The following is a 57,671-nucleotide window of genomic DNA, read 5'->3' as shown; positions in this document are numbered from 1 at the left end:
CACTTCCACTTTCTCTTCAAGGTGTTTCATCACGTAACATTGGACCAAAAGTAGAAAAAGTAGCGGGTATGTTAGGGATTACAGAAATTCTTCAAAAGTATCCATCTGAAGTATCTGGTGGGCAGAAACAACGTTCAGCAGCAGCGCGCGCACTTGTGCATGAGCCAGCAATTATTTTAGGGGATGAGCCAACAGGAGCTCTTGATTCTAAAAATGCAGCGAGCTTACTTGATGCGATGACAAACTTAAACAAAGAACAAGGCGTATCTATTATGATGGTTACACATGATCCGTATAGTGCAAGTTATTGTCAGCGAATTTTATTCATTCAAGATGGTGAGCTGTATAAAGAAATTCATCGCGGTGGTACACGTGAAGAGTTTTATAAAGAAATTTTAGATGTGCTTGCGGACCTAGGCACACAAAAAGCGTAAGAAAGGAGGTTCTAGAGCATGTTATTCAAACTTTCCATGTCGGGGCTGAAGAGTAAGCTGAAAGATTATATCGTCTTACTTGTTGGTCTTGTCATGTCTATCTCAATTTTTTATATGTTCCAAACGTTAGCGCTGAATAAAGCGTTTATCGAATCTAACTCAGTTATTCAATCAATTGGATTCGTATTCCAAGCAGGTTCATTTTTACTAGCTATTATAACGTTCTTCTATATTTTATATGCGAACTCGTTTCTACTATCTCTTCGTCAAAAAGAGTTTGGTATGTATATGATGTTAGGAGCAAAAAAGCATAAAGTTACATTACTTATGTTTATTGAAACGATTGTATTAGGTGCTGCGTCTCTTGCAATCGGAATTGCGGTTGGTGTAGGACTTGCAGAAGGTATTGGTCAATTATTAATGAAACAATTGGAATTTGCTGGTGAAGGCTATAAAGCATTTTACCTTCCATCTATGACTGTTACTTGCATCTTCTTCTTTGCGCTATTTGTATTATCAGCAATTATGAACAGTATTAAATTATCACGTATTTCTGTACTGCAACTTGTACATGCGGATGCACAAACAGAGCGTGTTGCGGTAAAAGGAAAAATGACAGGTGTCGTTGCAATCCTTGCTGTTATTTTATTAGGAATTGGCTATGCATCAATGATTTACATGGAAAAACTAAGAGAAATGGGAATCCTTATTGCATTAATTACAACAACAGCTGGTACTTACATGCTATTTGGATCACTTCTTCCAGTTATTATGAAAAAGTTAAAAAGTAATAAAAAGCGTAGTGAAAAAGGGCTTAACGCTTTTACATTTGCTCAATTAAATTTCCGCATTAATAGTTTAACGAAAGTACTTGCGACAGTAGCGATGTTAGTAGCGCTTGGAGCTGGTGCGATTTCAGGTGGTATGGCGTTTAAAAATAACGTTATAAAAATGGTTGATGGTTTAGTAATATATGATTCAGTAGTTCATAATCCAACAGCTGAAGAGAAGAAAATTTTAGATGGTATATCATTTAAAAATAAAGCTGAGTACCGTTATAAAGTAGACGACAAATATATTTATTATGTAAAAGAAGATTTAGAGAAACATAAGCCATTTATTCGAGATGGTGTAGGTAAAGAAAGTTTCGGTAAATATAAAGAAATTTCAGGAGAAGCTCCAGTAGGTACAGTAGCAGGAGTGAGATCAGAACAAGATAAAAATGAAAAAGCAATGCCTGAAGAATGGGATGAGGCATTTAGAACAATCCAACCATATTATATATACCAAGATCGTGCCATTAAAGTTGTAGATCAAAAAATGTACGATACTGTAAATGGTAAAGAAGGAATCGTATTTACTGGAAAAACAGACGATTTCGTAGCATACACAAAAGAATGGAAAAAAATTGACGAGTTGCAGCTAGCTAAATATAAAAATGTAAAAGCTGAACAAATGGATAGTAAATATCAAGCTTATAGTGGGTTCTATGGCATTGCGAGTGGAACAGTATTTATGGGATTCTTCCTTGGAATTGCGTTCTTAGCAATGATGGCAAGCTGTCTTATGTTTAAAATTCTTTCTGGTGCATCAAAAGATATTACGCGTTATCAAATGCTTCGTAAAATCGGTGTGCGCCGTGAGTTATTAACGAAATCGATTTATAAAGAGTTATTCTTAGTATTCTTATTCCCAGCAATTGTGGGTATCGCTCACGTATTAGTTGGTATGAATATTTTCGGATTTATTTTAATCGATCCGTACTTCCGTATTTGGGTACCAATTGTAATTTTCGTAGTTATTTATGCGATTTATTACTTCATTACAGTTCAATTGTATAAAGGAATTGTTCTTCCGAAAGAAGATTAATAATAAAAACCGAGCAAAAACGCTCGGTTTTTATTATTTTCAGAAAAAATACTTTAATGTTACTGAAATGTATAATATAATGTAAGTAAGTAACGTAATATAAAAGTAGAAGTAGCTGTATAAGGAAAGGAGGAATCCAATCTGTAGAAAGAAGCTGAACTTTTATCCCCACATTTTTTTACCGCAACGTATTTATACAATCGTAAGTTTCCACATTGAAAGTTTTCAGAACCACCTGAGTATATTGTGAAAATAATGGATAACACATGGAAATCTCATAGCATGATAAGGTAAAATGGACAACATAATGAGAAAATTACCGTTCATAAGATGAGGAGAATACATGTATGGAAGTTGTAGAGGCATTAAAAGATATAAGCCAAATTGAGGCTATGAAAAAATATTTAAAAGAGCACTCCCAGCGAGATTATCTTTTATTTGTTATTGGAATTAACACAGGATTAAAAATTACAGAACTACTTAGCATGAAATTTGAAGATGTATTAAATGAAGACGGGACTGTTAAAGAGTTTTATGCTCTTCCTGTGAAAGATGAAAAATTTAAACAAGATATTTATTTAAATACAAAAGTAAAAGAAGCGCTTTTAGATTACGTACAATCTATTGGCGTTAAAAGAGAAAATTACGTATTCCAATCTAATAAAACGCCAAATTCAATTACGCGCCAACAAGCGTATCGTGTAATTCATAATGCTGCAGAAGCAGTTGGAGTTGTTGGTAAGATCGGAACGAATTCAATGCGAAAAACGTTTGGATTTCATGCGTACAAAAGAGGGATAGCGATTGCGCTATTGCAAAAACATTTTCATCACGCGACTCCATCAGAGACGCTAAAGTATTTAGGTATCTCAAAGGATGAGACCTTTAAAACGGAGATTGATGTCGATTTATAAAAGCCGTAACTAAAAAAATTAGGAGGCGGAAAATATGAATATTAGAGAGAGTGAACTGCCGGGTATTGGATGTAAGTTTGAAGTGATTACAAAAGGTAATGAAAAGATGGTTATCGTTATTCATGATGATGGCCGAAGAGAAATGTACCATTTTGATGCTGATCATGAGGAGAGTATTTCAAGCGTCTCGCTTCGAGATTCCGAAGCGAGACAAATTGCAGCTATATTGGGCGGAATGGTATATAGACCACAAGCTTTAGATACGATTGAAATGGCTTTTGAAGGGTTATCAATTGAGTGGTTTAAGGTGGAAAATAATGCACCAGTCGTACAAAAAACAATTGGTAGTTTACATGTCCGAAACGCATATAACGTAACAATTATTGCCATTTTGAAAAAGAATATGAAGAAGTTCTTTAATCCAGGCCCAGATTCTATCATTGAAGCTGGCGATATGCTCGTATTATCAGGCGAAAGACATGAAGTAAAAAGAATTATTAATGAGTTGCTTTCAGTAGGAGGGGATTCATAATCGATGGATACTTTAATCTTTGAAGTTGGAACTGCGTTAGTATTAGTCGCTTTTGCAGCTATTCTCGCTGCAAAGTTAAAGTTCTCGATTATTCCGTTTCTCATTATACTCGGTATGTTAGTGGGGCCTCATGCCCCAGATTTAGGGCTTATCGATTTAAGATTTATTGAAAGCGGAGAAGTTATTTCCTTCCTCGGCCGTGTTGGCGTTATATTCCTCTTATTCTATTTAGGCTTAGAATTCTCAATTAAAAAATTAATTAAATCAGGAAAATCAATTGCTTTTGGGGGAACTGTTCATATATCGCTTAATTTTATATTAGGTTTACTTTACGGATATATAATGGGTTTCCCCTTATTAGAAACATTAATTATTGCTGGGATCATAACAATTTCATCGAGTGCAATTGTTGCGAAAGTAATTGTTGATTTAAGAAGATCTGGTAATAAAGAGACGGAGCTAATTTTAGGAATCATTATGTTTGATGATATCTTTTTAGCGGTATATTTATCAGTCGTTTCAGGATTAGTACTCGGAGGGGCAACGTCATTTGTAGGTGCTCTTACATCTATTTTAATCGCGGTAGGGTATATGCTACTATTCTTTGTAGTTGCTAGAAAAGCTACGCGATTTTTAAATAAAATGTTAGATATTTCATCCAATGAAATTTTTATTATTGTAATATTCGCTATTTTGTTCTTTGTAGCAGGATTTTCAGAAACGATTCATGTTGCAGAGGCGATTGGAGCATTATTACTAGGACTCGTCTTTTCAGAAACGGAGCATAGTGATCGGATTGAACAGCTCGTTGTTCCGTTTCGTGATTTCTTTGGAGCTATATTCTTTTTCAGCTTCGGTTTAAGTATAGATCCATTTTCACTTGGAGGAGCAGTGTGGTTGGCATTAGGAGCAGTTTTCATTACTCTTATCGGTAATTTTACCGCTGGAATGGCTGCAGGGCGTAAAGCGGGATTATCGCATAAGGCTTCTACGAATATTGGTTTAACACTTGTATCACGCGGAGAGTTTTCCATTATCGTCGCGAATATTGGAATTGCGGGCGGCTTAATGGCAACGATTAAACCATTCTCAGCCCTGTATGTTTTAATATTGGCATCGTTAGGACCTTTGTTAACGAAAGAATCTGGGAGAATATATTCAGTATTAGATAAAATATTTAAATGGAGCGCTAAAGAACGTGCGAAGCGAGAAAAAGAAGTTGGATAATATAAATAAGGGAGACTGCATGAAGTTCATGCAGTCTCCCTTATTTATATATTGTTACTGATGTCGTTTTTTGTCAGTAAGTCGATATAATTGAAAAATCGCTGATATATTTTCATGCAGCAACCAATATAATTTCATTTACCGACGAACCATTATCTGAATTTCATCAACTATTAATCAGTTGCCTTCCTATTTAAAAACGACTACAATTTTACTGTTATATATATGAACGAAAAAAATAGAATAGGAGGGGAAACTATGCCAAGGAAAGTATGGCTATTAGTAGCTGGGATGATTATTAATGTCACGGGTGCTTCTTTTTTATGGCCTTTTAATACAATTTATTTGCATGATCACCTAGGAAAATCTTTATCTGTGGCCGGAATGGTATTAATGATCAACTCGCTTACTGGTGTAATCGGAAACTTGCTCGGTGGTGTTTTATTTGATAAATGGGGCGGCTATAAATCAATTTTAGTAGGGATTGTGATTACACTTGTATCAATTTTAGGTCTTGTGTTCTTCCACGGTTGGCCGTTATATGTTGTGTGGCTAGCGTTAATCGGCTTCGGTTCTGGAATGGTCTTCCCATCGATGTATGCGATGGTCGGTACGGTTTGGCCAGAAGGCGGCAGACGAGCATTTAATGCGATGTACGTTGGACAAAACGTTGGTATTGCGATCGGAACAGCATGTGGTGGATTAGTTGCTTCGTATCGTTTTGATTATATTTTCTTAGCGAACTTTATTTTATACTTTGTTTTCTTCTTAATTGCTTTTATTGGATTCCGTGGTATGGAAGACAAGAAGGATCCAAGAGTGCAAAAAGAAGTCGAAATGAAAAAAGGTTGGTCACTTACACCTGGATTTAAAGCACTTCTTATCGTGTGTGTAGCATATGCTTTATGCTGGGTTACATACGTACAGTGGCAAGGGGCGATTGCAACACATATGCAAGAATTGAATATTAGCCTTCGTCACTATAGTTTATTATGGACGATAAACGGAGCAATGATCGTTTGTGCGCAGCCGCTAGTTAGTATGCTAATTCGCTGGATGAAGCGTTCTTTAAAACAGCAAATTATGATTGGAATTATCATTTTTGCGGCGTCATTCGTTGTATTAAGTCAAGCGCAGCAATTTACGATGTTCCTCGTTGCGATGGTAACATTAACAATTGGTGAGTTATTTGTATGGCCTGCGGTTCCAACGATTGCAAATATACTTGCACCAAAAGATAAATTAGGGTTTTATCAAGGGATCGTAAATAGCGCGGCGACTGTAGGGAAAATGTTCGGGCCGGTCGTTGGCGGAGCGATTGTGGATTTATACAATATGGAAGTATTGTTTATAGCAATCATGGTAATGCTTGTAGTAGCGCTTATAGCAACGAGCATTTATGATAAACGAGTAAAAGTAGAAGAAACAGTTGAAGAAAAAATTGCAGTTTAGTTTGACGGAACATGTAACATGTTTTAGAATATATTTAAATAAAATAACCTTTTGAACAAGGGAGATAGCTCGGCTGTCTTAAGACGAATTCGTTAGTTATTAAAAGTAACGAATAACCGAGAAGCCCGCTTTAAGTAAGCTTTTTAGAGATACTAAGTGGAGGGTAGTTCACATTAACTCATATGTGTAATAACAGTGAGAAGGAGTAGTAGTAATAGAAGCGGGTTTAGAGAGTTGACGGTCGGTGCAAGTCAATCCACGTTTCGTTATGAACTCGCCTTTGAGTTGCAGTTGTGAAACTAATAGTAGCAATTGCCGTTAATCCACGTTACGGATCTAAGCGAATGTATATTTTTACATTAATTTAGGGTGGTACCGCGGGAATCTATAACCTCTCGTCCCTTTCTAGGGATGAGAGGTTTTTTGTATTTTGGGCGGTGAAAATAAATAGAATTTCAAGGAGGGTATCTCATGAGCTTTAATCATCAAGATATTGAGAAGAAGTGGCAAGGGTACTGGGAAGAGAATAAAACATTCCGTACGCCAGATGAAACAGAAAAACCAAAATTTTATGCACTAGATATGTTCCCATATCCATCAGGTGCAGGCCTACACGTAGGACATCCAGAAGGTTATACAGCGACAGATATTTTATCTCGTATGAAGCGTATGCAAGGATATAACGTTCTTCATCCAATGGGATGGGATGCATTCGGTCTTCCAGCAGAGCAATATGCACTTGATACTGGAAACAGCCCAGCTGAATTTACAGAGCATAATATTAATACGTTCCGTAACCAAATTAAATCACTAGGTTTCTCTTATGATTGGGACCGTGAAGTAAATACAACAGATCCAAACTACTATAAGTGGACACAATGGATCTTCTTAAAACTATTTGAAAAAGGCTTAGCTTACGTTGATGAAGTACCTGTAAACTGGTGTCCAGCACTTGGTACAGTACTTGCAAACGAAGAAATCATTGATGGTAAGAGTGAGCGTGGTGGACATCCAGTTGAGCGTCGTCCGATGAGACAGTGGATGTTAAAAATTACAGCTTACGGAGATCGTCTATTAGAAGATCTAGATGAACTTGATTGGCCAGAAAGTTTAAAAGATATGCAACGTAACTGGATCGGTCGTTCTGAAGGTGCAGAAGTACACTTCAATATCGATGGTACAGACGAGAAGTTCACAGTATTCACAACGCGCCCTGATACACTATTTGGTGCAACATACTGTGTACTAGCTCCGGAACATGCACTTGTTGCAGAAATTACAACAGCAGAACAAAAAGAAGCGGTAGAAGCTTACATTAACGCTGTAAAAATGAAGAGTGACCTAGAGCGTACAGAACTTGCGAAAGAGAAAACTGGTGTATTCACTGGTGCTTACGCAGTTAACCCAGTAAACGGTGAGAAATTACCAATCTGGATTGCTGACTATGTTCTTGCAACTTACGGAACAGGTGCTGTAATGGCAGTTCCAGCTCATGATGAGCGTGACTATGAATTCGCATCAGTATTCAATCTTCCGATGAAGGAAGTTGTAAAAGGCGGAGATATTACGAAAGAAGTGTACACAGGTGATGGTGCACACGTAAACTCAGCATTCCTTGATGGATTAAATAAAGAAGAGGCAATCGCAAAAATGATTGAATGGCTTGAAGTAACGAGCGCAGGAAATCAAAAAGTAACGTACCGTCTACGTGACTGGTTATTCAGCCGTCAACGTTACTGGGGTGAGCCAATTCCGGTAATTCACTGGGAAGATGGGACAATGACAGCTGTGAAGGAAGAAGAATTACCATTAGTTCTTCCGAAAACAGAAAACATCCGTCCTTCAGGTACAGGTGAATCACCACTTGCTAACATTGACGAGTGGGTAAATGTTGTAGATCCTGAAACGGGTAAAAAAGGTCGTCGTGAAACAAATACAATGCCGCAATGGGCTGGTAGCTGCTGGTATTACCTACGCTACATCGATCCAAACAATAGCGAAGCACTTGTAGATCCTGAAAAAGTAAAACAATGGCTTCCAGTTGATATTTATATCGGCGGTGCAGAGCACGCTGTACTTCACTTACTATATGCTCGTTTCTGGCATAAAGTATTATACGATATCGGTGTAGTTCCAACGAAAGAACCGTTCCAACAATTATTTAACCAAGGTATGATTCTAGGTGAAAACAACGAGAAAATGAGTAAATCAAAAGGTAACGTTGTAAATCCTGATGATATCGTAGCAAGCCACGGTGCAGATACACTTCGTCTATACGAAATGTTTATGGGACCATTAGACGCTTCAATCGCTTGGTCTGAAAATGGTCTTGATGGAGCTCGTCGTTTCCTAGACCGCGTATGGCGTCTATTCATTCAAGATAACGGTGAATTAAGCGAGAAAATTACTGATGCACCAAATAAAGAGCTTGAAAAAGCTTATCACCAAACAGTGAAGAAAGTAACAGAAGACTATGCAGAGCTTCGCTTCAATACAGCGATTTCTCAAATGATGGTATTCATCAACGATGCATACAAAGCTGAAACACTTCCGAAAGAATATGTAGAAGGTTTCGTAAAAATGATCGCACCAGTTGCACCTCATATCGGGGAAGAGCTATGGAGCAAACTTGGATACAATGAGACAATCACATATGCAAGCTGGCCAACATTTGATGAGTCTAAACTTGTAGAAGATGAAGTTGAAATCGTTGTTCAAGTTATGGGTAAAGTTCGCACAAAACTAACAATGAGTAAAGACGCATCAAAAGAAGAAATGGAACAACTTGCACTTGAAGCAATTCAAGACCAAATTGAAGGGAAAACAGTTCGTAAAGTAATTGTTGTTCCTGGAAAACTTGTTAACGTTGTTGCAAACTAATTAACGCTAAATAAAAGCTCAGAGCATTTAGGCTCTGAGCTTTTTTGTGTAGAAAATCATCTATGGATTAGATTAGTCTAAGTTTTTAATTATTCCATTACGTACAAATAAAAGAGCGGAATTCCCATACAGACAAACACCTATTTTTCTATAGGAAATATGATAAAAAAGGTAGGCTAAATTGAGTAGAAGAGGTGAAAGGAATGAAAGGGATGGACAATAATGCACCACATGGCTTCTTCGGAGGTGGATCGGATAGTTATGAACAAATGATGTTAATGGGAGGAGGACAACAAGGATACAGTGGAATTCCGAGCTGGATGGGGGGAGGCGCGGGCGGATTTCCAACATCGGTAGCTGGCATGCAAACTGAAATGCCTACATCAATGGGAGGCTTTTCGACATCAGGGGCTGGAATGCCTACAATAACAGGGGGATTTCCAACATCAGTAGCTGGTGTACAGACAGGAATTCCAGTAGGAGCACCAACTACATTTCCTTCTTTCGTTGGAGGAGTGCAGACAGGATTTCCGGTACCAGGAATAGGTGTTGTAGCTGGAGGAATAGGTGGGTATCCGCAAGTTGTTCACGGACATCATGGACATCACCACCATCAAGGTCAACATGGACATCATGGACACCATCAGCACCAAGGGCACCAAGGACATCACCACCATCAAGGTCAACATGGACATCATGGACACCATCAGCACCAAGGGCACCAAGGACATCATGGACACCATCAGCACCAAGGGCACCAAGGACACCATCATCATCAAGGCCAACACGGTCACCATGGACACTATCATCACCAAGACCACCAGGGTCATCAGCAACAAGTACATCACCATGGACACCACCACATTCATCCGCAAGCTGTTCTTTATCAAACGCACCAAGGCCAGCACGCTCATCATGGTCACCATGGTCACCAAGGGCAACACGGTCATCAAGGGCAACACGGTCACCATGGTCACCATGGTCACCAAGGGCAACACGGTCATCAAGGACAACACGGTCATCAAGGGCAACATGGTCAACATGGTCAACAGCACCAACAATACCAACAATATCAACAGCAACAATCTTCTCCTTGGACAGGTGGAATTGGAGCAGGAGGAGCAGGGGCAGCAGCAGGAGCGGCTAGCATTAGTGGAGCAGCAGGACACGCGGGACACGTGGGTCATTAATAAATTGCAGAAAAAAAGAAATAATAAAAAACTGCTAGGAAATCCTAGCAGTTTTTTTCAGCTTCTTGGCGTTGACGTTCGATTTCAGCACGAAGTTGTGGCTCTGGCGCTTGCCAGCCTTCTGGTTTTAGAATTTTGCCATCGCCTTCGCGGAATCGAGGTTTCCCATCAGGGAATAATTTTGCCATGTTTGCGTTATTTACAATTTCGAATCCTTTATCTGGACGTACGCCCATTTCGGCAAACGTTCCAAATGCAAAGTAAATAAGGTCAATCAGTGCATCATATTGATCTTCAACAGTCGTTGCTTCTAGAAATTCTTCTAGCTCTTCTTGCATAAAACTCGCACGGATTTTTGCGCGCTCTTCTGTTAATTTTGTTGGGGTATTTGTTACAGGATGTCCGAATACTTCATGCATTTTCGCAACGAGTTCGTATCCTTTATCTAAACCTTTTTCGTTTGTCATGTTGTTTCATCCTTTCTTACGTTATGCCGAAGTTTATTGTAACATAAGGTGATTATGAAATGAAAAGAACATCTTATCGAAATAAGATGTTCGCTCGTTATTCTTCTTTCTTAATTAAAATAGATAAAATAAGATCAATGCCGAATATACCGATCAGTAACATTGGTATAACGGCAAGCAAGTAACGTGTGAAGGAAACATTTTTCAAGTATGTATGAGCAAATAAAAAGACGCCGAGAAATAAAATACCATTTAAAATAGGCTTTACTAATTTTTTAGACATAAGCTCCCCCATAAATATCTTCTCTCTCTATTTGATAATAAAAAACTCCTCTCTCCGTTGTATCATGCTGGAGAGAGGAGTTCAATCATTTCTCATTCAATTACACCAGAATTTGTAATATCAACGGTGTACTTTACTTTAATTGGCACATCTTTGTACATTTTTCGCCACTCTTCTAATTTAAATGGGCGATAATGTTGTCTATATTTTGCTCCAAGTCCAAGGGGATCAACATTTAAGGATTTAAACTGTTTAATTAGTTTTGTAGCTTTTGCATCTAACTGTTTCTCAACCGCTTTCGCTATTTTTTGCGTGTTCTTTTTATTTTCTAAGTTGAATTTTCGAGATAATTCTTGAATACGAGCTTCCATTTTTACATGAATATAGAAAGAAGGTTTTCCATTTTTTATATTTACTTCGTAGGTAGGAACGGAACGAATGTTATTAATCATTGCATAGCCAGGATTGGTTTTAAATTCATGTGAGTCCAAGCGGTGTTTTTCTAGCAGTCCTTTGAAAACAAACATATCGTGATACTTAATTGTTCCGACCAACTTATCCTTTTTCAAAAGACCGATACCAGTAATTTTTATTTTATCACCATGTTTTTTTAGGATAGGCATATAAGAATCTTGTCCTTCACGGTAGTACCTGAAGGCACCTAAATATAAATTGTCAGTTGGCAAAGGCCCAGTGTCCATATTATGTTCTAACATTTTTTTTATATAAATCGCAACATTGTAAGAGGTACTATATTTTCCTTTAAATAGTTCAGTACCACTGCCTTCTAATAGTCCAACATACAGTGAGTTACCAATATTCACATCACGAATTAATGTGTCAAAGGAAGTTGATAATCCTTTTTTAGCAATCTTTGTTGTGAATAAGGCAACACGCATTTGCCCGCTTGCGAACGGTTGCGAAGATTCTAAAGATGTATCTGCCTTTACTTGTTTTACTGCGTTTCCTGTTCCTTCATAAACTTGAACTTTATTTCCCTTTTTTTGTATGGGACAAACAAATGTAACTTTTACTTTATTATCTTTTGCTGTATCGAAGGCGGCTCCTTGAATGAGCTGAACATCATCAATAATATTTTTTTGTAAACAACCAGTTAGACTGAAGATACTGATGCAAATAAGAAGTATTAATTTTTTTTTGGTTTTGTCCATTTTTTTTTCACCCACACAATAATAAATAGAATTGGGATATATATATATATAAGCCAAAAACTAACTTTAGATGTATTACTAATAAAATCATTAATATCATGCCTATTTGTTAAAAGTTGTGAAACAACTAAGGTAATAAGCATAAATGCAATTAAAATACCTCGTTGTTTTACACGAAAGATTTCATGCGTTCCTCGAGTAGCGGCCCATAAAGGTAGAATAAAGCTTGTAATAATAACGAGAGCATAACCGGAAATAGCAATATACTCAAGTCGCTCAATAAAAGGAAGCTTAATAACTTGTGTCATTGAGAGTTGAGACCAAATTGTTTTGAGTAGTTGTTTTTCGCTAAAGAATGTAAAAGCGAGAATCGTACTAAATAAATATAAGAAGTTAGAGAATAATGCACCATATTGTGCAAATTTATGAGATTTTTCTGGTTCTTTAACAAACGGATAAACCATAAGGAAAATTTCAAATCCTGTCATACTATAAATGGATAGTTGAGCTGCTTTCAAAATATCTGTAAAAGAATGTGAAAACATTGGAAGTAAATTATCCCAATGTGAGAATTTCAAAATGAAAAGACTTAGAAAAAGATAACCTAATGTTCCACCAACGGAAATAACACAAATTCCTGTAATGACGCGGAATCCTGATGAAATAATGTAATAACTTATTAAACATAAAAAGAAAGTGAGCATCCAGGTGGATGCGCTAGGAAACATCCACACTTGAATAATTTCGACATAGGTTCGAACGACAGAAATACTTACAATAAAAAAATAAGCCATAAAGATGAGACTAATACCATTTCCAATCCATTTTCCAAAAATCTGTTTGTGTAAATCAATTAAGTTTCCTTCTGTATTTTTTAATGAATAATACATCATCCAGATGAGAATATGAATGATAATTCCTGTGAGGAGAACTCCTATCCAGCCGTCGTATCCGGCGGCTTTTGCTATAATTCGAGCGAAGCCGAGAACGCCAGCTCCAAATTGTGCACCGTGAATTAAGAAGAAAACAAAGATAGGAGATATTTGATATTTTTCTTGAACTTTACTCATCAATGCACCTCATTTCTTAATCATCAAAGTCCGATCTATGTTTTGTTGAAATCCCTTTTGCTGATTTTTTTACATGTTGTGGTCTTGCTTGTACATCTCTTGTATCAATCATTGTTAAAGGAAAACGAATCCAAGAGTCCTTAACGGATTGTTGTCTTGTCGGATAAAACAAAGCGTACGGCTTACGTAAGGAAGTAAGCCTGAATAGATGCGTAAATAAGAAGATAAATCCAAGAGAAATACCGAAGAGCCCTCCTACTTCTGCGAATGCTAGAAATGGGAAGCGTAGTAATCGAACGGCGTTACCCATTTTATAAATAGGCGTAATAAAGGAAGCAAGTGCTGATAAGGCAACGATAATTAATAAAATATTACTCGTTAAACCAGCTTGTACAGATGCTTGCCCGATTACGATACCGCCTACAATACCGAGAGTTTGACCAACTTTCATCGGTAACCTTGCGCCAGCTTCTCTTAATAAATCAATTGCGAGTTCTAAAAAGAGCGCTTCAATTAAAGGTGGAAACGGTACTTGTGCCCTTGATAAAATTAAAGTTTCAAGTAAATCACTTGGAATGAGTTCATAATGATAATTTAAAACTGCAACGTATAACGGTGTAGCACAAATTGAAAATAGAACAGCGATAAGGCGTAAAATGCGTGAAAATGTAGCGTATAGCCAAGAGACGTTATAGTCTTCTGGTGAAATGAAAAAATCAAAATATGATACTGGTGTAAGTAACACGCTTGGGGAACCATCAACAAAAATAGCGATTTTTCCATCAATTAGTGCTTTTGTAACTCTATCAGTACGCTCTGTATTGATATAGAGAGGGAAAATCGACTTTTCTCCCATTAATTCTTGGATATAAGCACTATCATTAATTTGATCATATTCAAGAGCACGCAATGATTCTTCTAGAAAATCTACATTCTCTTTTTCAGCGAGGTTGTCCAAATACATCATGACAACCTTTGTTTTTGAAAACTCTCCAACAATCATTTCTTTTGTCTGTAGCTCTAAAACAGGAAGGCGTTTTCGTACTAAATTAATATTCGTATCGATAGCTTCTACGAAACCTTCCTGAGGACCAATAACTGTCGATTCATTTAATGGAGGACTTGGCGCCCGGTAATTATCAATTGCAATGTTTGCAAGCATGCACTTTTGATCTTGCTGGTTCAGTTGAATAATCGCATGCCCCTTTAAAACCATGTCTTCAATTTTTTGTAAGTCATTCGTAATTGTAATGCCGCTCATCGGAATATGTTCTTTTAGTTGTTCTAGAGAAGCACAATGTTTTTCTAAAAGAGTGGGCATTAAATATTTCTGTAATTTCTCTCCATCAAGTGAAGGGCGATAGTAAGAAATCCAATAAGGCATCGTTTCATCGTCAGATGTATGGTAATTAATAAAATCACTAGACTTTTTAAGTTTCTCTATTAAATCTTGTAGAGAATGAATACGGTCTTTTTCTGGTTTGGTAAAGTCATAAATACTATTACCTCCAGAGCTTTGTTGCTTACTTTGAGAAGAATCATCTTGTTTAGAGCTTTGTTGCTTATTCTGAGAAGAATCATTTTGTTTAGAGCTTTGTTGCTTACTTTGAGAAGAATCATCTTGCTTAGAGTTTTGCTGTTTATCTTGAGAAGAGTCATCTTGCTTAGAGTTTTGTTGTTTCTCCTGAGAAGAGTCATCTTGCTTAGAGTTTTGTTGTTTCTCCTGAGAAGAGTCATCTTGCTTAGAGTTTTGCTGTTTCTCCTGAGAAGAGTCATCTTGCTTAGAGTTTTGCTGTTTCTCCTGAGAAGAGTCATCTTGCTTAGAGTTTTGTTGTTTCTCCTGAGAAGGGTCATCTTGTTTAGAGTTTTGTTGTTTCTCCTGAGAAGGGTCATCTTGCTTAGAGTTTTGCTGTTTCTCCTGAGAAGAGTCATCTTGCTTAGAGTTTTGCTGTTTATCTTGAGAAGAGTCATCTTGCTTAGAGTTTTGCTGTTTCTCCTGAGAAGAGTCATCTTGCTTAGAGTTTTGCTGTTTCTCCTGAGAAGAATCATCTTGCTTAGAGTTTTGCTGTTTATCTTGAGAAGAATCATCTCGCTCGTTATTTTTACCTTTAGTATGTTTCATACTTCTAGTCTGTTCGTTGTTATCGTCATCTGGATTGTTAGACTGCTGCTTCCAGTTATCGGCTTCTTTTGCCTCTGTTGTATTTGATTTTTTTTTCTTACGTAACCAATTCCAAATCATATGTATGCCCTCTTTAATTGTGTAATATAGTGCTATTTTGTGGCTAATTTTGTATATTATTCATTTATTTATGAAAAGAAGAAGGAGATTAGTTTGCATAGAAAAAAACCTTTAGTAAGCAGTTCATACTATAACGGGGAGAGGGAGAGGCTGTGCAAATTGTAAAAAAGGAGAAGTTTGTTTTAAAAGAGTTTACGTTTGAAAATGGCAGGGAAATGCCTGTTCAAATGGGATATGAGACATATGGTACGTTAAATAGAGAAAGGTCAAATGTGATTTTGGTTTGTCATTATTTTAGTGCAACAAGTCATGCGGCAGGAAAATATACAGTGCATGATGAGGAGTCTGGTTGGTGGGATGGGCTCATCGGACCTGGAAAAGCAATTGATACAAATAAGTATTTTGTTATATGTACGGATAATTTTTGTAATGTGCAGGTGAGAAATCCATATGTGATTACAACAGGACCGAAATCAATTAACAAAGAAACTGGAGAAGAATATGCTATGGATTTTCCGGTTTTTACATTTCTTGATGTGGCTCGTATGCAATATGAGTTAATAAAAGGTATGGGAATTTCAAGGTTACATGCTGTAATCGGACCGTCGGCGGGGGGAATGATTGCACAACAATGGGCGGTTCACTATCCATATATGGTAGAGCGGATGATTGGCGTTATTACGAACCCACAAAATCCAATTATTACGTCAGTAAACGTAGCGCAAAATGCGATTGAGGCAATTCAACTGGATCCAAGTTGGAAAGATGGAAAATATGGAGAAGAGCAGCCGATAAAGGGGCTTCATTTAGCAAATAGAATGATGTTTATGAACGCGTTTGATGAGCATTTTTATGAAATGGCATTTCCTCGTAATAGTATAGAGATAGAACCTTATAAAAAGTTTTCTACACTAACATCATTTGAAAAAGAGATAAATAAAGCGACATATAGAAGTATAGAGTTAGTAGATGCAAATTCGTGGATGTATACTGCGAAGGCAGTTTTATTGCATGATATTGCATATGGGTTTTCTTCACTAGAAGAATCTCTTTCTAACATAGAAGCGAATGTACTTATGATTCCGTGTAAACAAGATTTGCTTCAGCCGTCTCGTTATAATTATAAAATGGTAGATATTTTGCAAAAACAAGGAAAATATGCGGAAGTGTATGAGATAGAAAGTATAAATGGGCATATGGCAGGAGCATTTGATATTCATTTATTTGAAAAAAAAGTTTATGAATTTTTGAATCGGAGAGTATCTAGTTTTGTGTAGAAGACAAATGATGGGGAAAAGGTGCAATGTTTGTAGTAGGCACCTTTTTTTACATAATTTGTAGACGGAAAATATATGTAGCGATTGCTATACCGAAAAACGCTATGCTAAGCAATAGAAATAAGAATGACATTTCTTGTGGGGATTTTATTTTTCTATTATTTTTCATACTAAGGGCAATAATTGCAGCGAGTAAGAACACAATGCCCATAATGAAAAGAAAAAGCGTCATTTTAATCGACTCCTTTCATAAAACAAGTATATTGAGGATACAATGTGCTAGTTATGTTTGTAAAGAATAAGTTTTGCGAGAAAATTGAGAAATAGCTTTTCGATTCTTTGCGTTCTTTCTTTTGCATGCTAAAATTGGTAGAGAATGTTTGTGGAAAAGAAACTAAAGGTTTTATTGTATATAAGGAGGAACTACATATGACAGAAGTTAAAACAATTACTACAGAAGAGGTACAAGAGCGTTTAGAAAATGGAGAAACGTTATTTCTAGTAGACGTAAGAGAAGATGAAGAAGTAGCGGCAGGAAAGATTCCAGAAGCTGTACATATTAAAATGGGCGATATCCCACATAAAGTAGAGTTCTTTAATAAAGAGAATGAATATATCTTTATTTGTCGTTCAGGAATGCGCAGTGAAAATGTATGTCATTATTTAAATGAGCAAGGATTTAAAACAGTGAACATGGTTGGCGGTATGCTTCAATATGAAGGTGAAACGAAATAGTTAATAGTTAAAAACTTGAAACGAGTCTGTTTCAAGTTTTTTTTTTTTGCATACAGTATAAAAAAGGAGGAGGGGTAAATGGGGATTAATTTGCGTAAAGTAAAAATTATTAATAATACAGGAGCTGTTAATGTCGGCGACTGCTATGATATCTCGCCTTTAGCTGTGGCGAAAGTATATGCAGGTGCTGGAGGATCGAGTGCTGCTATTTTTTTAAATGGAAAAAGGCAGCCAGAAGCGGTGATTAGAACATCGGTATTCCTTCCGCCTTTGGCAACGAGTACACGTACATTAGGTTCGTAAAGGAAAGGTAGAGTGTAATTATGCCTGCGCATATAAAAGAGTTTGTTATTGTGAATAACACTGGGAATATATTTACAGGTGATAATTTGAGTGATACTTCATTTACTGCTTCGAAATCATATAGTGGTTCAATGGGGTGCACCTGGATTGATGTTGTTACAGTAATAGGGACGGAGACAAAACTTTGTTTACAACCAGGAGATTCGGTGACGACGACATATACAAGGGGCACCCCTGCTGGTACTGTAACAGGAACAAATATGGGGCAAAGTGTAAATACATCGGGTATAGCGCAAGCTGTCCCTAATACAGATAATATGGATTCAATTGCAGGACTCCCTTAAGGAATTAAGGGAGTTTTATTTATTTGAAATAAAAATAGTCTTGGAGATTATTTTTGTAAATAGATTAAGAAGAGGTTTATTTATTATGAAAAAGACGTTTTGTAGGTGGTGAAAGTGTGAAGAATCGTGATAATAAAGGGAAACAACAATCTAATTTTAGAATCCCACCAGAACTTATTGGTCCTACTTTTCCTCCTGTTCCAACTGGATTTACGGGTATAGGGATTACTGGTCCAACAGGTCCACAAGGTCCGACTGGACCGCAAGGACCGAGAGGATTTCAAGGTCCAATGGGAGAGATGGGTCCGACTGGACCTCAAGGTGTGCAAGGGATTCAAGGTCCAGTTGGACCAATAGGTGCAACTGGACCAGAAGGGCAGCAGGGACCACAAGGATTAAGGGGGCCACAAGGGGAAACGGGAGCGACAGGTTTACAAGGTGTGCAAGGAATACAAGGTCCGATTGGTCCGACAGGAGCGACAGGAGCGCAAGGGATACAGGGAGTACAGGGATTACAAGGGCCGATTGGAGCTACTGGACCTGAGGGAACTCAAGGAATCCAAGGAATACAAGGGATACCGGGAGTAACTGGTCCTCAAGGAATTCAAGGAGTCCAAGGAATACAAGGGTCACAAGGACCAAGTGGAAGTACGGGATCAACGGGAGCAACAGGTCAGGGGATAACTGGCCCGACTGGAATAACAGGTCCAACAGGGATAACTGGACCATCTGGAGGACCTCCTGGTCCGACAGGGCCAACTGGTGCGACAGGGCCGGGTGGTGGACCGAGTGGAAGTACAGGCGCGACTGGAGCAACAGGTGCAACTGGAAATACTGGAGCAACAGGTCAGGGGATTCCTGGTCCGACGGGAAGTACAGGAGCAACAGGTGCGCAGGGGCTACAAGGAATTCAAGGAATCCAAGGGCCAATTGGCCCAACAGGTCCAGAAGGTCCGCAAGGAATTCAAGGTATTCCTGGTCCGACGGGAGTAACTGGTGAACAAGGAATCCAAGGGGTTCAGGGTATTCAAGGGATAACGGGAGCAACAGGAGATCAAGGTCCACAAGGTATACAGGGGGCTATAGGTCCTCAAGGGGCCACAGGAGCAACAGGAGATCAAGGTCCACAAGGAATACAAGGAGTACCAGGGCCATCAGGAGCAACAGGACCACAAGGAGTTCAAGGGATACAGGGTCCAATGGGTGATATAGGACCAACAGGTCCAGAAGGCCCAGAGGGACTTCAGGGCCCGCAAGGAATACAAGGAGTACCAGGGCCAGCTGGAGCAACGGGTCCAGAGGGGCAACAAGGGATACAAGGCATTCAAGGACCGGTAGGAGCAACGGGTCCAGAAGGTCCACAAGGAATTCAGGGAATTCAAGGTGTGCAAGGGATAACGGGAGCAACAGGAGTACAAGGAGCAACTGGAATTCAAGGGATACAAGGGGAAATAGGAGCAACGGGTCCAGAGGGTCCCCAAGGAGTGCAAGGTGCTCAAGGGGGGATTGGTCCAACAGGTCCGATGGGTCCCCAAGGAGTGCAAGGAGTACAAGGCATTCAAGGAGCGACGGGCGCACAAGGAGTGCAAGGTCCACAAGGAATTCAAGGAATCCAAGGTCCGACGGGGGCAACAGGAGATACGGGAGCAACTGGGGCCACAGGGGAAGGCACTACAGGCCCAACAGGAGTAACAGGTCCAACAGGGGTAACAGGCCCATCTGGAGGACCAGCAGGACCGACCGGCCCAACGGGGCCATCAGGTCCGGCGGGAGTAACAGGTCCATCTGGTGGACCACCTGGCCCGACAGGAGCAACCGGGGCGACAGGAGTAACAGGAGATACTGGGGCGACAGGCTCAACTGGAGTGACAGGAGCGACAGGAGAAACGGGAGCAACCGGAGTGACGGGTTTACAAGGTCCGCAAGGAATCCAAGGAGTGCAGGGAGAGATAGGTCCGACGGGTCCCCAAGGTGTTCAAGGTCCTCAAGGAATTCAAGGAGTAACGGGGGCCACTGGAGATCAAGGTCCGCAAGGGATTCAAGGCCCACAAGGCGACATAGGTCCAACCGGCCCACAAGGAATTCAAGGCCCACAAGGTTCTCAAGGAATCCAAGGAGCGACAGGGGGAACAGGAGCACAAGGCCCACAGGGAATCCAAGGTCCGCAAGGTGACATAGGTCCGACTGGGCCACAAGGTCCAACTGGAATCCAAGGGATACAAGGAGAGATAGGTCCAACAGGTCCAGAAGGCCCAGAGGGACTTCAGGGCCCGCAAGGAATACAAGGTGTTCAAGGGCCAGTTGGAGCAACGGGTCCAGAGGGTCCTCAGGGGATACAAGGCATTCAAGGACCGGTAGGAGCAACAGGCCCACAAGGTCCACAAGGAATACAGGGAATACAAGGTGTGCAAGGGATAACGGGAGCAACTGGAGCACAAGGAGCAACTGGAATTCAAGGGATACAAGGGGAAATAGGAGCAACAGGTCCAGAGGGGCCCCAAGGAGTGCAAGGTGTACAAGGGGCGATTGGTTCAACAGGTCCGATGGGCGCACAAGGAGTGCAAGGAATTCAAGGAATACAAGGAGCAACGGGAGCACAAGGAGTGCAAGGACCACAAGGAATTCAAGGGATACAAGGTCCGACGGGAGCAACAGGAGATACGGGAGCAACCGGAGCGACGGGAGAAGGACCGACCGGTCCAACAGGAGTAACCGGTCCAACAGGGGTGACTGGCCCGTCAGGAGGACCAGCAGGACCGACCGGCCCAACGGGGCCATCAGGTGCGACGGGAGTGACAGGTCCATCAGGTGGACCACCTGGCCCGACAGGAGCAACAGGTGCGACAGGAGTAACAGGAGATACCGGGGCGACAGGCTCAACTGGAGTGACAGGTGCGACAGGAGAAACGGGAGCAACCGGAGTGACGGGTTTACAGGGTCCGCAAGGAATCCAAGGTATTCAAGGAGAGATAGGTCCAACCGGTCCACAGGGTATTCAAGGTCCGCAAGGAATCCAAGGAGTAACGGGGGCAACCGGAGCACAAGGTCCCCAAGGAATTCAAGGCCCACAAGGCGACATAGGTCCAACCGGCCCACAAGGAATTCAAGGTCCACAAGGTCCTCAAGGAATTCAAGGAGCGACGGGGGCAACAGGAGCACAAGGCCCACAGGGAATCCAAGGTCCGCAAGGTGACATAGGTCCGACCGGCCCACAAGGCCCACAAGGAATTCAAGGCCCGCAAGGAATTCAAGGTCCAACGGGAGCTACAGGAGCAACGGGAGCTACAGGTCCCCAAGGAATTCAAGGCCCACAAGGAATTCAAGGCCCGCAAGGAATTCAAGGTCCAGCGGGAGCTACAGGAGCAACGGGAGCGACAGGTCCCCAAGGAATTCAAGGCCCACAAGGAATTCAAGGCCCGCAAGGAATTCAAGGTCCAACGGGAGCTACAGGAGCAACCGGAGCGACAGGTCCCCAAGGAATTCAAGGCCCGCAAGGAATCCAAGGTCCAACGGGGGCTACAGGAGCAACCGGTTCCCAAGGTCCAACTGGAGATACAGGTCCTCAAGGAATCCAAGGTCCAACCGGAGCTGGAGCCACTGGAGCGACTGGAGTCAGTACAACTGCAACGTATGCGTTTGCGAATAATACATCAGGAAGTGTTATTTCTGTTTTGTTAGGTGGCACGAATATTCCGTTACCAAACAATCAAAATATTGGACCAGGAATAACCGTTAGTGGTGGAAATACTGTATTTACAGTTGCGAATGCAGGAAACTATTATATAGCCTATACAATTAATTTAACGGCAGGATTACTTGTAAGTTCCCGTATAACTGTAAATGGCAGTCCGCTTGCGGGAACGATAAACTCCCCGGCAGTGGCTGCAGGTTCATTTAGTGCAACAATAATCGCTAACTTGCCTGCTGGAGCTGCAGTTAGCTTACAATTATTTGGAGTAATTGCGTTGGCTACATTATCTACAGCGACGCCAGGGGCTACTCTAACTATTATTAGATTAAGTTAATAAGCAGAAAACCTTGAAACTTTTATGTTTCAAGGTTTTTTTATCCTTGTATCTGGAAGTAAACCTCGTTAACCATGGGGAGTGGATACCCTTTAATTATTTAAAGTTTCACTTTATCCCTCGAGCTGCCTGTAAAAGCCCGATTGGTGAGGGCTAATAATCAGTGGGGGATGAACAAAACCCCCCACTGATTAAAGTTTCACTTTATTCACTTGAGCAAAAACATCGCAGTTCGAAAATATATTATAATAGAATGAAAAGAGAGAAATTTGGCAGAAAGGGAGGGTGGCGATGCAGGAGATGGTTACAGATTTTTTTGGACGCCCACTTCAAGATTTGCGTATATCTGTCATTGATCGTTGCAATTTTAGATGCACATATTGTATGCCAGCGGAAGTTTTTGGGCCAGATTATGCTTTTTTGAAAGATGAGTTTTTATTGACGTTTGATGAAATTGAACGTTTGGCAAAACTATTTGTTAGCATCGGTGTACGAAAAATTAGACTTACTGGTGGCGAGCCACTGCTGCGTAAAGATTTAACAAAACTTATTGCACGTCTCGTAAAAATTGAAGGGTTAGTAGATATAGGGTTAACGACAAATGCAATTCATTTAACGAAACAAGCAAAAGCATTAAAAGAAGCTGGATTACATAGAGTAAATGTTAGTTTAGATGCAATAGATGACGATGTATTTAAGGACATTAATGGCCGGAATATCAATACGAAACCTGTTATAAAGGGAATTATGGCTGCAAAAGAGGCCGGGCTTGATGTAAAGGTAAATATGGTTGTGAAAAAAGGGATGAATGACCATCAAGTACTTCCGATGGCTGCTTATTTTAAAGAGCAAGGAATCACACTTAGGTTTATTGAGTTTATGGATGTTGGTAGTACAAATGGATGGAACTTTGACCAAGTCGTTACAAAGCAAGAATTAATTGAAATGATTCATAGCGTGTATCCACTTGAGCCAGCTGAAGCGCATTATTTCGGTGAAGTTGCGAAGCGATATCGTTACGTTGGAACAAATGTCGAAGTCGGTTTTATTACTTCCGTTTCAGAGTCATTTTGTTCCTCTTGTACGAGAGCAAGAATTTCGGCAGATGGAAAGTTTTATACTTGCTTATTTGCGACAGAAGGATTGGATGTAAGGGAACTTCTTAGAGGAAATCTTTCAGATGATGAGTTAGTAAGCGTTATACAAAATGTATGGATGCATAGAAAAGACAGGTATTCGGATGAACGGACAGAAGAAAGTGCAAAGAATCGTCCGAAAATTGAAATGTCTTATATAGGAGGATAAGAAAGGGGGCTATCGTATGCAGGAGCGATATTCAAGACAAATATTATTTTCTGGTGTTGGAGAAGAAGGACAGAGAAAAATTAGAGAGAAGCATGTGCTTATTATCGGCGCTGGTGCTCTCGGTGCAGCGAATGCAGAAGCAATTGTTAGAGCAGGTGTTGGCAAAATAACAATTGCGGATCGTGATTATGTAGAATGGAGTAATTTACAAAGACAACAATTATATACAGAAGAAGATGCAAAGCAATACAAACCAAAGGCGGTAGCAGCGGCAGAGCATTTACAAGCGATTAATTCTGAGGTGAAAATAAATCCGGTTGTGACTGATGTAACAGTGCAAGAAATGGAAGAGCTAGTGAATGATGTAGATTTAATATTAGATGCGACAGATAATTTTGAAACGCGTCTTCTCATTAATGATATTTCACAAAAGTATAATATTCCGTGGATATATGGTGGTTGCGTCGGGAGTTACGGAGTAACGTATACAATTTTACCAGGAAAAACACCGTGTTTTCGCTGTTTAATGGAGCATCCGGCGAGCGGAGCAACATGTGACACAGCAGGTATTATACAACCGGCAGTACAATTAGTAGTTGCGCATCAAATTACGGAAGCGCTGAAAATATTAGTAGAAGACTTTGGGGCGCTTCGTGAAACGATGTTATCGTTTGATCTTTGGAATAATCAACAGATGGCATTTAAAGTGAATAGGCAGAAAAAAGATACTTGTTTATCTTGCGGAAGGTTACGTACATATCCGAGTTTAACATTTGAAGCACAAACAAAAACAGAAGTGTTATGTGGGCGAAATACAGTACAAATTCGCCCAGGTGTGCGGAAGAATTTTAATTTAGAAGAAATTAAAAAGCGCTTACAAAGAAGTGTAGAGATAAAGGCGACACCTTATTTATTATCATTTCCGGTAGAAGAATATCGTTTTGTTTTATTTACAGATGGCAGGGCGTTTATTCATGGGACGAATGATATGAATGTAGCGAAAAGTTTATATGCAAGATATATAGGTTGAACCTAAAGAAAATCCTTTAGGTTCAACGGAGAGAGGATTATGAATTTCTCGTATAATCTCCACTTTTTCCACCTGTTTTTTCAAGTAAGTACGTTTCGCCGATAATCATACCTTTATCGACAGCTTTACACATATCATACACAGTAAGAGCGGTAGCGGAAGCAGCTGTTAAAGCTTCCATTTCAACACCGGTGCTACCTTCTGTTTTAACCTTTACTTCAATGAGTAAACGATATTGTTCTTCTGATTGTTTCCAATCAAAAGAAACGTCAACACCTTTTAATAATAAAGGATGGCACATTGGGATAATATCAGAAGTTCGTTTCGCAGCCATAATGCCTGCGATTTGCGCAACTGCTAGTACGTCACCTTTCCCAATTTCATTGTGAGAGATTTTATCGTAAATTTCTTTTGTAACGACAATGCTAGAGCACGCAATTGCTGTTCGAACGGTTGCTTTTTTGTCACTTATATCAACCATCTTTGCGCGTCCTTGGTCATTAAAGTGTGTGAATGAAGACATGGAATTCCTCCTTGAAGTAATTTCTATTTAATATATAAAGTTTAATCGAGATAAAAAAAATTGCAAATATGAGGTGAGAAACGATGATAGAAAAACGAATTCCGATTCAAGTTGCTGAGGCAGTAGAGAGAGTAATGGAATATGCGAAGAATGGTGAAGTAGAAGAGGTTTCTATTACGGAAAGTTATGGGAGAATTCTTGGGGAGGATGTTGTCTCTGATCATGACGTTCCTCATTTTGATCGGTCTCCTTACGATGGTTTCGCAATTCGAGCAGAAGATACGGAAGAAGCGAATCAAGAGAATGCGATTGAGTTTGAAGTAATAGGGGAAATCGGGGCAGGATCTGTTTTTTTAGATGAAGTAGCGCCTTTTAAAGCGGTTCGTATTATGACGGGAGCAGCTATTCCAGAGGGTTGTAATGCAGTCGTAATGCTAGAGCTGACGGAGGGTTTTGAGAAGAACGGAAAAACATATATGAAGGTAAAGCGTCCGTTTAATAGTGGTGACAATGTGTCATTTAAAGGGGAAGATATAAAACAAAATCAAGTTCTCGTTAAGAAAGGCGTTGCAATTAATCCAGGTGTTGCGGCATTACTAGCAACGTTTGGATATAGCACTGTAAAAGTTGTAAAACAGCCTGTTGTCGGTATTGTAACGACAGGAAGTGAATTATTAGAAGTACATGAGCTGTTAGAACCAGGGAAAATTAGAAATAGTAACTCGTATATGATCGCAGCTCAAATTATGAAAGCTGGCGGGAAAGTTCGTTATTATGGTCAACTCGCGGATGAGTTAGATGCATGTTTTACAGCTGTTCAATCAGCGATGGATGAGGTCGACATTTTAATTACAACAGGCGGTGTATCAGTAGGAGATTATGACTACTTACCAGCTATTTATGAAAGATTACAGGCGAATGTACTCTTTAATAAAATAGCGATGAGACCAGGAAGTGTAACGACAGTAGCTGAAGTTGATGGAAAGTTACTTTTCGGCTTATCAGGGAATCCATCAGCTTGCTACGTAGGCTTTGAGCTATTTGTGCATCCGGTTATAAAGACATATTTGTATGTGAAAGAACCTCACATATATATAGCAGATGCTATTTTACAAAAAGATTTTCCGAAACCAAATCCGTTCACTCGTTTTGTAAGAGCAAAGGTAACAATCGCGGAAGGGGTATTACAAGCGATGCCGGTCGGTTTAGATAAATCGAGTGCGGTCTCTTCACTTGCCGATGCGAATGCTTTTATTGTATTGCCTGGAGGAACGAGAGGATTTGAAGCAGGGATGAAAGTATCTGTATTGTTGTTAGAGCACTCTGAGGGATGTGATTGGCCATGGGCAAAGCCCCTTCAATCTTACAAATAGTAGGGTATCAAAACAGCGGAAAAACGACACTTGTAGAGAAAATTGTGCATGTGTTAGCTGAAAGTGAAATGAAAGTTGCTACAATTAAACATCACGGGCACGGAGGTTTTCCGGAAGTAGCGCAAAAAGATAGCGAACGACACCGTAAAGCTGGTGCTATCGTAAGTGGTGTAGAAGGTGCTGGATTGCTTGCACTTTCTTCACTAAGAAAGAAATGGTCCTTGCAAGAAATTATTCGCTTATATGAGTTTTTTGAAGTGGATACAATTTTAATAGAGGGTTATAAAAAAGAGAACTATCCAAAAGTAGTGTTACTTCGTTCTGCGGAAGACGTTGAGCTTTTACATAAAGTAGAAAATATAGTAGCGATTATTACGTGGTATGATGCCCCGGCAAATATACGAGAAGAATATAAAGTATTTCATATAACAGAAGAAGAGTTGTACATAGACTGGTTTTTACAAACGGTTAGGAGTGCGAAATGACAAATATATATTATGAAGTAATTGATACAGAGATCTCGATTGAAGAGGTAACGAAGAAAGTAATTCGACGTGAATGCGGTGCTGTTACAACATTTATTGGAACGGTTAGAGAGTTTACGAAAGGCCGTCGTACATTATACTTAGAGTATGTTGCTTATAAGACGATGGCAGAAAAGATGCTAGAGAAAATTGGTCTGGAAGTGAAAGAGAAATGGCCAGGTACATATGTTGCGATTACACATCGCATCGGTACGTTGCAAATTTCTGATATAGCGGTTGTTGTTGCTGTTTCAACACCACACCGTAAAGCGGCTTATGAAGCGAACGAATATATTATGGAACGCATAAAACAAATTGTTCCGATTTGGAAAAAGGAGTTTTGGGAAGATGGTGACTCATGGATTGGTGATCAATTAGAAAAAACACCATATCCGGCGGGAGAGCCTGGGAAGGAGCTATAAGCATGATTCGAGTATTGTTATTTGCGCACCTGCAAGAAGAAGCAGGGACAAGTGAATTACGAATAGAGAAAGAAAATATTACGGTTGCACAGTTAAAAGATGTTGTTGCGAAAGAATATAATGTACCAGTTTCAGAGCCAATTATGGTTGCGATTAATGAAGAATACGCAAATGAAGATGACAGGGTCCAAGATGGTGATGTTGTTGCACTTATACCACCAGTGAGCGGTGGTTAATATTGGATTCATTAAAACGACTTTCCTACATAGGGAAAGTCGTTTTTTTATGGCAGTTTTGAGAACACTAATCTATAGAACAAGGAGGGAACTATGAAAAAAATATGTGTAGTTATCATAATGCTATGTGCGGCCTTTTTCTCTTCTCCAAGTGATTCTCTCGCGAAAGAATCAAGAGAACAGCTTTTAGAGAGTGCATTATCAAATAGGTACTATTCAGTTATTAGACAAGTGACAGAAGATCAATATGAATGTGTTTCAGTTATAAATATAAAGCGTCTCGGCAAGAAAGATGAATTTGTTCCTAGGTATGAAGTGAAGCTACAATTTCTTACATTTCAAGGAGCGCATAATCCGCCGAACGATAAAGTTACGCTTACTTTGGAAGATCATTTAGATCACGTAAAGATAAAGAAAGTGGAGCGAGAAAAGAAGGTTTCTGACGCTATTGCAGAAAAAGTTTGTGAACGGGAAAAAGAAAAAATAAAAGCTCACTCTAATGACTTAGAGTGATAACCTATGGCATTTAGTAAAGAAAGGTAATGAGTGATGGATATATTTTTAGCAATTTTACCAGCTATATTTTGGGGAAGTATTGTGCTATTTAACGTAAAACTGGGCGGGGGACCGTATAGTCAAACGCTCGGAACAACGTTTGGAGCACTTATTTTCTCAATTGTTGTTTATATTTTTATGAAGCCAGTATTAACACCTACCGTTATCGGAGTTGGAGTTGTGTCAGGTTTATTTTGGGCGCTTGGTCAGGCGAATCAATTGAAAAGTATTGATTTAATGGGTGTTTCGAGGACGATGCCAATTTCAACAGGACTTCAATTAGTCGCGACGACTTTATTTGGTGTTATCGTATTTCATGAATGGTCCACGACAATATCGGTCGTCCTTGGGATTTTAGCGCTCGTTTGTATTATTATCGGTGTTATTTTAACATCGCTTCAAAGTGAAGAAGAAAAGAATGCAGAGCAAGCAGCAAACTTTAAAAGAGGTATCGTAATTTTATTAATTTCAACAGTCGGTTATTTAGTTTACGTAGTAGTGATTAGGTTATTTAACGTAGATGGTTGGTCGGCTTTGTTGCCACAAGCAGTTGGTATGGTGTTAGGTGGGATTTTGCTTACCTTTAAGCATCATCCATTTAATAAATATGCAATTCGAAATATTATTCCAGGATTAATTTGGGCAGCTGGAAATATGTTTTTATTCATTTCGCAGCCGCGTGTTGGAGTCGCAACAAGTTTCTCGCTATCGCAAATGGGAATTATTATTTCCACGCTTGGTGGGATCCTTATATTAGGTGAAAAGAAAACGAAACGCCAATTAACGGGTATCGTTGTCGGTATCGTTTTTATTATCGCAGCCGGAATTATGTTAGGTATAGCCAAAAGTTAAAGGAGGTATGGAAATGTATAGTGATTTAGCAGGGAAAGTTGTCGTTATTACAGGATCAGCAACTGGTCTCGGAAGAGCGATGGGAGTGAGGTTTGCTAAGGAAAAAGCGAAAGTGGTTATTAATTATCGCTCACGAGAATCAGAAGCGAATGATGTGTTAGAAGAAATTAAAAAGGTAGGCGGAGAAGCGATTGCTGTAAAAGGTGATGTAACGGTCGAATCAGATGTGGCGAATCTCATTCAATCTGCTGTGAAAGAGTTTGGTACGCTTGACGTTATGATTAATAATGCAGGGATAGAAAACGCGGTACCGTCGCATGAAATGCCGCTTGAAGATTGGAATAGGGTAATTAATACAAATTTAACAGGTGCTTTTTTAGGAAGTCGTGAAGCGATTAAATATTTTGTAGAACATGATATTAAAGGGTCTGTCATTAATATGTCTAGTGTTCATGAGAAAATTCCGTGGCCACTATTTGTGCACTATGCAGCAAGTAAAGGCGGTATTAAACTGATGACAGAAACGTTAGCGCTAGAATATGCGCCAAAAGGTATTCGAGTAAATAATATTGGGCCAGGTGCAATTAATACGCCGATCAATGCAGAAAAATTTGCTGATCCTAAAAAACGTGCTGACGTAGAAAGTATGATACCGATGGGCTATATTGGAAAACCTGAAGAAATTGCAGCAGTAGCAACTTGGCTTGCTTCATCAGAGGCGAGTTACGTAACTGGAATTACGTTATTTGCAGATGGTGGAATGACTTTATACCCATCGTTTCAAGCTGGGCGTGGGTAATATGAAAAGGACAAAGAGTTTATCTCTTTGTCCTTTTTTTACAAAAAAAATAGCGTTTGGCTATTTAAAATTTAATGATTAATTGTATCTTGAAGAAATTCTGTTGCTTGATGTTCAGTAACATTTTGTACGAGCGCGACTTCGCTGATCATCATCTTTCGTGCATTATCTAGCATTTGTTTTTCGCTCGCATTTAATGCTCTCTCTTTATTACGGCGAAGTAAATCCCGAACCACTTCTGCGCTATCTTGTAAATTGCCATTTTTCATTTTTTCCATATTCATTGTATATCTTTGTTTCCATGAGAGTGATGGGTCTGCCTCCCCGTTTTGAAATTCAAGAAGTATATCATCTAACGTACCTCGATCAACGATATAACGAATACCTGATTTTTTTAATTGATCCATCGGAAGCATTACTTGCATATCTTTACTAATGATGCGTATCACACAATATTGACGTGAAGTACCTAATATTTCTTTCTCTTCAATTGCTTCGATGATTCCTGCACCGTGCATTGGATAAACGATTTTATCACCAATTTGAAACAAATCATCCACCTCCATATGTGGTAACCACTTTTAATGATAGCACACGTATGCAAAAATGTCAAATTTTATATAATAACATAATATTTATATTCGAGTCAATAATGTAAAGTGCTTTTTTTATGTTTTTTTGGGGATTTTATTTATAGTGATTTTTTTAGAAAAATAGTACAGGTGAAGAAAGAAGGCATATCCACTTATTTTTAAGCATAAAATGTAAAAGCGCTAATACAATATACCTAAATCCGTTCTTTGCAAAGGAGGGAGAGAAGGTGGGGCGCACAATAAAAATTGATATTACAAATAAAGTTGTAGCTAAATTTAGACCAAATTATTTGGAATTATATACGAGTAAATTTATGATAGGTAAGTTTTATGTCTATACTGAAGATAAAGAATATGTGTTAGAAGACGGATATATATATGAGAATGGAAAGTTTTATCGCATCATAGATACGCACCGTGGCAATAATCAAGCGGCGGAGGGCTGCGATCTAGGACGGTGTTAACATGATTCGTGTGAAAGTGTTTGATGAAAGTCACGAAAAAGACTTAGAAGATGCTGTAAATGTTTTTTTGAAAAAGATTGATGATAGCAACTTTGTAGATATTAAATATCAAGTTGGTGTTTCCATTAACGACGATGAAAACCAAATTTATTGTTTTTCAGCAATGATCGTTTATAAAGCATAAAAAAGAGCTGGGTGAGCCAGCTCTTTTTTATGCTTTATGTTGGGACAACATGTGTCGGTAATACGTTCATAATAGATTGGGTTGCGCCTAATTGCTTGGTCGTTAAAAGAGGCTCCCCTGTTTCGTGATTTTGGGCATCTTTACACATACCAAGGTGATAACGATCACCTAAAAATGGATCAATATAAAAACCATTTTTGAATACTTTATCATTTGGATGTTTTTCATGGTGAATATCAGAGCAGTTAATGCAATAGAACATAGCGTTCAACCCCTTTTTATTTTGTTTGAAAAAAGTGAGTTGGTAGTCATTTCGCTCCTAAGGAAATGTTGAGGAGAAGAGAAATAACTACCTACTCAAATGGTGGGCATATTCCTTCTGATTTGTCATATCTCGCGTATTGTCCCTGAGGGAAGGAGGAGAGACGAAGTACGCATGATATAAGTAAGGCGCTTCTTTCAATATGAATGATGGAGTTTCATGTTGAGAGAAGTTTTTATTTTGTATTGCCTTTGTGAGTATATTATGAGGAAATGCTAAGAGGGTGTTTGTCCTGTTGAAAAAATGTTGAGAATTTCTCAACAGTAAAAGAATTAGCGTTGACATGAAACTAAAAGGTGTTATATTATCAAAGTGTAACCAAAAGGTGTTATGTTATAACGCCGAGTAAAGGAGAATGAAAATGGAACAACAAAATACATTAAATGATATTAAACAAACAATCGTTTTTAACGCGTCTATTCAAAAGGTATGGAATGTAGTATCAACTGCAGAAGGGATCGCGTCATGGTTTATGCCAAATGATTTTGTATTAGAGGTAGGACATGAATTTCATGTGCAATCACCATTTGGGCCATCACCATGTAAAGTGTTAGAAATTGATGAGCCAAACCATTTATCTTTCTCATGGGATACAGATGGCTGGATTGTTTCATTTAATTTGAAAGACTTAGGAGATAACAAAACAGAATTTACGTTAATTCACGGCGGCTGGAAACATCCTGATGAAATTCTTCCGAAAGCAAATGCGAAGAGTTCTATTATTCGCGATAGAATGAGCGGTGGTTGGGTAGCGATTGTAAATGAAAAACTGAAAAAGGTTGTCGAAGGCTAAGTGTCCTCGTCAGCAGCGAAATATGATGTATTTCAAGCAATTGCTGATCCAACCCGCCGAGAAGTAATACGGTTATTAAGTGACAAAGAGTTACCGATTTCCAAAATAACGGATCATTTCCCGATGAGTCGTACTGCGGTTGTAAAGCACCTTCATATTCTTTCGGAAGCGAATTTAGTAAGTGGAAGAAAAAGCGGAAGAGAGAAGATATATCGTTTGCATCCAGAACCATTAGAAGAATTACAACAGTGGCTCTCGTATTATGAACGTTTTTGGGATAATAAATTATCCATGCTGAAACATATTGTGGAGAATGAAGAATAAAAAAAGGGTGACCAAAATGGTCATCCTTTTTATTGTTGCTCACTTGTTTGTGTAGCTGGCTTTAATAAAAGCCAAGCGATAATTAATGTAAATACTGCTAATACGAAAGTGCTCATATAAATGACGTGTACGCTTGATGCTAATGCGGATTGCGATTCGGTTACTACGTTTGCTGTAGTACCGCCATGTCCACCAGATACAAGATCAAGATTTTTAATACCACGTGCGTGAATCATCGTATTGAAGATTGTACCGAATATTGCAGCACCTAACGTTTGACTAAATGTATTAATAAATGTGTTTAAACCAACAGCTGTTCCGCGTGTATGAGCTGGTACGGCTGCTTGAATTGTTACCATGTAAATTGGTGTCACAAGCCCCATGCCTAAGCCGAATAATCCGACTGCTACATAAATAAGGAACGATGGTGAATTGGTTGATAGTGTAAATAATAAGAAGGTAGCGACTGATAAAATGCTAGCCCCAAGTAAAATGATTTGTTTCGTTTTTAATTTGCCTACTAAGTTACCAGAGAAAATAGCGCCAAATGTCCACATAACAGGGATTGGCATTAAAATAAGTCCAGCTTCTGTAGCATTTTTCCCTAATACACCTTGGCTCCAAATTGGAAGGTACATTGTAATACTAATAATCATTGCGCCAGCAATAAGAGTTAATATATTTATCGTAGATAATGTACGGTTAGAGAAAAGTGTTAAAGGAATTAATGGTTCCGGAGATTTTTTCTCGATGAACAAGAAAATAATGAATGAAATAGCGGCAAAGATTAATAGGCCGATAATTGTCATGTCTCCCCAGTTTTGCTTACTGCTACCTGTTAATAATGCATATAGTAGAGCGATTGTACTTAATGAGAAGACTGTTGCACCAAGATAATCGATATGATGTTTAGCAGGTTTAATAGATTCTTTGTAGTAAATTACAATCATTAAGCAAGCGATAATTCCGAATGGGACGTTTAAGAAGAAAATATAACGCCAAGAAAGAGAATCAACTAAAAATCCACCTACTAACGGTCCGATAACACCGGATACACCCCAAACGGCACTCATCCAACCTTGTGCTTTCGCGCGGTCTTTCGCTTCGCTATATAAGTCTCCAATAATCGTCATTGTGATTGGCATAACAGCACCAGCACCGATACCTTGAAGCGCGCGGAAGAAAATTAATTGTTCCATCGATGTAACGACTCCGCAAAGTGCAGAACCGACTAAAAAGATTGTAGCCCCGATTAGTAAAACCTTTTTACGACCGAATAAATCAGCGAGCTTTCCGTATATTGGAGTCGAAACAGCTGTTGCAAGCATATAAATTGCATATACCCAACTAACAAGTTCGACGCCTGACAAATCACTCGTTATACGAGGGATTGCTGTACTAACAATCGTTCCTTCTACCGCAGAAAGAAACGTCATTAACATTAAAGACATCATGACTTTTTTTCTCATTTGTTTTCCCCTTACCCTTTTTTAAATATTCAACAATATAAAATATAAAGGTACTAAGGTAAATAAAGCAACAAAAAAGCAATGGAAAGTTACATGGAGCAGATATTTGTCGCTTCTTGTCGGTAAGTCGATATATTTGAGAAATCGCCGATATAAGTTGTAGAATCGCTGATAAATTTGGGGAATCGCGGATATAATTACAGAATCGCTGATATATCTGTGGAATCACCGATAATAATTTCATGTACCTATAAAAAAGAAACAGGAATCCCTGTTTCTTTTTTAATATTGCATTTTCGCGTTTTCTCCAGCTGTCGTTCCAGCAATTCTACCAGTAACAAGGGCTGATGTAATATTATAGCCACCAGTATAACCGTGGATATCAAGAACTTCTCCGCAGAAATATAAGCCGTTCGTGAATTTAGAAGACATTTCTTTCGGATTAATTTCTTTCACGGATACACCTCCGCCAGTAACGAATGCTTTTTCAATTGACTGCGTACCATTTACATTTACAGTAAACTCTTTAAAGTCTTTTGCAAGTGCACGAATCTTTTCGTGAGAAACTTGTCCAGCTTGTTCACTACCGTCAATTTCATTTTTTTCCAATAAGAATAGGAAGTAACGTTCAGGGACATAACCTTTTAAAACGTTTTTAATTCCTTTTTTCGGATCTTCTTTCATTTGTTTCAGCATGCGCTGAAATAGTTGTTCACTATTTTCCTCTGGCAATGCATCAATACTCATTTGTATTGTATTCGTTTTAAACTTTTTCAGTGCTTTCACGACGAATTGACTACAGCGAAGAGCAGCAGGACCAGATAGGCCGAAATGAGTGAAGAGCATGTCCATTTTGTGAGAAATGATAGCTTTTCCTTTCGGGTTTAATACGCTTAAGTTTATATCACGTAAAGCAAGACCTTGTAATGAGCGATCACGTATAAACGGCTCGTTTGAAAGAATAGGTACTTCTGTTGGGAATAATTCTGTAATTGTATGACCTGCTTTTTCAGCCCAAGCGTATCCGTCTCCAGTGGAACCAGTTTGAGGAACGGATTTTCCGCCAACAGCGATAACGACGTGATTTGTTTCTAACACTTCGCCTGTTTGCAGTACAACTGCTTTCGTTTGACCATTTTCATATTCAATCGTTTCAACAGGCGTATTTGTACGGATTTTTACACCTAAGTTTTTTAATCGTATTAAAAGTGCGTCTACAACAGATTGCGCTTTGTTTGACACGGGGAACATGCGACCGTGGTCTTCTTCTTTCAATTTAACACCAAGATTTTCGAAGAATGTAATAATATCTTCATTATTAAAAATAGAAAAAGCGCTGTATAAGAAGCGACCGTTTCCTGGTATATGTTTAACAATTTCATCAAGTGGTAGACGGTTCGTTACGTTACAGCGCCCGCCACCAGAAATTGCAAGTTTACGCCCGAGTTTATTTCCTTTATCAAGAAGCAAGACATTTGCGCCTTCTTCTGCAGCACCAATTGCAGCCATTAGCCCAGAAGGACCGCCGCCGATGACAATAACATCATAATGCATAATATATCGACCTCATTTTCTACATTTCCTGCCTAAAAGAATAGCATGTTTTCCCTTAAAAGAAAAATAGAGTGAAGTACTGCTTAATGAGAGAATTGTGGTACAATACAAAAGTTAGAGTTCAGCACTATCCTGCTATTTGTAGGCGATAAGACTAAAACCTCAAGATTTAGGAGAAGTAAATAGGGAGTCTGTTAGCCTGTAAATGCTCGAATGGTTCAACTAATAAGGAGTAGGAGAGAAGTCTCCAACTAATTATAGTTTCACTTTATGTAGATGTAGGAGGATTTTTGTATGTCCGATTCGAAATTTCTGCGCGGAACGCTTATTGTTACGCTAGGGACATTTTTAGTAAAGTTCTTAGGCATGATTTACGTCTTTCCGTTTCATGCATTAGTAGGCACAGAAGGCGGAACGCTCTATACATATGGATACATTCCATATACGATCTTTTTAAGTATCGCAACGGCAGGTGTGCCGCTTGCTGTTTCAAAATTTGTTTCCAAATATAATGCGCTTGGCGATTATAAAACGAGCCGGAGAATGTTCCGCTCGGGAATGGTTATGATGATAGTAACAGGAATTCTTTCGTTCCTAGTACTGTACATGACGGCACCGTTGTTTGCAGAAGCGATGCTTGGTAAACAAAGTATACACAATAATGTAGGAGAAGTTACGACGATTATTCGTCTTGTAAGTTTCGCACTTATTGTTGTACCAGCAGCGAGTTTAATTCGTGGTTATTTCCAAGGTCACCAGTCTATGGGACCAACTACCGTTTCACAAATTATTGAACAAATTATTCGTATCGTCTTTTTATTAGCAGGTAGTTTTATCGTTATTAAAGTACTTGGCGGTACAGTTGCAACAGCAGTTGGAGTAGCAACATTTGCTGCGTTCGTTTCAGCGGTTGGAGCACTCGGTGTGTTAATTTGGTACTGGTTAAAACGTAAAAAATATTTGGATCAATATTTAATTGAACAAACTGTACCAGAATCAACAGTAAGTACTGTTCAATTGTTTAAAGAGTTATTCGCATATGCGATTCCTTACGTTGTAATTGGGTTAACAATTCCTTTATATCAACAAATTGATACATTGACATTTAACTCAATTATGCAGGCGATTGGTCAAGGGGATATCGCAGAGCGAGCGCTTGGTATTTTCACAATGTGGACGCATAAGTTAATTATGATTCCTGTATCACTTGCAACAGCGTTTAGTTTAACGCTTGTACCAGCAATTACAAAATCATTTACTGAAAAACAATACCGCTATTTGAAATTACAAATTACACAAACATTCCAGGCAAATATGTTTTTAACATTGCCAGCAGTTATCGGTATTTCAACACTTGCATATCCAATTTACACTGCTTTCTATGACTCAGATCCATTAGGTGGACAAGTATTAATGTGGTATGCACCAGTTGCATTGTTATTTGCTTTATTTACTGTAACAGCGGCAATTCTTCAAGGGATTAATCAGCAAAAGCATGCGATTGTCGCGCTTGTTATGGGTGTTATTTTGAAATTTGTATGTAACGTAATCTTTATTCGTTATTTCGGTACAGTAGGAGCAATTCTAGCGACCGCAGTTGGTTTCTTAGCTTCTGTTTGGTATACAAATCGACAAATTAAAAAATACGCACACTATTCATTCGGTGTTGTATATAAAAGAACATTCCAAATTGCAGTACTGACACTTATAATGGTCGTTGCTGTAAAACTATCACAATGGCTTCTATCCTTCATGATTTCGCCTGATGGCCGTATTGGTGCTCTTATAACAGTTGCGATTTGTGCAGGTATTGGTGGTCTTGTTTACGGATTGTTAGCAATTCGCACAGGAGTACTTGAAAGAGTATTTGGCGGAGAAGCATTAGATAAAATTCAACGTAAACTTGGTAGTAGATTTAAAATAAAGTTGAAATCAAGAGGGGCGTAATTACGTCCCCTTTTCTATGATAAATAAAGAAGGTGAAAAGCGTGAGATTAGATAAATTATTAGCGAATATGGGATATGGAAGTAGAAAAGAAGTAAAGAAATTATTGAAGGATGGCGTTGTGAAAATTGATGGAACGCCAGTAAAAGATGCGAAAGTTCATGTAAATGTAGAAGAGCAAGAAGTTATGATTCACGGTGAAGTTGTGGAATACAAAGAGTTTGTTTACTTAATGATGCATAAACCACAAGGTGTTATTTCAGCGACGGAAGATGATAACCATGAAACAGTAATAGATTTATTAGAATTAGAAGATGCAATCTTTGATCCGTTCCCAGTTGGACGACTTGATATCGATACGGAAGGTTTCTTATTGATAACAAATGATGGGAAGTTATCACATCAATTATTATCTCCGAAAAAGCATGTGCCGAAAAAATATTATGCACACGTTGCAGGAGTAGTAACAGAAGAGGATGTAAAAGAGTTTGCTAAAGGTGTTATCTTAGACGATGGCTATGAAACAAAGCCAGGTGCGCTTACAATATTGAAAAGCGATGATATTTCCGAAATTGAGCTTGTGATTACAGAAGGGAAATTCCATCAAGTGAAGCGTATGTTTGAAGCGGTAGGGAAAAAAGTAGTCTATCTAAAGAGAACAGAGATGGGTCCGTTAGTATTAGATGAAGAACTAGAACTTGGACAATACCGAGAGCTAACAGATGAAGAAGTAGAAATGTTAAAAACATATCAAGTAGATACTGAAAAGTAGTACTTTTATAGGCGCAGAAAAGACCCCTTTCTAATAGTTAGAAAGGGGTATGTATTTATTTACATACAATTATTTTTCGTTATGAGGTCATTCTCACTTTCTTTCCTGTTGTTGTCCACTTACCGCGGCAAGGGCTATACACGAGTTCATTAAACTGCAACACATTTAGATCACGTTGTATCGTTCGCGGTGTGATCCCGAACTCATCTACAAGGTCTTTCGTCGTTACCGTTCCGTTTTCATTGATGTACATATAAATTGATTTAATGCGTGTTAGCATACGAGTAGTTGTAGGTTTCAAGAGAAAACCACTCCTCTACTAGTTTTTTTGACCCCATTCAGGAAAGAAGGTCGTTACTACCATTGTACTCTACATGATAAAATTCATGCTTTAATCTACTTAAATTTTACAAAAGTTTAACAAAAATTCATATAGAAAAATATTGGTAGTTGACATTGTATATATGGTCAGTCAACTAACACATAAAATTCTACGTAAAACGCCAAATTCCTGCAAAATTTTTTGAAAAAACAAAAGAAAAACTAATAAGAAATGTCTGAAATATTACAATTGTTCGGTATTTATTTTTCGTGTATGGCATAAGGGATTTCGGTTTGCTATGATGAAAGAGATAATATAGTGAAGGATGGATGCGTGATGTCAGCGATTAATTGGACAGAAGAAGTGGCAAAACGAAAAGATGATTTAATTCGTGATACACAACAATTTTTACAAATTAAAAGTGTATGGGAAGAAGAATCGGCGAAAGAGGGCGCACCATTCGGTGAAGGTGTAGAAAAAGCGCTATCTTTCATGTTATATAAAGGAGAAGCTGAAGGTTTTGCTTCTAAAAATTTAGAAGGATACGCAGGTCATCTTGAAATGGGACAAGGAGAAGAATTAGTAGGTATTCTTTGTCACGTTGATGTTGTACCAGAAGGAGATGGCTGGACGACTCCCGCATATAGTGCGGATATTCGCGATGGAAAGATTTTTGCACGTGGTGCAATTGACGATAAAGGCCCAACGATGGCAGCATATTATGCGATGAAAATTGTGAAAGAATTAGGCTTACCTCTTTCAAAACGTGTTCGTATGATTATAGGAACAGATGAGGAAAGCAATTGGAAATGTGTAGATCACTACTTTAAAAACGAAGAAATGCCAACAATCGGTTTTGCACCAGATGCAGACTTTCCAATTATTAATGCAGAAAAAGGAATTTCTGATATACAAGTTGTGCAAAATGGAAGTGAAGAGAAAAAAGGTACATATGAACTTGTTTCATTTGATTCAGGGCGCCGTTTAAATATGGTTCCTGATTTTGCAGAAGTGGTTATTACAGGAGAAGATGTAAATGCACTTACAGTAGCATATGAAGAATATTTACAAACTGCTAAAAAAATAGGGAAATCGACTATAGAAGGAAATACAGTGACATTGCAAATAAAAGGAATTTCAGCGCACGGATCTACTCCTGAAAAAGGAGAAAATGCAGGTTTATTATTAGCAAACTTCTTAACTACAGTTTCACTTGATGGAAAAGCAACTGCATTTGCGACATTTGCAACAGAAACATTTACTGGTGATATTTTTGGTGAAAAAGCTACTATTGCTTATAAAGATGAAATTAGCGGTCCGTTAACAGTGAATGTCGGTCGCCTTTCTTATACGAAAGAAAATGGTGGTAACTTAGGTCTAAACGTACGTTACCCGGTTACAACTAACTTTGAAGAAACAATTGCGAAGTTGAAAGAGTATGTTGGTACGCATGCATTTGAAGTAGCTGACTATTCTAATTCACGCCCGCATCACGTTGATAAAGACCACGTATTAATTCGTACGTTGCAACGTGTATATGAGGAACAAACAGGTGAAAAAGCAGAACTATTAGCAATCGGCGGAGGTACTTATGCTCGCTCATTAAAAGCTGGTGTGGCATTTGGACCGCTATTCCCTGGAAAAGAAGAACTTGCGCATCAAAAAGATGAGTACATTGAAATTGAAGACTTATTAAAAGCAACAGCAATTTATGCGCAAGCAATTCATGAACTAGCGAAGTAAAGTGAAACTTTAATCGCCGATATATGAATAATGACCGCTCTCTACTTTAGAGGGCGGCTTCTTTTTAATTGAATGAGATAAGAAAGAAAAGCAACAATAGAAAGAAGGAGACGGTGTACATGGATAGGCATTATTTTGTCGCAATTACGTTACCAAATCATATAAAAGAAGTGCTGTCTAACTATAAAGAGGATACGAATGAGGAATTACGATTTCGCTCGTGGGTACATAAGGAAGATTATCATATTACCCTTTCCTTTTTAGGAGGTGCGACAGAAGAACAGTTAAAAGGGATAAAGAATGGATTACAAACACTTACAAAAACAAAAGAACTATCGTTCACGTTACAAGGTTTTTCAACGTTTGGTAGAGAAGATCAGCCCCGTATTTTTTGGGCGAAGGTAAGTGAGAATCACGATTTGTTTCAGTTGCAAAAGCAAGTACATGCCATTTGTGAAGAAAATGGTTTTTCTCTAGAAACACGCCCATATCATCCACATATTACTGTTGCTCGTAAATGGATAGGAGAAGAAAAGTTTCATTTAGAAAGTATAAAAGAAGTACCTGAAATATCATTTCAAGCAGATACAATTACTTTATACGAATCCCACGTGAAAGAAACCCCGAAGTATAAATCGATTGCTGAAATAAAATTACAAAAATAGAATGGTGAAAACGTTTTTTATGCAGGTGAATATACTATAGAGAAGAATGGAGTTACTGTATAGAGTCTTGTTGATAAGAAAAGCCTTATCATTTGCAGCTCATTTTATCTCGCTCATTAAAGTTTCACTTTATTTTAACTTTGAGAATGATGGTGATTTTTTTATGTTGAAAGTAAAACGTCCATTTGATGCCTATTTAGATGAAATGAATAAAATTACAATTTTGCTCCCACATGCGTATGGAACAAGTCGGACATTTCGTTTGCAAGAAGGAAGTAATGTGAAAGATTTACCGATTGCTCATACTATTGCGCTTCCAGATGCAACGAAGTATGAGTGCTTTATAGAAGAGCCGCTAGATGTGGGTAAGTATTATACAGTACGAGATGAACGGAATGAAGAAACGGATTTACAAATAGGTGCTGTTATTCGAACAACAATTTTCGATGAAAAGTATTATTACGAAGGTACAGATTTAGGTGCTGTGTATCAAAAAGAAGAAACGACATTTAAAGTATGGGCTCCAACCGCAAGGCTTGCGAAAGTAAGAATTTATAAGAGTGATAAAGAATATACCGATCATGAAATGTACAGAGAAGAAAACGGAGTTTGGATTCAAACATTACAAGGTGATTTAGACGGAGCACGCTATACATTTCTTGTTTGTATTAATTTAATATGGAACGAAGCTGTGGATCCTTATGCAAAGTCGGTGACGGTAAACGGAAAACACGGTGTTGTTATCGATTTAGAAAAAACGAATGTAACAAGACGAGAGCAATTACCACCATTACACGCAATGACAGATGCCATACTGTATGAACTGCATATTCGTGATGCCACTATTCATCAGGGCAGTGGAGTGAGTAAAAAAGGAACATATAAAGGGCTAATGGAAGAAGGGACAACAGGGCGAAATGGGACGTTAACAGGGTTGTCTCATATAAAAGATTTAGGTGTTACACATGTTGAACTATTACCTTTATATTGTTTCGGTGGTGTAGATGAGGCGAATCCTTCGTCCGCCTATAATTGGGGGTATAATCCATTATATTACAATGCACCAACAGGATTTTATGCTACAAATCCCTCTGATCCGTATAACAGGATAGTTGAGTGCAAACAACTAATTGAAACATTTCATGAACAAGGTATTAGGGTGATCATAGATGTTGTATATAATCATGTTTATGAAAGAGAGCTATCATCATTTGAAAAGCTTGTTCCAGGATACTATTTTCGTCATGGTGAAGATGGTATGCCTTCTAATGGGACGGGAGTCGGAAATGATATAGCGTCTGAACGGAAAATGATGAGGAAATTCATTGTAGAGTCTATTTTATATTGGCTTACTGAATACAATGTCGATGGATTCCGATTCGACTTAATGGGAATTTTAGATGTTGATACAATGAATATGATAGAAAAAGAAGTGCGAAACATAAAACGAGATGCTTTGCTATTAGGAGAAGGATGGGATTTACAAACACCGCTTCCTCTTGAGGAAAAAGCAACGTTAAATAATGCGAAGAAAATGCCACATATCGCGCAGTTTAATGATCAATTTCGTGATGGGATAAAAGGGAGTACATTTCATATAAACAAACGTGGTTTTGCATTTGGTGGGTCTGTAGACTGTAATCATTTGCAGTATATTGCAGCAGGAAGTCTTTTAAGTATGAAAGAAACAGGGCTGTTTCTAGAGCCGGCGCAAAGCATTAATTATGTAGAATGTCATGATAATATGACGATGTGGGATAAACTAGTGCGCAGTAATGAAGAATCAGAAGCGATTTTGAAAAAACGTCACCTGCTAGCGAGCGCAATGGTTATTCTTTCACAAGGCATTCCTTTCTTACATGCAGGACAAGAGTTTTATCGTACGAAGAAAGGAAATGAAAATAGTTATAATGCAAATGATGAGATCAATCAATTAGATTGGGATCAAAAAGAGAAAGAGATAGAGACCGTTAACTATATAAAAGGTTTAATTGCGATTCGTAAAGAGCATGGGGCATTCCGATTACAAAACGCAGACCTTATAAAAAAACATATGACTTTTTTACAAACATCTACAGAAGTACTTGCATACCACCTGCAAAATGTAAAATCATTTGGGCCGTGGAAAGAGATTGTCGTTTTATTTAATAGCGGTTTAGAAGCTAAAACGGTGCAACTTCCGAAAGAAGCAACGTGGGATGTGCTAGTAAATGAAAACGAAGCGAAAATAGATCCAATTTCTTCATTTAGAGGAAAGGAACTTAGGCTCCCTCCAATTAGCACGTATATATTGACGATAATGTGACAAATCGCTACTTGACGATGAGAATGTAATAAATGTAGAATTGACAAAGGTGACGATTTTGATAAGTTGTCATTCTATGACAGGTTTTGTAAAATAAAATAGAGGATTTTTGGCTTAGGCTAATTTTTCTTTTCATTTACAGTAAAATATATGAATCCACAACATGTGTAGAAATGTTGCGGTTTTTCTTTTCATAACTATAAAAGATAAGGATTTGTTAACGGGTAATGAATATGGAATGGTTGGAACAATTATTAGGAAAAGAGTGGAGTCTTGTACCGGCTGGTGGAGTAACGGGCGATGCGTATATTGCGCAAAACGGACAACAGAAGTTATTTTTAAAGCGGAATACATCGCCCTTTTTAGCGGTATTGTCAGCAGAAGGAATTGTTCCAAAATTACTTTGGACAAGAAGGGTAACGAACGGTGATGTAATTTCTGCTCAAAAATGGCTTCCGGGACAGAAGCTAGAGCCAGAGGATATGAAACTAGAACGTGTTGCGAAACTTTTGAAGAAAATTCACTCCTCTAAAGCGCTTGTACAGATGATTCAAAGACTTGGGAAGCAGCCGCTTCACGCACAAGAGTTATTACAACAACTGCAACTCGTTTTAAGAGGAGATATAAGGGATGATGAAACAATTCAGCAAGGCCTTCAATATTTAATGGATTCATTAAAAGCTATTGAATACAACGAATTCGTTGTATGCCATTGTGATGTAAACCATAACAACTGGATATTGTCGGATGAAGATGAGTTGTTTTTAATTGATTGGGATGGAGCTGTAATTGCTGACCCAGCTCTAGACCTTGGTATGTTATTATATTGGTACATTCCGCGCCAGGAGTGGAGTGAGTGGCTCGGTTTTTATGATATTGAAATGGATGAATCGCTGCTTAGGCGCATGAGATGGTATGTGATAGCACAAACGATTTTGTCTATTCAATGGCACACAACAAAAAAACAGCAAGCAGAAGCTGAATATTGGCATCAATATTTACAGCAACTACTTGCTTCAGAATAATACTTAAGAAAAATTGTCCATTCCAGCAATCCACTGAGTAAGTTGTTCTTGATTATTGGAAATATGGTTGTCCAAATTAGAGGAAGATTTACCCGATTGACTATAAGAATATACATCGTTTAGCATTGTTTTAGCGTCACTACTTATATTATCGTTTGCGAGTAACGATTGAATGAGGCGCTCTAATTGCTCGCATTCTGAAACTGTCCCGCAGCAATCACTTTGGTGGTTGACTAAAATATCTTTCAGCACTTCTAATTGATGTTGTTGATTAATTGGCATGAACGGATCATCCTTTCGATTGTTTTTCTCTTCAAATGTAAGAGAAAAAGCTGTTTCGTCATGGAATGTTTAATGCTGTATGTAGTTTTTATCAAAATGGTACATCTTATACTTGAAAGAAACGGACCGAGTGCTCGTACGTACTTGGTTTTTTGTTTGGTAGATTGATTAAAAAAAGAAAGAAGGAATTATTCCTTTAAAATAGTTTTGTAAAGAGAGGGAGACATCTATGCGTTTAAGACATAAACCATATGCAATGGATCGAATTAACGAGTATTCACATATCGTAATCGGAAACCCAGAGGAGCGCGCTGGTAACTGGAAAGAAGTATTTGGAAATGAACAACCAATTCATATTGAAGTAGGTACAGGTCGTGGCCGCTTTATGTATGATATGGCAAAAGCGAATCCACATATTAATTATATTGGAATTGAAAAATTCACAAGTGTTGTTGTAGATGCACTTGATAAATTAATTGAAGAAGAAGTGCCGAACTTAAAGTTAATTAATAAAGATGCTGAAGATTTAACAGTTTTCTTTGCAAAAGGTGAGATTGATCGCGTTTATTTAAATTTCTCAGATCCATGGCCAAAGAAGCGTCATACGAAGCGTCGTTTAACGTATAAAACGTTTTTACGTAATTATGAAGAAGTGTTAGTAGAAGGCGGAGAAATTCATTTCAAAACAGATAATCAAGGTTTATTTGAATATTCTCTTATGAGTATGGCTGAGTATGGTATGTTACTAACGTACTTAAGCTTAGATCTTCATAACAGTGACTTTGAAGGTAACATCATGACTGAATACGAAGAGAAATTCTCTAGTAAGGGTCATCGTATTTACCGAGTTGAAGCAAAATATCGTACAGAGCCTATGCAGTAATGCCATAGGTTTTTTTATGTCTAAAATAATCAGAATTTTATGTTAAGATTAATTAAAAGGGGGATGTGTAATGGAACATTTACAAATTGGAGATATAAAAGTAACGTGGTTAAAAGGCGGAAATACACATTTAGATGGAGGGGCAATGTTTGGTGTTGTGCCGAAAGTACTTTGGTCACGTAAATATAAACATAATGACACAAATCATATTTACTTACGAACAGATCCGTTACTTTTACAAACGAAAGATGGAAATATGCTCATTGATTCAGGAATAGGAAACGGTAAGTTGGATGAGAAGATGAAACGAAATCAAGGTGTAACAGAAGAATCATCGGTGTATGAATCATTAGAAAAATTAGGATTAAAGTCTGAAGATATCGACTATGTCTTAATGACACATCTTCATTTTGATCATGCATCTGGTCTAACAAAATGGGAAGATGATCACCTTGTACCGGCATTTCCAAATGCGAAAGTTTACGTAAGTGAAACAGAATGGAATGAAATGAGGAATCCAAACATTAGATCACGTAATACATATTGGAAGGAAAATTGGGAGCCAATTGTAGATCAAGTTGTTACGTTCCAGCAAGAAATAGAAATTACAGATGAAATTAAGATGGCGCATACGGGTGGTCATAGTGATGGACATGCAGTTATCGCTTTGGAGAGTCAAGGGGAAACGATGCTACATTTAGCAGATCTCTTGCCGACGCACGCGCATCAAAATGTATTATGGGTAATGGCATACGATGATTATCCGATGACCTCGATTGAAAATAAACAAAAGTGGATGAAGTATGGTGCTGACAAAGAGGCGTGGTTTACGTTTTATCATGATGCATATTATCGCGCTGTGAAGTGGAATGAGGAAGGGCATATCGTAGAAAAAATAGAACGGAAAACGAGTATAGAAGCTTAAAAAGAGGAGATTGTTCCATCATATTTGTTGGAGCAGCTTTTTTTTTATTATCGGATTTTGTCGGTAAGTCGATATATTCGGAAAATCGCTGATATAATTTTAATCAATACCCACAATTTCAAAAAAATAAGAGGTTCACCTAATGGGAACCCTCCTTTTTATGCTGCTATAACCTCTAAAACAGTACCTGTTTTAGCATCAACTAAAAATTCAAATCGTTCTTGTATATCATCTAACATTGTTGTAAGACCGCCGCGATAAACTTCATATGCGACATCATATTTTTCAAATGTCTCTGGAACCATATGTACCCAAGAGCCAGTAATTTCACCTTTATGACTTAATGCTTGTTTCACCATTTTCAATGCTTTTTCTGAAGAAATATGGGATTGTTCTTGTACTTTGTTTGCAACGAGATAACCAGCTGCGAATCCAAAGCCAAGACCTGCTACTAAACCTTTCCAGCTCATATATTCACCTCAATTCTATAAAATAAAAATAGTGTACCAATAATAATTATAAAGCAAATACAGTTAAAAAAGAAGAAACTAGAAACATTTCGAAAATTTCGTTACAATAAAAGAGGTATTCTACTAAGGTTTGAAAGAAGGGGACTTCGTGAATAAAGAGACATTACAATTATTTCGTACGTTAACAGAATTACAGGGTGCATCAGGTTTTGAACATGATGTACGCCGTTTTATGAAACAAGAATTAAGCAAATATGCGGATGAAATTGTACAAGACGGTTTAGGTAGCGTATTTGGTCTGAAAAAAGGGGACGAAACTGGCCCGCGTGTTCTTGTAGCAGGTCATATGGATGAAGTAGGTTTCATGGTTACGCAAATTACGAAAAACGGAATGCTTCGTTTTCAAACGTTAGGCGGCTGGTGGAGCCAAGTTCTATTAGCACAGCGTGTACAAGTTATGACGAAGAATGGTCCTGTTATTGGGGTTGTTGGTTCTATTCCTCCTCATTTATTAAGTGACGCGCAACGTGCAAAACCGATGGATATAAAAAATATGTTAATTGATATAGGTGCAGATAGTTATGAAGATGCGATTGAAATTGGTGTAAAACCAGGACAACAAATCGTGCCGATTTGCCCATTCACACCGATGGCAAATGAGAAGAAAATTATGGCGAAAGCTTGGGACAACCGTTACGGATGTGGTCTTGCAATTGAATTGTTAAAAGAATTAAAAGATGAAACATTACCAAACACATTATACTCTGGTGCTACTGTACAAGAAGAAGTAGGCCTTCGCGGAGCGCAAACTGCTGCAAATATGATTCAACCAGACATTTTTTATGCGCTTGATGCAAGTCCAGCAAACGATGCATCTGGTGATAAAACGCAGTTCGGTCAATTAGGAAGAGGTGCTCTTCTTCGTATTTACGATCGCACGATGGTAACACATAGAGGAATGCGCGAATTCATTTTAGATACAGCAGAAACAAACAACATTCCGTATCAATACTTTATTTCACAAGGTGGTACAGATGCGGGCCGTGTACATACAAGTAACTCTGGTATCCCATCAGCAGTAATTGGTGTTTGTGCACGCTACATTCATACACATGCTTCAATTTTACATGTTGATGATTATGCAGCGGCGAAAGAATTAATTACGAAGCTTGTAAGAACAACGGATAAAACGACGTTAGAGACAATTAAGAATAACGCGTAGAGAAGAAGGGCTGAAGAGCCTTTCTTTTTTTGGATTGAATAGATGACCCATCCATGAGTGGGAGCGGTCAGTGCTTAATGGGCGATCGAATGGTGTATTAAGAGCGCGGGTAGGAAGTGAGAGAAAGACTATTTTTGTGTTCGAGGTCTGTAATTGAGGAAAGCTACCTTTCTTTTTGGATTGAATAGATGCCCAGCGGTGTGTGGTGGCGGTATGTGCTCGAATGGTGTATTAAGACCGAGGATAGGAAGAAAGAAGAAGCCTGTTTTTTTGTTTAGGACCAGTAATATTGTGGAAAGCCATCTTCTTTTATAGGTAGAAGGGATTCCACGGTGGTGTGTGATAGTGGTTGGTATTTAATATGTTCGGAAGCAGATATTGGAACAAAATGATGAATTTTTATAGAGGTGAACGAAATGAAGGTAGTAGTTGGATCGAAGAATAAAACGAAGGTTGGCGCTGTGGAGAAGGTTTGGAAAGATGCTGAAATTACATCTCTTTCTGTTCCTTCAGGAGTAGCAAATCAGCCGTTTTCAGATGAAGAGACGATGCAAGGAGCGATTAATAGAGCGAAGCGAGTGCTAGAGGAAGGAGAAGCTCCAATTGGTATTGGGCTAGAAGGCGGTGTGATGAAAACGGAGCACGGTTTATTTATGTGTAACTGGGGTGCGTTAGCAACAAGTGATGGGAAAGTATTCGTGGCTGGAGGAGCGCGTATTAAGTTACCAGACGATTTTTTAGCACCTCTTGAAGATGGCAAGGAGTTAAGTGAAGTGGTGGAAGAGTTTGTACATAGAAAAGATATTCGTAGTCACGAAGGTGCGATTGGTATTTTTACAGATGATTATGTCGACCGCACGGAATTATTTGTACACGTTGTTAAGTTACTTGTTGGGCAATATAAGTATGACAAAAAGCAAGCATAAACCTTGCACCATGCGCGATGTATGGTAGTATAAAAGAAAGATTATAACATGAAAAATGCACCCGTTAGAGGAGGAAATATAGATGAAGTCATTAGAAAGCATGGAGCAATTCCAACAATTAAAAAATGAAGAGAATGTAGTCTTTATGTTCTCAGCAGAATGGTGCCCAGACTGCCGCTTTGTAGACCCATTTATGCCAGAAGTAGAAGAGAAATATAGTGATTTCTCATTTTACTATGTAGATCGTGATGAGTTTATTGATCTATGTGTAAAATTAGACGTATTTGGCATTCCGAGCTTTGTAGCGTACAATAAAGGTGAAGAAACTGGTCGCTATGTAAACAAAGATCGTAAAACACAAGAACAAATCGAAGAGTTCATTGAAGGTTTAAAGTAAGGCAATTTGCCAATTGAATTGTAAAACAACCTCTACCTTCGCGGGGGAGGTTATTTTTTTGGAAGGGAGGAAAAAGAGATGAAGATGACAAGTAAAAAGATGAAAGAAGAGTTAATGAAGAAATTATCTCGTCCAGAATGGGACTTTCAGTATGATAGCGAGAAAGAGGTTCTACGTATAGAACAGAAAGACTCGAAAAAAGGTATTAACGTATCGCTTCCAGGAGTTGTGGCAAAATGGGAAGTGAACAAAGAAAAGGCAATTGAAGAAGTTGCTTATTACGTACAAGAAGCGCTAATTGCGATGCATAAAGAAGAAAATAGCGGAGCAAAAATTTTACCTGTTATTCGTTCTACTTCTTTCCCGAAACAAGCAGAAGAAGGAAATCCGTTTATTATGACGGATCATACGGCGGAAACACGTATTTACTATGCGTTAGATTCGAATAAAACGTATCGACTAATTGATGAACGTCTATTACAAAAATTAGAACTTACAGAGCAACAAGTGCGGGAAATGGCATTATTCAACGCACGCTCATTAGGTTATGAATTTAAACAAGATACAGTAGCGGGGAATACATTCTACTTTTTAAACACAAATGATGGGTATGATGCGACTCGTATTTTAAACGAATCGTTACTACAATCGATGCGTGAGAAGATTTCTGGTGACATGGTTGTTGCTGTTCCTCACCAAGATGTATTAATTATTGCTGATATCGTCAACGAAATCGGTTATGATATTATTGCACAAATGACAATGAAATTTTTTGCCGAAGGGCATGTTCCGATTACATCACTTTCATTCGTATATGAAGATGGAGAATTTGAACCAATCTTTATTTTAGCGAAAAATCGGAAGAAGACAGATGGAAAAGAGAAAGGATGAACGAAGTGAACGTTTTTTACAACCTTGAAGGAATTGGTGACACTTTAATTGTTGCCTTACAAGATATTACTTTAGAGAACCGTACTTTTGATCGCAAAGGAGATGTTGCACGCGTATACGATCGTGAAAGCAATGTAACAGCAGGATTCAACATCTTTAATGCATCTTCTTACTTAGAAGTAAAAGAAAAAGGAAACCTTACATTAACGAAAGAGCTTGTAGAGAAAATCAACGAAATTTTAGCGAAGAATGGCTTTGAAGAGACAGTAGAAGTAGATCTTTCTCCGAAATTTGTTGTAGGCTATGTAGCTGAAAAAGAAAAGCACCCAAATGCTGATAAGTTAAACATCTGTAAAGTAGAAATTGGTACAGAAACATTACAAATCGTATGTGGTGCACCAAACGTTGATGCAGGACAAAAAGTTGTCGTTGCAAAAATCGGTGCTGTAATGCCAAGCGGTATGTTAATCAAGCCAGCTGAGCTTCGCGGTGTTCCTTCTTCTGGAATGATCTGCTCTGCACGTGAATTAGAGCTTCCAGACGCTCCACAAGAAAAAGGTATTCTTGTATTAGAAGATAGCTTTGAAGTTGGACAAGAATTTAAATTTTAATTGATATAAGAAAAGAGAGGTTGTCCTTTTGGGCAGCCTCTCTTTTTTGTCATTTTTGTTGGTAAGTCGAAATTTCGTGTTGAATCGTTAATATATTGAGAGTTGTGATAGATATACTCCAAAAATCGTAAATATGATAAAGGTGTCACCTTTTGTCTTAAAATCTATATTGTATTTTATAAACAAACTAGTTAAAATTTAGAAAAATAGAAGGGGATAGACGTATGAAACAACAACCAAAAATCGCAGAACTTCTAAAACGAATTGAAACTTCAAAACAGCAAGATGTTGAGCTAGGTACTTATGAAATATATGTGTTTAGTGAAAGTGAATTAGAAAAAGGACAAATCGGTTACCGATATGATAAACATAAAAAGTCATTAATAAGTGAAGAAAACGGAAAGTGGCAAGAAGGATGGATTGCAATTGGATATGAAACGGATATGGGCGATCCAGTTTTCGTAAATATAGATGATGACGCTTATCCAGTTTATACTGCAGAACGTGGTACAGAAACATGGCAGCCAGTTTATATTGGAAATATGGATGAGATTATAGGGCAATTATAAGAAAAACTTTGAATCCGGTGCAAAGTGATGGGAGAGAAGTATGAAGTATATAAAAATAATGAGCATGATTGCATTCATTGGAATATATATGGCCGGTTGTTCACAAGAGCAGTCGAAAAAAGAAACTACATCTTCTATACAAGAGAAAAACAAAGATACCAAAGAAGACGCACCGGTAGAAAAGCTGCAAGAACAAGAAAAGAACGAAGAATCGCAAGCAATTAAAACGAATGAGCAAGTGGAGCATAAGCAGGAGGAAATGCCGGCTGAAGAAAAGATAGAGGAAACTACACCGGTGCTGCCAACTGAGCAACCAGTGCAAAATAATGAACAAAAAGTAGAGAGTAATGAAAAACAAGAGAAGTTTCTTGTCGTTATTGATCCAGGGCATCAACAAAAAGCGAATTTAAATTTAGAGCCGATTGGGCCAGGGGCAACAACACAAAAATATAAAGTGACAGATGGTACAACTGGTGTTGTGACGAAAAAAAGAGAGGCCGTACTTGTATTAGAAATGGCTTTCATATTAAAAGAAAAGTTAGAAGCAAAGGGAATGCAAGTATTAATGACGAGAACGTCACAAGACGTTGATATAAGTAATAAAGAACGGGCGACATTCGCAAATAATCATAAGGCAAATTTATTTTTACGTCTTCATGCAGATGGTTCTGAAAATCCAAACCAAAGTGGATTTGCTGTATTGACGCCAGCAGAAGACAGTCCGTATACGAAAGAGATTTATGCGGAAAGTCTTCAAATCTCTCAAATGATTGTAAATAAAATGAGGGAGAACCAGCAAGTGAAAGTAAATGGGATTAAATTCAGGGATGATCTTTCTGGATTTAATTGGTCCAAAGTACCTGGTGTACTATTAGAACTTGGGTTTATGTCAAATCTTGAAGAAGATAAAAAATTATCTGACCCGCAGTATGTAAATTCTTTATTGCAAAGTGTAACGGATAGTATAGATGCATATCGGAAGCGTAAAGCTTAAGCGCAGTCTTACATGAAAGGCTGCGTTTTTCCATATGAAACACTCGTAAATTAGAATATTGTGGATAAATATGACATGCTTAATTTTACCTGCACTTTTTGCCGAATGCTGATACAATAAAGGATGTTACTATTTAGTAGAAAGAGTGGTAAGCATGTTAGATTGGATGAAAAAGTTGTTTAACAAAGAGGAAGAACAAACAGCGTTGAATAAAGAAGTACAAAAGCAAATTGAAAGTCAGCCGAAAATTCCTCGTGTAAACCACTACACTGAAGCAAGAGAAGCACAAATGGCAAGTAGGAATGCAGGTAAATGCCGTTTTCCTTTAGTACCGGATAATGGGTTCGATGAAGAGGATGAAAGAGAAGTAGATCGCTTCGAAGAACAACCTGTTCAAGGAGTAACATATGAAGAACCGACTGCTCAAAGAGGAATACAGGTGGAAAGAAGCAGACGACCGTATGTGGAAAAGGTAGTTTCTACATATGAAGAACCGGAAGTACAATATGAACCGGTGCGAGAGGCTGTCGTTAAAAAGGCATCTGCACCTTCGCAAGAGAGTAACCGTAGACCATTTCGTCCAACAGAAATGATTTCGCCAATTTATGGATATAATCGTCCTTCAGTAGAGAAAAAGGTTGAAAAGCAGGAGGAAGTAAAAGAAAGAGAAGATCTTGAAATATCTGTAGAGGGCAAAGCAGTTGTTGATGCATGGTTAGAGAAAAAAGGATATACATTATCAGATTTCTCAGAAGGGCAAGCAACGTCTTCTTCGCCTAGTCATGAATCGGTTGGCCAACAGGATAAAAAGCAAGAAAAATCAGTTGTTGATCAATGGCTAGAGAAAAACGGTTATGAAATCGAACGCCAAGAGCCTTTAGTAGAAGAAAAAGAAGTGATTCAAGGAATGAGTACACCGCAGGAAGTTTCAGCGGATGAATTACTTCATAAAACAGTAGCTGAGCAGATGGAAAGTGCTAAGCTAGAAAAAGATGTAGTGGTGTTAAACGAAAACAATCTACAAGAAGAATTAGTGGCTTCTAAAGTAGAGCACGAGGATACAATATTATCAGAAGAAATTAAACGTAATACAGAAATAAAACAACCTACTATTGAAGTAGAAAAGCAAGCTCCAGAAGAATCAGTGATTGTCAAAGCAGAAGAAAAACTTGAAGAAACAATCATTGTGGAAATACCAGAAGAGCTAGAAGAAGTGGAAGTAATTACAGAAACAGAAGAGCTAGAAGAAGTAGAAGTAATTGCAGAAACAGAAGAGCCAGAAGAAGTAATTGCAGAAACGGAAGAGTCAGAAGAAGTAGAAGTGATTGCAGAAACAGAAGAGCTAGAAGAAGTAGAAGTGATTGCAGAAACGGAAGAGTCAGAAGAAGTAGAAGTGATTGCAGAAACAGAAGAGCTAGAAGAAGTAGAAGTAATTGCAGAAACAGAAGAATCAGAAGAAGTGGAAGTAATCGCAGAAACAGAAGAATCAGAAGAAGTAGAAGTGATTGCAGAAACAGAAGAATCAGAAGAAGTGGAAGTAATTGCAGAAACGGAAGAGTCAGAAGAAGTAGAAGTGATTGCAGAAACGGAAGAGTCAGAAGAAGTAGAAGTAATTGTGGAAACGGAAGAGCTAGAAGAAGTGGAAGTAATTGCGGAAACAGAAGAATCAGAAGAAGTGGAAGTAATTGCAGAAACGGAAGAGTCAGAAGAAGTAGAAGTAATCGCAGAAGCAGAAGAGTCAGAAGAAGTGGAAGTAATTGCGGAAACAGAAGAGCTAGAAGAAGTAGAAGTGATTGCGGAAACAGAAGAGCTAGAAGAAGTAGAAGTGATTGCGGAAACAGAAGAGCTAGAAGAAGTGGAAGTAATTGCGGAAACAGAAGAGCTAGAAGAAGTAGAAGTAATTGCGGAAACGGAAGAGCTAGAAGAAGTGGAAGTAATTGCGGAAACAGAAGAGCTAGAAGAAGTAGAAGTGATCGCAGAAACAAAAGCGCCTGTAGTAGAGACATTTGTAGCACTTGAGGAAATTCAGCAAGAAGATGAAGCGATTGAACAAAAGAGTGAATTCATACATGTAGCTGAGATTGATGAACAGACAAAGAACGACGTTCAAAGTTTTGCGAATATTTTACTTACAGAAACAGAAGAAAATAAACGAGTTGTAGAAGAAGCGCCAGTCGCAGAAGAACAACCAGTTGTAAAAAAAGAAGAACCAAAACGTGAGAAAAAGCGTCATGTACCATTTAATGTTGTTATGTTGAAACAAGATAGAACACGATTAATGGAAAGACATGCAGCTAGAGCAAATGCAATGCAGCATTCTGTTAATGTACGAGTAGAGAATAAGCCAGTGCAACAAGTAGTAGCAGAACCACAAGTGGAAGAACAACCACAAGTGGAAGAACAACCAATGCAGCAGGTGGTAGTAGAATCACAAGTGGAAGAGCAACCAATGCAGCAGGTGGTAGTAGAATCACAAGTGGAAGAGCAACCAATGCAGCAGGTGGTAGTAGAATCACAAGTGGAAGAACAACCAATGCAGCAGGTGGTAGTAGAATCACAAGTGGAAGAGCAATCAGTGCAGCAAGTAGTAGCAGAACCACAAGTGGAAGAGCAACCAATGCAGCAAGTAGTGGTAGAGCAAGTACAAAAGCCAATTTCAAGTACGGAAGTACAAGAGAAAGCATATGTTGTAAATCAAAGAGAGAACGATATGCGAAATGTATTGCACACACCACCGACATACACTGTTCCGCCATTAGCGCTGTTGTCGATTCCACAGCAATCAGCGCTAGATAATACAGAATGGTTAGATGAGCAAAAAGAATTATTAGATACAACGTTTAATAATTTTCATGTTGGAGCACATGTTATTAATGTCTCGCAAGGGCCAGCAGTAACTCGTTTTGAAGTGCAACCAGACCCAGGCGTGAAAGTAAATAAAATTACAAATTTAAGTGATGATATTAAGTTAAGTTTAGCTGCGAAAGATATTCGTATTGAAGCGCCGATTCCAGGGAAGAGTGCAATTGGAATTGAAGTTCCAAATAAAGAAAGTAAGCCAGTATTTCTTCGTGAAATTTTAAGAAGTCCTGTATTCACAAAGAGTGAATCACCGCTTACTGTTGCGCTTGGACTTGATATTTCAGGTGATCCAATTGTAACAGATATTCGAAAAATGCCGCACGGACTTATTGCGGGTGCAACGGGTTCAGGTAAAAGCGTGTGTATTAACGCGATTTTAACGAGTATTTTATATAAAGCGAAACCGCATGAAGTGAAGTTAATGTTAATTGATCCGAAGATGGTTGAGCTTGCACCATACAATTCTGTTCCACATCTTGTAGCACCTGTTATTACGGATGTAAAAGCAGCGACAGCGGCTTTAAAGTGGGCAGTCGAAGAGATGGAACGCCGTTATGAATTGTTTGCGCACGCTGGTGCTCGTGATTTAACTCGTTACAATACGATTGTAAGTGAGCGAGAAATTCCAGGAGAAACATTACCTTATATCGTTATTGTCATTGACGAGTTAGCCGATTTAATGATGGTAGCACCTGGTGATGTTGAGGAAGCGATTTGTCGTATTGCGCAAAAAGCACGTGCTTGTGGTATTCATTTATTAGTAGCGACGCAGCGTCCATCTGTAGATGTTATTACAGGTTTAATTAAGTCAAACATTCCAACGCGTATTGCGTTTACTGTATCATCTCAAGTTGATTCGCGTACGATTATTGATATTGGAGGCGCGGAGAAATTACTTGGCCGTGGTGATATGTTATTTTTAGGGAACGGTACATCTAAGCCAGTTCGTGTACAAGGTGTATATGTATCGGATGATGAGATCGAAAAGACAGTTGATCATGTGAGAAAGCAAATGAAGCCGAATTACTTATTTAAGCAAGAGGATTTATTAGCGAAAACAGAACAGGCTGAGTCGGAAGACGAATTGTTCTTTGAAGCATGTCAATTTGTTGTAGAACAAGGGGGAGCGTCCACATCTTCTGTACAGCGAAAATTCCGCATCGGTTATAATCGCGCGGCACGTCTCATTGAGGAGATGCAATCGCAAGGAATTATTTCTGAAGCAAGAGGGACGAAGCCAAGAGATGTCCTTATTTCTGAGGATGAATTTGCTGCTATGCAGGAAACGAATGTATAGTCCACGGTTTTGCTGTATACTAATAGAAAATGTTGGATAGTAAAGTAGGGAGTAAAGCGACATGAAAGAAATTGAATTAAAATTAAAAGGTGAAATAAATCGACTAACAAATAAAACATTTAAATTTGACGAACGAGTTGGAGAAGGTTGGTTCTCCGCCGTTTACTTTTTAAAAACTAGAGAAATTATTGAAGAATTTCGCCCGAAAAGTGTTGTAACGATGCAATTTTTCCAAAAAGAAAATGCAGTTCTTTGCGGAACAGATGAAGTAATTGCATTGCTACAAACATTCGCTAAAAATCCTGAGGAACTTGAAATTAACTCTTTAAAAGATGGCGATAAAATTAGTCCATTTGAAACAGTGTTAACAATTCATGGTCCTTATGAGAATTTCGGATTTTTAGAAGGTGTTATTGATGGGATTTTAGCTCGTCGTACATCGGTTGCAACAAACGTATATAATGTTGTCCAAGCTGCACGTAGTGTAGATAAAGAAAAACCAGTTATTTTCATGGGAGATCGTGACGACCATTATACACAACAAGCTGGTGACGGTTATGCAGCATACATCGGAGGTATGAGCGCACAAGCGACGCATGCAATGAATGAATGGTGGGGCAGAAGTGGTATGGGAACAATGCCTCACGCATTAATTCAAATGTTTAATGGTGATGTTGTAGAAGCGGCAAAAGCATATCATAAGAAATTCCCAGAAGATGAATTAGTTGTACTAATTGATTACAATAATGATGTTATTACAGATGCACTTCGTGTAGCGCGTGAATTTGGATCAACATTAAAAGGTGTGCGTGTAGATACGTCTCGCA

General features: G+C 38.5%; 57 protein-coding genes and 1 other annotated feature (2 of these 58 running past the window's edge). Of the genes, 43 read left to right on the top strand and 14 right to left on the bottom strand.

The features are described 5' to 3' along the window. The 8 genes from MHI26_RS24325 to MHI26_RS24290 form a co-directional block, all read left to right on the top strand. Nucleotides 1-434, top strand: the 3' portion of a protein-coding gene (locus MHI26_RS24325) for an ABC transporter ATP-binding protein (RefSeq protein WP_000165856.1). Its footprint begins 328 nt before the window's first position; the window shows 434 of its 762 coding nt (coding positions 329-762); its start codon lies off the left edge, out of view; it ends in the stop codon at nt 432-434. An 18-nt stretch (nt 435-452) separates the two neighbouring features. Beyond that, nucleotides 453-2,303 carry an FtsX-like permease family protein gene (locus MHI26_RS24320; protein ID WP_000897773.1) on the top strand — a complete coding sequence of 617 codons (1,851 nt, stop codon included), beginning with the start codon at nt 453-455 and terminating at the stop codon, nt 2,301-2,303. Nucleotides 2,304-2,650: 347 nt separating this feature from the next. Beyond that, complete coding sequence (locus MHI26_RS24315; protein WP_000454206.1) at nt 2,651-3,217, top strand: tyrosine-type recombinase/integrase; 567 nt, start codon at nt 2,651-2,653, stop codon at nt 3,215-3,217. Nucleotides 3,218-3,251: 34 nt separating this feature from the next. After that, nucleotides 3,252-3,749 (top strand): cation:proton antiporter regulatory subunit, encoded by a 498-nt coding sequence (locus tag MHI26_RS24310; protein ID WP_061667141.1) that lies wholly within the window; start codon nt 3,252-3,254, stop codon nt 3,747-3,749. Nucleotides 3,750-3,752: 3 nt separating this feature from the next. Beyond that, nucleotides 3,753-4,976 (top strand): cation:proton antiporter, encoded by a 1,224-nt coding sequence (locus MHI26_RS24305; RefSeq protein ID WP_000380172.1) that lies wholly within the window; start codon nt 3,753-3,755, stop codon nt 4,974-4,976. A 258-nt stretch (nt 4,977-5,234) separates the two neighbouring features. Then, nucleotides 5,235-6,428, top strand: coding sequence for an MDR family MFS transporter (locus MHI26_RS24300; RefSeq protein WP_061667142.1), 1,194 nt, complete (start codon nt 5,235-5,237; stop codon nt 6,426-6,428). A 186-nt stretch (nt 6,429-6,614) separates the two neighbouring features. After that, nucleotides 6,615-6,834: a binding site (T-box leader), on the top strand. A 65-nt stretch (nt 6,835-6,899) separates the two neighbouring features. Continuing rightward, on the top strand, nt 6,900-9,308 hold the full coding sequence (gene leuS, locus MHI26_RS24295) for a leucine--tRNA ligase (protein ID WP_000009440.1): 2,409 nt from the start codon (nt 6,900-6,902) through the stop codon (nt 9,306-9,308). A gap of 194 nt (nt 9,309-9,502) precedes the next feature. Continuing rightward, on the top strand, nt 9,503-10,498 hold the full coding sequence (locus MHI26_RS24290) for a hypothetical protein (RefSeq protein WP_445661874.1): 996 nt from the start codon (nt 9,503-9,505) through the stop codon (nt 10,496-10,498). A gap of 44 nt (nt 10,499-10,542) precedes the next feature. On the opposite strand, the gene MHI26_RS24285 is transcribed toward MHI26_RS24290, so the two are convergent. The 5 genes from MHI26_RS24285 to MHI26_RS24265 all read right to left on the bottom strand — a co-directional run bounded on the left by MHI26_RS24285 (nt 10,543) and on the right by MHI26_RS24265 (nt 15,732). Beyond that, nucleotides 10,543-10,965, bottom strand: a complete 423-nt coding sequence (locus MHI26_RS24285) for a hypothetical protein (RefSeq protein WP_000180554.1) — start codon at nt 10,963-10,965, stop codon at nt 10,543-10,545. 97 nt (nt 10,966-11,062) lie between these two features. Continuing rightward, nucleotides 11,063-11,248 carry a hypothetical protein gene (locus tag MHI26_RS24280; RefSeq protein ID WP_000038776.1) on the bottom strand — a complete coding sequence of 62 codons (186 nt, stop codon included), beginning with the start codon at nt 11,246-11,248 and terminating at the stop codon, nt 11,063-11,065. 92 nt (nt 11,249-11,340) lie between these two features. After that, a complete protein-coding gene (locus tag MHI26_RS24275) occupies nt 11,341-12,420 on the bottom strand; it encodes a Ger(x)C family spore germination protein (protein WP_061667144.1) in 1,080 nt (359 codons plus the stop codon). After that, a complete protein-coding gene (locus tag MHI26_RS24270) occupies nt 12,396-13,490 on the bottom strand; it encodes a spore germination protein (protein WP_061667145.1) in 1,095 nt (364 codons plus the stop codon). Before MHI26_RS24270 ends, MHI26_RS24275 begins: the two co-directional genes overlap by 25 nt. 16 nt (nt 13,491-13,506) lie before the next feature. Continuing rightward, nucleotides 13,507-15,732 (bottom strand): spore germination protein, encoded by a 2,226-nt coding sequence (locus MHI26_RS24265; RefSeq protein ID WP_340809041.1) that lies wholly within the window; start codon nt 15,730-15,732, stop codon nt 13,507-13,509. Nucleotides 15,733-15,884: 152 nt separating this feature from the next. Here MHI26_RS24265 and MHI26_RS24260 point away from each other — a divergent pair, with 152 nt between their 5' ends. Next, nucleotides 15,885-17,009: an alpha/beta fold hydrolase gene (locus MHI26_RS24260; RefSeq protein ID WP_061667146.1), complete on the top strand. Its 1,125-nt coding sequence runs from the start codon at nt 15,885-15,887 to the stop codon at nt 17,007-17,009. A gap of 49 nt (nt 17,010-17,058) precedes the next feature. Here MHI26_RS24260 and MHI26_RS24255 read toward each other — a convergent pair whose 3' ends face one another. Further along, complete coding sequence (locus MHI26_RS24255; protein WP_000171888.1) at nt 17,059-17,241, bottom strand: hypothetical protein; 183 nt, start codon at nt 17,239-17,241, stop codon at nt 17,059-17,061. 197 nt (nt 17,242-17,438) lie between these two features. Here MHI26_RS24255 and MHI26_RS24250 point away from each other — a divergent pair, with 197 nt between their 5' ends. The 6 genes from MHI26_RS24250 to MHI26_RS24225 all read left to right on the top strand — a co-directional run bounded on the left by MHI26_RS24250 (nt 17,439) and on the right by MHI26_RS24225 (nt 24,751). Further along, nucleotides 17,439-17,744 carry a rhodanese-like domain-containing protein gene (locus MHI26_RS24250; RefSeq protein WP_000141209.1) on the top strand — a complete coding sequence of 102 codons (306 nt, stop codon included), beginning with the start codon at nt 17,439-17,441 and terminating at the stop codon, nt 17,742-17,744. 78 nt (nt 17,745-17,822) lie between these two features. Then, nucleotides 17,823-18,047: a spore germination protein gene (locus MHI26_RS24245; RefSeq protein WP_000512463.1), complete on the top strand. Its 225-nt coding sequence runs from the start codon at nt 17,823-17,825 to the stop codon at nt 18,045-18,047. Nucleotides 18,048-18,067: 20 nt separating this feature from the next. Continuing rightward, a complete protein-coding gene (locus tag MHI26_RS24240) occupies nt 18,068-18,391 on the top strand; it encodes a hypothetical protein (protein WP_001110855.1) in 324 nt (107 codons plus the stop codon). A 116-nt stretch (nt 18,392-18,507) separates the two neighbouring features. Next, a complete protein-coding gene (locus tag MHI26_RS24235; protein ID WP_061667147.1) occupies nt 18,508-22,416 on the top strand; it encodes a BclA-related collagen-like exosporium protein in 3,909 nt (1,302 codons plus the stop codon). A 291-nt stretch (nt 22,417-22,707) separates the two neighbouring features. Next, nucleotides 22,708-23,721, top strand: a complete 1,014-nt coding sequence (gene moaA, locus MHI26_RS24230; protein ID WP_001157139.1) for a GTP 3',8-cyclase MoaA — start codon at nt 22,708-22,710, stop codon at nt 23,719-23,721. 16 nt (nt 23,722-23,737) lie between these two features. Continuing rightward, a complete protein-coding gene (locus tag MHI26_RS24225; RefSeq protein ID WP_001158091.1) occupies nt 23,738-24,751 on the top strand; it encodes a molybdopterin-synthase adenylyltransferase MoeB in 1,014 nt (337 codons plus the stop codon). A 37-nt stretch (nt 24,752-24,788) separates the two neighbouring features. Here the strand turns inward: MHI26_RS24225 and moaC are convergent, their stop codons facing one another. Then, nucleotides 24,789-25,274, bottom strand: a complete 486-nt coding sequence (gene moaC, locus MHI26_RS24220; protein WP_000094146.1) for a cyclic pyranopterin monophosphate synthase MoaC — start codon at nt 25,272-25,274, stop codon at nt 24,789-24,791. Between the two features lie 83 nt (nt 25,275-25,357). On the opposite strand from moaC, the gene MHI26_RS24215 reads away from it, so the two are divergent. From MHI26_RS24215 to MHI26_RS24185, 7 genes are all read left to right on the top strand, one after another. Then, a complete protein-coding gene (locus MHI26_RS24215) occupies nt 25,358-26,647 on the top strand; it encodes a molybdopterin molybdotransferase MoeA (protein ID WP_061667148.1) in 1,290 nt (429 codons plus the stop codon). Further along, entirely contained in the window at nt 26,617-27,132 is a 516-nt protein-coding gene (gene mobB, locus MHI26_RS24210) for a molybdopterin-guanine dinucleotide biosynthesis protein B (RefSeq protein ID WP_000513627.1), read from the top strand. The genes MHI26_RS24215 and mobB overlap by 31 nt, the downstream gene beginning before the upstream one ends. Further along, the gene (gene moaE / locus MHI26_RS24205; RefSeq protein WP_061667149.1) at nt 27,129-27,593 is read left to right on the top strand and encodes a molybdopterin synthase catalytic subunit MoaE; all 465 of its coding nucleotides are present in this window, start codon (nt 27,129-27,131) and stop codon (nt 27,591-27,593) included. Before mobB ends, moaE begins: the two co-directional genes overlap by 4 nt. A 2-nt stretch (nt 27,594-27,595) precedes the next feature. Continuing rightward, the gene (gene moaD, locus MHI26_RS24200) at nt 27,596-27,829 is read left to right on the top strand and encodes a molybdopterin converting factor subunit 1 (protein WP_000621782.1); all 234 of its coding nucleotides are present in this window, start codon (nt 27,596-27,598) and stop codon (nt 27,827-27,829) included. Between the two features lie 93 nt (nt 27,830-27,922). Then, nucleotides 27,923-28,342 (top strand): DUF3888 domain-containing protein, encoded by a 420-nt coding sequence (locus MHI26_RS24195; protein ID WP_061667150.1) that lies wholly within the window; start codon nt 27,923-27,925, stop codon nt 28,340-28,342. 36 nt (nt 28,343-28,378) lie between these two features. Then, nucleotides 28,379-29,236 carry a glucose uptake protein GlcU gene (glcU, locus tag MHI26_RS24190; RefSeq protein WP_000350861.1) on the top strand — a complete coding sequence of 286 codons (858 nt, stop codon included), beginning with the start codon at nt 28,379-28,381 and terminating at the stop codon, nt 29,234-29,236. A 13-nt stretch (nt 29,237-29,249) separates the two neighbouring features. Then, the gene (locus MHI26_RS24185) at nt 29,250-30,035 is read left to right on the top strand and encodes a glucose 1-dehydrogenase (RefSeq protein WP_061667151.1); all 786 of its coding nucleotides are present in this window, start codon (nt 29,250-29,252) and stop codon (nt 30,033-30,035) included. 71 nt (nt 30,036-30,106) lie between these two features. Here MHI26_RS24185 and MHI26_RS24180 read toward each other — a convergent pair whose 3' ends face one another. Further along, a complete protein-coding gene (locus MHI26_RS24180; RefSeq protein WP_000451440.1) occupies nt 30,107-30,601 on the bottom strand; it encodes a CarD family transcriptional regulator in 495 nt (164 codons plus the stop codon). Between the two features lie 254 nt (nt 30,602-30,855). On the opposite strand from MHI26_RS24180, the gene MHI26_RS24175 reads away from it, so the two are divergent. Both MHI26_RS24175 and MHI26_RS24170 read left to right on the top strand, forming a co-directional pair. Further along, nucleotides 30,856-31,092, top strand: a complete 237-nt coding sequence (locus MHI26_RS24175) for a DUF2553 family protein (RefSeq protein ID WP_000533803.1) — start codon at nt 30,856-30,858, stop codon at nt 31,090-31,092. Between the two features lies 1 nt (nt 31,093). Beyond that, nucleotides 31,094-31,276, top strand: a complete 183-nt coding sequence (locus MHI26_RS24170; protein WP_000621751.1) for a sporulation protein Cse60 — start codon at nt 31,094-31,096, stop codon at nt 31,274-31,276. Between the two features lie 34 nt (nt 31,277-31,310). On the opposite strand, the gene MHI26_RS24165 is transcribed toward MHI26_RS24170, so the two are convergent. Then, nucleotides 31,311-31,538 (bottom strand): DUF3973 domain-containing protein, encoded by a 228-nt coding sequence (locus MHI26_RS24165; protein WP_000498991.1) that lies wholly within the window; start codon nt 31,536-31,538, stop codon nt 31,311-31,313. 421 nt (nt 31,539-31,959) lie between these two features. On the opposite strand from MHI26_RS24165, the gene MHI26_RS24160 reads away from it, so the two are divergent. Together MHI26_RS24160 and MHI26_RS24155 are read left to right on the top strand one after the other, a co-directional pair. Continuing rightward, nucleotides 31,960-32,391 (top strand): SRPBCC family protein, encoded by a 432-nt coding sequence (locus tag MHI26_RS24160; RefSeq protein ID WP_000437760.1) that lies wholly within the window; start codon nt 31,960-31,962, stop codon nt 32,389-32,391. Further along, nucleotides 32,392-32,715, top strand: a complete 324-nt coding sequence (locus MHI26_RS24155; RefSeq protein WP_000098837.1) for an ArsR/SmtB family transcription factor — start codon at nt 32,392-32,394, stop codon at nt 32,713-32,715. A gap of 29 nt (nt 32,716-32,744) precedes the next feature. Here the strand turns inward: MHI26_RS24155 and MHI26_RS24150 are convergent, their stop codons facing one another. After that, nucleotides 32,745-34,184 (bottom strand): MDR family MFS transporter, encoded by a 1,440-nt coding sequence (locus MHI26_RS24150; protein ID WP_001228031.1) that lies wholly within the window; start codon nt 34,182-34,184, stop codon nt 32,745-32,747. A 282-nt stretch (nt 34,185-34,466) separates the two neighbouring features. Further along, nucleotides 34,467-35,738 (bottom strand): BaiN/RdsA family NAD(P)/FAD-dependent oxidoreductase, encoded by a 1,272-nt coding sequence (locus MHI26_RS24145; RefSeq protein ID WP_061667152.1) that lies wholly within the window; start codon nt 35,736-35,738, stop codon nt 34,467-34,469. 294 nt (nt 35,739-36,032) lie between these two features. Here MHI26_RS24145 and MHI26_RS24140 point away from each other — a divergent pair, with 294 nt between their 5' ends. Together MHI26_RS24140 and MHI26_RS24135 are read left to right on the top strand one after the other, a co-directional pair. Next, nucleotides 36,033-37,685, top strand: coding sequence for a putative polysaccharide biosynthesis protein (locus MHI26_RS24140; protein ID WP_061667153.1), 1,653 nt, complete (start codon nt 36,033-36,035; stop codon nt 37,683-37,685). Between the two features lie 41 nt (nt 37,686-37,726). Then, a complete protein-coding gene (locus MHI26_RS24135) occupies nt 37,727-38,455 on the top strand; it encodes a pseudouridine synthase (protein ID WP_001234947.1) in 729 nt (242 codons plus the stop codon). Between the two features lie 79 nt (nt 38,456-38,534). Here MHI26_RS24135 and MHI26_RS24130 read toward each other — a convergent pair whose 3' ends face one another. After that, entirely contained in the window at nt 38,535-38,756 is a 222-nt protein-coding gene (locus tag MHI26_RS24130) for a DeoR family transcriptional regulator (RefSeq protein ID WP_000805512.1), read from the bottom strand. A 357-nt stretch (nt 38,757-39,113) separates the two neighbouring features. Here MHI26_RS24130 and pepV point away from each other — a divergent pair, with 357 nt between their 5' ends. The 4 genes from pepV to MHI26_RS24110 all read left to right on the top strand — a co-directional run bounded on the left by pepV (nt 39,114) and on the right by MHI26_RS24110 (nt 44,515). Then, nucleotides 39,114-40,520 (top strand): dipeptidase PepV, encoded by a 1,407-nt coding sequence (pepV, locus tag MHI26_RS24125; RefSeq protein WP_061667154.1) that lies wholly within the window; start codon nt 39,114-39,116, stop codon nt 40,518-40,520. Between the two features lie 119 nt (nt 40,521-40,639). Continuing rightward, entirely contained in the window at nt 40,640-41,185 is a 546-nt protein-coding gene (gene thpR / locus MHI26_RS24120) for an RNA 2',3'-cyclic phosphodiesterase (protein ID WP_061667155.1), read from the top strand. 163 nt (nt 41,186-41,348) lie between these two features. Beyond that, nucleotides 41,349-43,490, top strand: coding sequence for a type I pullulanase (pulA, locus tag MHI26_RS24115; protein ID WP_061667156.1), 2,142 nt, complete (start codon nt 41,349-41,351; stop codon nt 43,488-43,490). Nucleotides 43,491-43,717: 227 nt separating this feature from the next. Beyond that, on the top strand, nt 43,718-44,515 hold the full coding sequence (locus MHI26_RS24110; RefSeq protein WP_002094168.1) for a phosphotransferase family protein: 798 nt from the start codon (nt 43,718-43,720) through the stop codon (nt 44,513-44,515). A 3-nt stretch (nt 44,516-44,518) separates the two neighbouring features. Here the strand turns inward: MHI26_RS24110 and MHI26_RS24105 are convergent, their stop codons facing one another. After that, entirely contained in the window at nt 44,519-44,797 is a 279-nt protein-coding gene (locus MHI26_RS24105) for a YtzH-like family protein (RefSeq protein ID WP_001122235.1), read from the bottom strand. Between the two features lie 229 nt (nt 44,798-45,026). Between MHI26_RS24105 and trmB the strand changes: the two genes are divergently transcribed. Then, on the top strand, nt 45,027-45,680 hold the full coding sequence (gene trmB / locus MHI26_RS24100; protein WP_001239383.1) for a tRNA (guanosine(46)-N7)-methyltransferase TrmB: 654 nt from the start codon (nt 45,027-45,029) through the stop codon (nt 45,678-45,680). A 70-nt stretch (nt 45,681-45,750) separates the two neighbouring features. Further along, nucleotides 45,751-46,605, top strand: coding sequence for a YtnP family quorum-quenching lactonase (locus tag MHI26_RS24095; RefSeq protein ID WP_000400671.1), 855 nt, complete (start codon nt 45,751-45,753; stop codon nt 46,603-46,605). 158 nt (nt 46,606-46,763) lie between these two features. Here MHI26_RS24095 and MHI26_RS24090 read toward each other — a convergent pair whose 3' ends face one another. Next, nucleotides 46,764-47,075: a PepSY domain-containing protein gene (locus MHI26_RS24090; RefSeq protein WP_000118535.1), complete on the bottom strand. Its 312-nt coding sequence runs from the start codon at nt 47,073-47,075 to the stop codon at nt 46,764-46,766. Nucleotides 47,076-47,223: 148 nt separating this feature from the next. Between MHI26_RS24090 and MHI26_RS24085 the strand changes: the two genes are divergently transcribed. The 9 genes from MHI26_RS24085 to MHI26_RS24045 form a co-directional block, all read left to right on the top strand. After that, nucleotides 47,224-48,297, top strand: a complete 1,074-nt coding sequence (locus MHI26_RS24085; protein ID WP_001031518.1) for a M42 family metallopeptidase — start codon at nt 47,224-47,226, stop codon at nt 48,295-48,297. Nucleotides 48,298-48,713: 416 nt separating this feature from the next. Beyond that, nucleotides 48,714-49,223, top strand: coding sequence for a DUF84 family protein (locus MHI26_RS24080; protein ID WP_061667157.1), 510 nt, complete (start codon nt 48,714-48,716; stop codon nt 49,221-49,223). Between the two features lie 82 nt (nt 49,224-49,305). Next, nucleotides 49,306-49,620, top strand: coding sequence for a thioredoxin family protein (locus tag MHI26_RS24075; RefSeq protein ID WP_000838193.1), 315 nt, complete (start codon nt 49,306-49,308; stop codon nt 49,618-49,620). A 78-nt stretch (nt 49,621-49,698) separates the two neighbouring features. Then, entirely contained in the window at nt 49,699-50,511 is an 813-nt protein-coding gene (locus MHI26_RS24070; protein ID WP_000784615.1) for a DUF1444 domain-containing protein, read from the top strand. Further along, nucleotides 50,508-51,122, top strand: coding sequence for a YtpR family tRNA-binding protein (gene ytpR, locus MHI26_RS24065; RefSeq protein WP_061667158.1), 615 nt, complete (start codon nt 50,508-50,510; stop codon nt 51,120-51,122). Before MHI26_RS24070 ends, ytpR begins: the two co-directional genes overlap by 4 nt. Nucleotides 51,123-51,346: 224 nt before the next feature. After that, on the top strand, nt 51,347-51,691 hold the full coding sequence (locus tag MHI26_RS24060) for a hypothetical protein (protein WP_000813348.1): 345 nt from the start codon (nt 51,347-51,349) through the stop codon (nt 51,689-51,691). 40 nt (nt 51,692-51,731) lie between these two features. Further along, the gene (locus MHI26_RS24055; RefSeq protein ID WP_061667159.1) at nt 51,732-52,685 is read left to right on the top strand and encodes an N-acetylmuramoyl-L-alanine amidase; all 954 of its coding nucleotides are present in this window, start codon (nt 51,732-51,734) and stop codon (nt 52,683-52,685) included. A 154-nt stretch (nt 52,686-52,839) separates the two neighbouring features. Then, nucleotides 52,840-56,844, top strand: coding sequence for a DNA translocase FtsK (locus MHI26_RS24050; protein WP_330548181.1), 4,005 nt, complete (start codon nt 52,840-52,842; stop codon nt 56,842-56,844). Between the two features lie 61 nt (nt 56,845-56,905). Next, nucleotides 56,906-57,671, top strand: the 5' portion of a protein-coding gene (locus MHI26_RS24045; protein WP_000658373.1) for a nicotinate phosphoribosyltransferase. Its footprint extends 353 nt past the window's final position; the window shows 766 of its 1,119 coding nt (coding positions 1-766); the start codon lies at nt 56,906-56,908; its stop codon lies off the right edge, out of view.

This window comes from Bacillus sp. FSL K6-1218 (assembly GCF_038006445.1).
In the GTDB taxonomy this organism is placed as follows: Bacteria; Bacillota; Bacilli; order Bacillales; family Bacillaceae_G; genus Bacillus_A; species Bacillus_A thuringiensis_S.
The sequence above is the reverse complement of the archived record's forward strand: the minus strand, read 5'-3'. Positions and strand labels throughout refer to the sequence as shown.

Bases quoted from the DNA above. Each gene is read 5' to 3' on its own strand.
- MHI26_RS24320 (WP_000897773.1), top strand. From the start codon at position 453: ATGTTATTCAAACTTTCCATGTCGGGGCTGAAGAGTAAGCTGAAAGAT.
- MHI26_RS24315 (WP_000454206.1), top strand. From the start codon at position 2,651: ATGGAAGTTGTAGAGGCATTAAAAGATATAAGCCAAATTGAGGCTATG.
- MHI26_RS24310 (WP_061667141.1), top strand. From the start codon at position 3,252: ATGAATATTAGAGAGAGTGAACTGCCGGGTATTGGATGTAAGTTTGAA.
- MHI26_RS24305 (WP_000380172.1), top strand. From the start codon at position 3,753: ATGGATACTTTAATCTTTGAAGTTGGAACTGCGTTAGTATTAGTCGCT.
- MHI26_RS24300 (WP_061667142.1), top strand. From the start codon at position 5,235: ATGCCAAGGAAAGTATGGCTATTAGTAGCTGGGATGATTATTAATGTC.
- leuS (WP_000009440.1), top strand. From the start codon at position 6,900: ATGAGCTTTAATCATCAAGATATTGAGAAGAAGTGGCAAGGGTACTGG.
- MHI26_RS24285 (WP_000180554.1), bottom strand. From the start codon at position 10,965: ATGACAAACGAAAAAGGTTTAGATAAAGGATACGAACTCGTTGCGAAA.
- MHI26_RS24280 (WP_000038776.1), bottom strand. From the start codon at position 11,248: ATGTCTAAAAAATTAGTAAAGCCTATTTTAAATGGTATTTTATTTCTC.
- MHI26_RS24275 (WP_061667144.1), bottom strand. From the start codon at position 12,420: ATGGACAAAACCAAAAAAAAATTAATACTTCTTATTTGCATCAGTATC.
- MHI26_RS24270 (WP_061667145.1), bottom strand. From the start codon at position 13,490: ATGAGTAAAGTTCAAGAAAAATATCAAATATCTCCTATCTTTGTTTTC.
- MHI26_RS24265 (WP_340809041.1), bottom strand. From the start codon at position 15,732: ATGATTTGGAATTGGTTACGTAAGAAAAAAAAATCAAATACAACAGAG.
- MHI26_RS24255 (WP_000171888.1), bottom strand. From the start codon at position 17,241: ATGACGCTTTTTCTTTTCATTATGGGCATTGTGTTCTTACTCGCTGCA.
- MHI26_RS24250 (WP_000141209.1), top strand. From the start codon at position 17,439: ATGACAGAAGTTAAAACAATTACTACAGAAGAGGTACAAGAGCGTTTA.
- MHI26_RS24245 (WP_000512463.1), top strand. From the start codon at position 17,823: ATGGGGATTAATTTGCGTAAAGTAAAAATTATTAATAATACAGGAGCT.
- MHI26_RS24240 (WP_001110855.1), top strand. From the start codon at position 18,068: ATGCCTGCGCATATAAAAGAGTTTGTTATTGTGAATAACACTGGGAAT.
- moaA (WP_001157139.1), top strand. From the start codon at position 22,708: ATGCAGGAGATGGTTACAGATTTTTTTGGACGCCCACTTCAAGATTTG.
- MHI26_RS24225 (WP_001158091.1), top strand. From the start codon at position 23,738: ATGCAGGAGCGATATTCAAGACAAATATTATTTTCTGGTGTTGGAGAA.
- moaC (WP_000094146.1), bottom strand. From the start codon at position 25,274: ATGTCTTCATTCACACACTTTAATGACCAAGGACGCGCAAAGATGGTT.
- MHI26_RS24215 (WP_061667148.1), top strand. From the start codon at position 25,358: ATGATAGAAAAACGAATTCCGATTCAAGTTGCTGAGGCAGTAGAGAGA.
- mobB (WP_000513627.1), top strand. From the start codon at position 26,617: ATGGGCAAAGCCCCTTCAATCTTACAAATAGTAGGGTATCAAAACAGC.
- moaE (WP_061667149.1), top strand. From the start codon at position 27,129: ATGACAAATATATATTATGAAGTAATTGATACAGAGATCTCGATTGAA.
- moaD (WP_000621782.1), top strand. From the start codon at position 27,596: ATGATTCGAGTATTGTTATTTGCGCACCTGCAAGAAGAAGCAGGGACA.
- MHI26_RS24195 (WP_061667150.1), top strand. From the start codon at position 27,923: ATGAAAAAAATATGTGTAGTTATCATAATGCTATGTGCGGCCTTTTTC.
- glcU (WP_000350861.1), top strand. From the start codon at position 28,379: ATGGATATATTTTTAGCAATTTTACCAGCTATATTTTGGGGAAGTATT.
- MHI26_RS24185 (WP_061667151.1), top strand. From the start codon at position 29,250: ATGTATAGTGATTTAGCAGGGAAAGTTGTCGTTATTACAGGATCAGCA.
- MHI26_RS24180 (WP_000451440.1), bottom strand. From the start codon at position 30,601: ATGGAGGTGGATGATTTGTTTCAAATTGGTGATAAAATCGTTTATCCA.
- MHI26_RS24170 (WP_000621751.1), top strand. From the start codon at position 31,094: ATGATTCGTGTGAAAGTGTTTGATGAAAGTCACGAAAAAGACTTAGAA.
- MHI26_RS24165 (WP_000498991.1), bottom strand. From the start codon at position 31,538: ATGTTCTATTGCATTAACTGCTCTGATATTCACCATGAAAAACATCCA.
- MHI26_RS24160 (WP_000437760.1), top strand. From the start codon at position 31,960: ATGGAACAACAAAATACATTAAATGATATTAAACAAACAATCGTTTTT.
- MHI26_RS24150 (WP_001228031.1), bottom strand. From the start codon at position 34,184: ATGAGAAAAAAAGTCATGATGTCTTTAATGTTAATGACGTTTCTTTCT.
- MHI26_RS24145 (WP_061667152.1), bottom strand. From the start codon at position 35,738: ATGCATTATGATGTTATTGTCATCGGCGGCGGTCCTTCTGGGCTAATG.
- MHI26_RS24140 (WP_061667153.1), top strand. From the start codon at position 36,033: ATGTCCGATTCGAAATTTCTGCGCGGAACGCTTATTGTTACGCTAGGG.
- pepV (WP_061667154.1), top strand. From the start codon at position 39,114: ATGTCAGCGATTAATTGGACAGAAGAAGTGGCAAAACGAAAAGATGAT.
- thpR (WP_061667155.1), top strand. From the start codon at position 40,640: ATGGATAGGCATTATTTTGTCGCAATTACGTTACCAAATCATATAAAA.
- pulA (WP_061667156.1), top strand. From the start codon at position 41,349: ATGTTGAAAGTAAAACGTCCATTTGATGCCTATTTAGATGAAATGAAT.
- MHI26_RS24110 (WP_002094168.1), top strand. From the start codon at position 43,718: ATGAATATGGAATGGTTGGAACAATTATTAGGAAAAGAGTGGAGTCTT.
- MHI26_RS24105 (WP_001122235.1), bottom strand. From the start codon at position 44,797: ATGCCAATTAATCAACAACATCAATTAGAAGTGCTGAAAGATATTTTA.
- trmB (WP_001239383.1), top strand. From the start codon at position 45,027: ATGCGTTTAAGACATAAACCATATGCAATGGATCGAATTAACGAGTAT.
- MHI26_RS24095 (WP_000400671.1), top strand. From the start codon at position 45,751: ATGGAACATTTACAAATTGGAGATATAAAAGTAACGTGGTTAAAAGGC.
- MHI26_RS24090 (WP_000118535.1), bottom strand. From the start codon at position 47,075: ATGAGCTGGAAAGGTTTAGTAGCAGGTCTTGGCTTTGGATTCGCAGCT.
- MHI26_RS24080 (WP_061667157.1), top strand. From the start codon at position 48,714: ATGAAGGTAGTAGTTGGATCGAAGAATAAAACGAAGGTTGGCGCTGTG.
- MHI26_RS24075 (WP_000838193.1), top strand. From the start codon at position 49,306: ATGAAGTCATTAGAAAGCATGGAGCAATTCCAACAATTAAAAAATGAA.
- MHI26_RS24070 (WP_000784615.1), top strand. From the start codon at position 49,699: ATGAAGATGACAAGTAAAAAGATGAAAGAAGAGTTAATGAAGAAATTA.
- ytpR (WP_061667158.1), top strand. From the start codon at position 50,508: ATGAACGAAGTGAACGTTTTTTACAACCTTGAAGGAATTGGTGACACT.
- MHI26_RS24060 (WP_000813348.1), top strand. From the start codon at position 51,347: ATGAAACAACAACCAAAAATCGCAGAACTTCTAAAACGAATTGAAACT.
- MHI26_RS24055 (WP_061667159.1), top strand. From the start codon at position 51,732: ATGAAGTATATAAAAATAATGAGCATGATTGCATTCATTGGAATATAT.
- MHI26_RS24050 (WP_330548181.1), top strand. From the start codon at position 52,840: ATGTTAGATTGGATGAAAAAGTTGTTTAACAAAGAGGAAGAACAAACA.